The following is a 49,038-nucleotide window of genomic DNA, read 5'->3' as shown; positions in this document are numbered from 1 at the left end:
CTCCTGAATGCCGATCGCGCGTGATCAGCATCATCCAACCGGCAGGACTGTCTTACACGCCAACCCGGTGATCGTTTCCGGTCACAGCACTAGACATCTCCTCTATTAGGAGCTGTTTGTGGTCCGGATCATGTGGTTGTGGTGAGGAGCAGTAACCACATGATCGAGCCCCGCAGACGGAGTCCCGCCTCGTAGCTTTCCGCGGTCTCGTCGTAGCGGGCCGCCAGGCCACGCCATGCCTTGAGCTTCTGAAAGAAGCGTTCCGCAGTGTTGCTCCGCCGGTAGAGCACCGGATCGAAGGCCACGGGCCACCCGCCGGCCTTCGCCCGACCCTTGCGCGGTGGACCAAGACAAGTCTTCGGTCATCGCGTCCGACGTTCCTGGCCGACCCATCCGAGCCACGATCCACCCATCCACTTGCAGTTGCATTGATCGTTTGAATCTAAGGCCATGCACCACCGATTACGGGTCAGAGCCGGTGACCGTACAGTCCCCGGACACCAGGCGGAGCACCGGTCGGGATGTGTGCGGAGGGTGGCGCGACGAAGATCATGTGACGCAGGAGGTCAGATCCTCCACCATGGTCCGTGGCTCGGAGGTCCCTACCGGGGGTCTTCGATGAGAGGACGTAGTCTCCGGTCGAGTTCGTCTTCATCCGGTCTCAGGGGAGCAACTGCGTTCCGCTCATCGTCACGCAGGCTTTGCGGACACCGGATCTCTTTGCCGGGCAACCTGAAAGTCTTCACCAGCCTGCCGGTACGGGCCTCGTGGACGGTGTAGGTGTATTTCGCGTCGACTGCCGGTATCGAGAACGGGCGGATCGCTTCAGGGCTGGGAGTCCCGATGGTCCAGGAGACCTGGTAGTCGCAGAAGGTCACGCGCTTACCCACCGATTTCAGGTGCTCGCAGACCACGAGCTGGATCTGGGCGCGGTATGCCTTGTGCCGGACGACGTCGCTTTGGCTGGGTTCCTGCAGCCGCCATTCCCTGCGCAGCAAAGGCTTGGCGTCGCCGTACACGACCTGGACCTGCCTGTCGAGGGATCTTACGCTGTCCGCCACTGCCAGGTGCGGTCCCGGTCCGGCATACGGCGCCGCGTCCGTGGCCCACGGCCGGGGCCAGGGCCGGCCGGGCCTCATGGCGCATGGCTGCGTATCCACCGGAGAGCCGGGCAAGCGTGATCGCCTCAGCTCTTCCCGTTGGCGATCTCTTTCTGCCAGCCTCCAGCATGGTCGTGTACTGCGAGAGCTCCAACGTCGCCGCCGTCGCCACCTACCGGTCGGAGGGCATGGAGCTGGTGTCCGAAAGACGGGACAGATCGCGGGCCGCGTGAAGAGCTCGGTGAGGCTTGACGGCCCACACCGACGCTGACCCGCTTCAGGCGCTGCCGGTGCTGGTGCGCGGCCCCAGCTCGCGGACGATCCGGGCGAGGGCCCGAATGAGGCCGGTCTCGGCCTCGCTGCGCCAGACCAGGGCGTACGGCAAGGGGTCCAGGTCCCGGATGGGCAGGTAGACGATGCCAGGCCGAGCCCCGTACCGTGCCATGTGGGCCGGGAAGCAGGTGACGATCCCGCCGATGCTGGTCAGGCTGAGGATCTCCTCGGTGTTGCGCACCATGGGACCGCGCTGGATCGAGCGGCCGTTACGGGTGTGGGAGGGCACGTAGCTGTCGAACCAGTAGTCGGGCCTGGACTCGACGTCGGGGTGCTGGAAGTCGCTCACCACGTCCAGCGCCACCGCCGTGCGCCCGGCCAGCTCGTGGCCGGCGCCGACGGCCAGCACGCGCGGCTCGGCGTAGAGGACCGGGCCGACGGTGAGGTCGGGCTCCTCGATGGGCAGCCAGGCCACCAGGACGTCGACCTCGCCGCTGCGCAGCGCGCCGAAGGGGTCGCTGAACGCCGGGTGCCGGATGGTCAGCCGCCAGCCGGGATGACGGGCGCGGAAGGTGTCAGTAGACGCGCAGGTCGTACACGTTGAGGGGCAGCATGCCGACCCGCAGCACGGCGGTGATGCCCTGGGCGGCCAGGCGGGCGCGTTCGAGACTGTCACGCAAGCCGGCATAGACAGGCGTCAGGTCGTCGCGGAGCTGCCGGCCGAGCGGGGTCAGGCGGATGCGCCGGCGGTTGGAACGGTCGAACAACGCGCCGCCCAAGCGTCGTTCCTGCTGGCTGACCGCCTGGCTGATCCGCGCCTGGGACACGCGCAGCCGTTCGGCCGCGCGGCCGAAGTGCAGCTCTTCGGCCAGCGTCAGGAAGATCTCGATGTCCCGCACTTCCACCGGCGCTCTCTCCTGTCATGACGGGCGCGTTACCGGCACGGCGCTGACGGCCGGCCGTGCCACCGGAGCAGCTGATGGTCACCCTGGATCGTCAGGGTCGCCACGACATCGTCTCGGTGATGATGCGCACGTACAGCGGCGTCGGCAGAGCCCAGGCTACGGCGTCGCGCGGGAACGCGGTCATCGGGTGGGCGGCCTGGGCCAGCCGCTACGTGCGGGAGGCGTACCCGATGGTAGGCGGCTGCCGCACGTGCTCCAGCGTCCGCGCGAGCGTCACCGCGTCCTCCTGCCAGGGCATCACGCCCCGCCAGGTCACGCGGTAGGCGGATGCCGTCCAGGTCGCGCCCGCCTCAGCCGGCCATCCGTACGGAGGCGCCACCTGCCGTCATAACTCGTGCGTTATCGGGAGGTTCGCGAAGTCTATGTTGATCGGGATCGGCGCCTTCGACGAGGGTTGGTGCCGGCCACCCCGGCCGCCGGCACCGCGTTCACGGCTGCAAGCACGCCGGTGCGTGCCGAACCCTGCCGAACATCACCTCCGTGGAAGGAATCACCTATGCGTGCACGGATGACCAACCCCGCCTACGTGCTGCCCGGCGGCATGAAGGGCATCGGCGCGATCTTCAAGGCGGTCAACGAGGGCGGCATCTCCCATGAGGTGCAGGAGTTCGTGGGCCTGCGGGCCAGCCAGATCAACGGGTGCGGCGCCTGCGTGCACGCCCACACCCAGGCCCTGGTCAAGGCCGGGGAAACCGTCGAGCGGATCGCCGCCGTGGCCGCCTGGCGGGAGGCGCCGTTCTTCAGCGACGCCGAGCGGGCCGCGCTGGAGCTGGCCGAGGCGGTCACCCGGCTGGCGGACCGTTCCGGCGAGGCGGTGGACGACGAGCTGTGGGACCTGGTCGCCGACCACTACGACGAGAAGCAGATCTCCGCCCTGCTCCTGCTCATCGGCGTGACCAACCTGTTCAACAGGCTCAATGCCGCCATCAAAGAGCCCGCCGGCGCCACCTGGACGTGACCTGGACCGACGCGCCGGGCATGGCTGCGATGTTCGCCGCGCACGACAGGTTGCGCGGCGAGATGACCTCCCTGGCGCGGCTCACCGTCCGTGGCGGCCGGAACCCCCGCCGCGTCTTGCGCACCGCCGCTGGCTGGCGCTCGTTCAAACACGCGCTGCGCGGGCACTTCGCCGCCGAGGACAAGGCGCTGTGGCCACCGCTGCGCCACGCTCTGGCCCACCGGCCGGACAGCCTGGCCCTGCTGGAGGCGATCGAGGCCGAGCACGCCGCGCTCCACCTGCTCATCGAGGCGATCGACGAGCAGGTGGCCAGGTCCAGCCAGGCCCTTGCCGACGCCGGGCCAGGCGCGCTCGGCGACCTGACCGACTCCCTGGTCACGGGTCTGACCGGGCACCTGGCGCCCGAACGTCGGCATCGTCGTCGGCTCGCACGTCGCGCTGATCATCGACACCGGCATGGGCCCCCGCAACGGCGCCTACGTCCTGGAGCAGGCCCGCCGTCTGGCCGGCGACCGTCGCCTGTACCTGACGATCACGCACTTCCACCCGGAGCACGGGTTCGGCGCGCAGGTGTTCAAGGGAGCCGCGACGATCGTCTACAACGCCGCCCAGCGGGTCGAGCTGCACCGCAAGGGCACGGCTTACGTGGAGATGTTCAAGGGCCTGAGCCCTGCCGTCGCGACCGAGCTGGAGGGGGTGGAGCTGGTCGATCCCGACCTGGTCTACGAGAGTGAGGCGGAGATCGACCTCGGTGGCCGTACGGCGGTGCTGCGTACCGTCGGACCTGCGCACACCGCCTTTGACCAGGTCATCCTGGTCGACGGCCGCGTGTTGTTCGGCGGCGACCTGTTCGAGACGCGTATCTTCCCGATCGCGCCGCACTTCCCGCCGTACGACACGGACGTGGACGGCCCGCGCTGAATCCGTGTGCTCGACGAGCTGGTCGCCCTCGGATCCGTGGTCGTCGTGTCCGGCCACGGCGAGGTCACGGACGCCTCGCTGCTGCGCGACGTGCGAGTACCTCGATCACGTGAACGGCGAGGCCGTCGGCTGCGCGAGAGCGGGGCCACCGTCGAGGAGACGGTCGCGGCAATCGACGAGGAGGCCCGCGCCCGCTGGTCCATGTGGGAACGCCCCGAGTGGATCGCGTTCGCCGCCCGCGCCTTCTACGACAACGCCGCCCGATGACCGGCGGGGAGGCGCCTGGGGACGCCGACGGGGGGGAGCGGACATTCCGGGCGGGCGGCGGGAGCGGGGCATCACCGCGTACGCGAGGATCTTCGGCGTGCCCGAACACGAGGTGGCCGCGGCGTTCGACCACCGCGTGGGGCCGGGCTTCGCCGAGGAGGCGTTGCAGGCCGCGGGCGGCGCCGCGTGGTCCCACCCCGCGCTCACCGGCCGCGACCGCAACATCGCCATCATCGCCGCCCTGACCGCCCAGGGCGTCAGCGGCGACCGCCTGCTCACCCACCTGCGCCTGCCGGTCGCGGTCGCCTGGGATCCCGGCGTGCTGGAATTGGCCAGGGTGACGACGGATCCGTACCGGAGCGGGCAGGCCAATGGTGTCCTGCGTGACGATCCGCGCGACGACGGCATCACACCTTCGACCTCAATCGGGCAGAAGGGCGCCGCGCCGCGCCTGCCGCGTGGCGGCCAGTCCTCCCGCCAAGCCGCTCACCGCGCAGACCAGCACCAGCCCGGCGTACTGCGGCAGAGAGTAGGCGAACCGCAGCTCGCCGGTCGCGGCCTTGCCGAGCATGGTGAGCGAAGCGGCGGCGATGCCCGTTCCGAGCAGCGTCCCGGCACACGTCACGATCAAGGTCTCCCAGCACACCACCCGGGTGAGCTGCCGCGGCTTGGTCCCCACGGTCCGCAGCAGCCGGATCTCATCGGCGCGCTCGGCCATCGTCATGGCGGTCGCGTTGAGCACCGAGAGGATGGTGTAGAGCACCGCCGACCCCACCAGCATCGGAGCGACCCATGCCGACGACCCGGTACGGATGACGCCCGCCGCCGCGTCGGTGGTCGCCACAGCGAACAGGAAGGTGCACGCCAGCGCGACGGTCAGCATCACCGGAGACGCGGCCGACATCGCCCGGCGCGGCTGAGCGACCAGGGAGGACCTGGCCAGCATCCCCGCACCCGGATCGAGCTGGGCCACCACGGCTCCGAGCAGCCAGCCCATCCGGCGCAGCGCGACGGGGCCCAGCGCGGAGGCGCCCACGCAGAGCACCATCGTCGCCCCAAGCGCGGTCGGTGCCGCGTTCGCCGGCTCGACCTGCGGCACAAGCCACAACAGCACGACGCCCGCCACCAGCACCAACACCCCGATGACCGCGCGGGGCCAGGGCAGCAGCCGCCGCTGCGCCGCGCTCTCCCGCAACACCTCAAGCGGGCCCACACCCACCGCCTTGCGCGCCGCGACCCGAGCCGCCAGCAGCGTCGCCGCCAGCCCGACCACCAGCGCCACGATGAACGGCCCCGCCGCGACCTCCACCGGGACGCCCCCGGGCGCCAACCCGGTAGCCCGCATGAACGCCGCCATCAGCACGGCGTACGGCACGGCCAGCAGGCAGCCCGCCACGACCGCCAGCACGGCCACCACCAGCGCCTCCGCCGTGATGAGCCGGCTAACCTGACGCGGCGTCATGCCGACTGACCGCAGCAGCGCCCAGGTCCTGCGCTGCCGCAGCACGTGCAGGCTCAGCATGCCCGCGACCACGAAGACCGACACGAACCCCGACACCGCGGACGACAGCACCAGCAACCCCATGACGCCGTTCAGCTCCTCACGCGTGGCCGCGCCGGTGACCACCAGGCCACTGCCACCGATCAGCATCACTGCCAAGACCACCGCCGCGAACGAAGCGGCGAAGCCCATCGGATTCGTCCGTACGTTGTTCCAGGCCAGAACGAGTGTCACCGGCGGCCGCCCAGCCGCATGCCGATCTGGTCGACCGAGGGCCTGTCCAGGACGTCGACGATCCGCCCGTCGGTCAGGAACAGCACGCTGTCGGCCCGGGCCGCCGCCTCCGGATCGTGCGTGACCATGACCACTGTCTGACCGAACGCGTCGACGGCCTCCCGCAGCAGCGCCAGCACTTCATGCCCGGTGCGGCGGTCCAGTGCCCCGGTCGGCTCATCGGCGAACAGCACCTCCGGCCTGCCGAGCAGGGCGCGGGCGATCGCCACCCGCTGCTGCTGGCCACCGGACAGCTGCGCCGGTCGATGCCCCTCCCGCCCGGCCAGCCCGACCCGGTGCAGCAACTCGCGCACCCGTGACGGGTCGGCCCGCCGCCTGGCCAGGCTGCTGGGCAGGATCACGTTCTGCCAGGCCGTCAGCGACGGCACCAGGTTGAACGCCTGGAAGATGACGCCGACCCGGTCGCGGCGCAGCACCGCCAGTTCGTTCTCCCCGAAGCGGGTGATGTCCTGTCCGGCGATGTGCACCGCCCCCGAATCCGCCCGGTCCAACCCCGACGCACACTGCAGTAGCGTGCTCTTGCCCGACCCCGACGGGCCCATCACCGCAGTGAAACTACCGCGCGGGAACCCGACGCTGACCTGCCGCAGCGCGGCCACTTCGGTAGCGCCTTTCCCATATGTCCTGGTCACTTCCTCAAGGAGGACCGCATGATCAATCATGATCAGCAGCGTGCCGCAACGCGTGCACCCCACCCATCCGGTATCTCCCTGATCAGCCCCTGAGGGCTTCCCGTAGGCTCCTGACATCGCACGCCACGGCGTGACAGCGACGAACGAGAGTGCGTGCTGAGCTTGCCTGAATCCGCGGCCCGGCAACAGCCGGCCGATCTGCGCGGGACGTCGGATCTCTTGACGCCGGGCGCGGGCGCGTTCCCGGGCCTTACGCTTTCGATCGCTCGATGACGCCACGGCCCGGCGGACCGCTGTCAGTGACATCGGCTCCGGGTTCGATCTCGCTGACCCACAAGAATGATGGGCACCGTGGGGGAGGGGGGCACGCTCGCGGCGGCCTCAGCGAGGTCTCCGGCTGTGCTGGCGATCCGCAGAGGTTCACTGCTCTGAGAGGTCGTACACGGTCATGCTGATTCCGTGATCGGCCAGGTGCTGTCGGATGAGCGGCTCGATGACGTCGCAGCTGCCACCGGCCAGGCCCGTGCCGATGCGCGGCAGGTGGACGCTCGCCTGCAGGCGGCCGGCGTGCTGGGCGAGTTTCGCCAGGCACTGCGCGAGCGCGTCGTAACGGATCGGCGGCCGGCCGGCGCGCGCGGCTGACCGAATTCCGTGCTGGGCGACCATGCTGGCCACGTACAGCACCGGTTCGACCGGCACGAGCCGGACGCTCGCGGTATGGTTGCCGGTTCACAGCACATCGGTCACCAGTTTCGCGAACTCCTCCGGCGTGAGGATCTGCACGCCCAGCGATTCGGCCTTGGTCCGCTTGGATCCCGCCTTGCCGCCCGCCACCAGCAGCGACGTCTTGGCCGACACGCTGGAGGACGCCTTGCCGCCCGCCCGCTCGATCAGCTCGTTGACCTCGTTGCGCGACAGCGCCTCCAGCGGGCCCGACATCGCCCCGGTCACCACCACGCTCATCCCGGCCAGCGGCAACGCGGTCTCGGGAGCGTCCTCGTCGGAGGAGGTGGATACGGCGACCGTGGGTACGCCGGGTTCGGTCATGTTCACCCCGGCCGCGACCAGCTTGTCGATCAGCGGCGCCAGCTCGGCCAGCTCGGCGACGATGACCGGCGCCTTCTCCGGTCCAAGGCCGTCCACCTCCTGGATCGCTTCGGCATCAGCCGCGCGGATGGCCTCCATCGTGCCGAAGTGGCGGGCGATGCGCCGGCTCATCGACCGGCCGGTACCGCGGACGCCCAGCGCGCAGAACACCCGGCTGAGCGGCTGGGACTTGGCCCGGGCGATGGCGGCGAGCAGCTTGTCGCTGGAGACCTGGCCCATCCGCTCCAGCTCGAGCACCTGTTCACGGGTGAGGAAGAACAGGTCGGCGAAGTCGGCGATCACCTCAGCGTCCAGCATCTGCTGGATGCGGCTTTCGGCCAGGGTCTCGATGTCGAGCTGGTCGCGGCCGACGGCGTAACTGATCGAAGCGATCGCGCGGCAGGCGCGGCCGCGTACACAGCGCCACCGCTCCTGGCTGGCGTCGATCGCGTCACCGCAGGAGGGACACGCCTGTGGGATCTCGATCGGGTGCTCGTCGCCGGTGCGCCGGTGCACCACCGGCGCCTCGACGCGGGGGATGACGTCACCCGCCTTGTAGACGGTCACGCTGTCGCCCAGCATCAGGCCGCGCCGGGCGATGTCGGCGGCGTTGTGCAACGTGGCGTAGGTGACAATCGATCCGTCGAGCTCGACCGGCTCCAGCACCGCGCGCGGGGCGATGATGCCGGTGCGCCCGGTGTTCCATTCGACCCCGACCAGCTTGGTGATCTTCTCTGTGGCGGGCAGCTTGTAGGCGACCGCCCACCGTGGAGCTCGTGAGCTGAAGCCGGCAGCGGCCTGGTCGTCGGCGAGGTCGCATTTGATGACGATGCCGTCGATGCCGAACTCCAACGTCGGACGAGCGGCGGCGATCTCCTCCACCCGAGCCTGGATTTGATCGAGGGTGAGCACCCGGATGTCGGCGACCGGGGTGTCGGCCGTGGTCTGGACGCCCTGGCTCGCTATCCAGCCCATGACGTCGCTGTGCGGCATCTCGCGTAGCCGCGCCGCGAACTCGGAGGTGTCGTCGGGGTAGGGGAGCGCGCCATAGCCGAAGAAGGTCAGCTCGCAGACATAGGGCCGGTCCTGGGCGCGCAGCGTGCCCGCGGCCGCGCTGCGCGGGTTGGCGAAGGTGGTGCCGTCATGGGCCTGCCGCTTGGCGCACGCGTCCTCGAACTGGGCAGTGGTCATCATGACCTCGCCACGCAGCTCCACCGTGGTGGGGTCGGCCAGTCGCGACGGCAGCCCGACGATGGTCCCGATGGCGTGGCTGACGTCCTCGCCGGCGGTGCCATCGCCCCGGGTGATGAGCTGGACCAAGCGGCCATCGCGGTAGCGGGCGGAGATGGCCAGGCCATCGAGCTTGGGCTCCACGCTCCACGCCGCCACCGGGTGGCCGAGCCTGCGCTCCAGCGAAGCGGCCCACTTGGCGAGCTGCTCGGCTCCGAAGACGTTGTCGAGGCTGAGCATGGGCGTCAGATGAGGCACGTCGCCAACGACGGCTCCGCCGGCGACCTTGCCGGTGGGAGAGGCCGGCAGAGCCTGATCCGGATGGGCGTCCTCGTAGGCGGCGATGCCGCGCACCAGCCTGTCGTAGGCGTCGTCGTCGAGCGTGGAGGTGCCGTCGGCGTAATAGGCCGCGGCCGCGTCCACCGCGAGCTGGACGGCGTCGGTGTACGCGCTCTCGTCACCGATCGCGATGTGGGGAGGTGCGTCGTTCATGAGTGCATCCTTCAGTAGGAGACTGACACTTTGGTCATGGCGCACACGAGGGCGCTGACGAGTCCTGCTGATGGCGAAAGTGGGATTGTCCGCCCGCGCGAGAGGAAGGCGCCCAGCTCCTGGACGACGTGGGCCCGGGCCAGCTCGGGTGTCTCGGCGATCACTTCGGCGTGGTCGTGCTTGACCCAGTCCGTGACGGCTGACATCTCGGTGACCTTCGCGTATCGAGGCAGGGGATGTGGCTTGGAGGCGCGTTCACATCCACGGGGGTTCTCTTTCCAGCAAGCAGTCGAGAGCCGACGCGTGTACGTTTCGGTCGTGTGCTGGCGGGTCTGAGGAGCTTGGCCCGCCGTCTGGACGCCCGTGAGCGTGCGGGCCTTCCGCCGCGCCGGCCCGCACGCCAGGCTCCAGACGGACGGCGGGCTGCCTCCTCTGTCGCCGCTGAATTTGGACGATGTAGTCCGCTACCGGTTTGCGCTCCGACGGACCGGTTAGACATCCTGATGCGCGATGGGGGCAGGTAGCCGTCTCGCGGGCCCGCGAGCTCAGCGACCGCCGGCACGTTCTCCTGCACGCCTGGCGCCTACGCGATGCCATCGGGCTGTCCAGTCGAGCCAGCGAAGAGGATGGAGTGAGTGTCATGTCGGCACGTACGGCCCTGATCACGGGCGGCACCAGCGGAATCGGGATGGCGGCCGCGCGGACTCTGCACGAACGCGGTCACCGCGTCGCGGTCACCGGGCATCGTGAGGAGAGCGTCGCTCGGGCCCGGGAGGAGCTGCCCGACGATGTCCTGGTCTTGCAGGCTGACGCACGGTCGCTCTCGGACACTGACCGGGTCGTGTCCGAGGTGGGAGCGCAGTTCGGCAATCTGACCACGCTGTTCCTGAACGCCGGCGTGAACCATCCGATGACATTGGAGGCGTGGGACGAGGCCGCGTACGACGACGTGTTCGCCGTCAACACCAAGGGAGTGTTCTTCACTCTGGTCAAGGCGTTGCCGCTGCTGTCCGACGGTGCTTCGGTGATCGTCACCGTGGGGATCGGAGCAAGGCGCAGCCTGACCGGTAGCAGCGTCGCCGCCGGGTCCCACGGCGCGATGCTGGCCATGATCCCGACGCTGGCCCTCGAACTGGCGCCGCGCCGTATCCGCATCAACGCGGTCAGCCCGGGAATGACCGACACCCCGATGACGCGGGCTTCGATCCGGACGGCGACCGAAGACGTCGCGGGGACGATGGCGGCGATGGCCGAGCGCAACCCGTTCGGCCGCCTCGGAACGCCAGAAGACGTCGCCGGGACGGTCGCCTTTCTGGCTTCGGACGATGCCGCGTACGTCACCGGGCAGGAGATCGTCGTGTCCGGGGGAGCGGGCTTGGCCATCTGACCGGCGCTCACAGGGCCGGCCTCAGCTCAGCCCAACCTGCCGTAGCCGAACAAGCCGGACAACAGGGTCCGTTGGGCATGGCGATCTCACAGCTCTGAGCGCATTTGTATGGACTTTATAGTCCATTATACGGTGGGCATAGGCGTGGTGTCGGGAGCGACTCGACCAGCGTGTACACGGCTTGTGCTGCTTCGACGAAAGAGGTTCGCGGTGGACGACACGGAGATCGATCGAGAGAATCGCCGCTGGGTGCAGGAACTCGCCGCCGCAGGCCCACGGAGAGAGGCCACATGCGCCGAGCTGTATCCCCTGCTGCTCAGCGTCGCGCATGCGGAGGCTCGTCGGCGCGCCTCCCTCCTCAAGCTGAACGGCCCGGAACTCGAGGACATCGCCCACCAGGCCGCCGCTGACGCGTTGATGGCCATCACCGAGCGGCTGGACGAATTCCGGGGTGAGGCGCGGTTCACCACGTGGGCGAGCAAGTTCGCGATCCTCAACGTGGCCACGAAGATGAACCGCCACTTCTGGCACCGCCACGAGGTCCCCTACGAGCAAGAGGATTGGTCCAAGCTCGCTTCCCGGTTCGACGTCGGCCCCGAGGGCGAGGCGCAGGCCCGGGAGTTCGCGGCCGCCGTCTCGGCTGCGGTGAACGAGAACCTGTCCGATCGCCAGCGGCTCGTGTTCGTCGCGACGGTCCTCAACGGCATGCCGATGGATGTCCTGGCCGACGAACTGGGCTCGACCCACAACGCGCTCTACAAGGTGCTCTTCGACGCCAGGAAGAAGCTGCGTATCGCGCTGGTGGCCGATGGCTACCTGCCTGAGTCGCCGGCGATTCGGTCGGGCTGAGGGCCGCCTGCCTCGCCGCGCGAGGCCCTCCATCGGTGCCTTGAGCTCCTTCGGCCGAACGCCTGGACGGGGATCAGCGTTCCACGGGGTCCGGCTTCAGCGCGGAGGTGTCCAGGTCGCCCTTGCGGAGCCGGAAGACCTGAAGACGCAGCGCGTAATACTTCTCCGTTTCCCCGACCCACTCCATCCCGATGCGGCGGGCGGCGCGTGTACCGCGATCGTTGTGAGGCCGTACGACGGCGAAGACCTCTTCCTCGCCGTTGCTGAACGCATAGTGGGCCAGGGCGTGACCCGCCTCGGCCGCCAGCCCGCGGCCCCACGCCCAGGGAGCGAGCTGGTAGCCCAGCTCCAGGTCATCGCCCTCCGGCGGCAACGGAAGGATCTGCCCCGAGCCGGCGACACGCCCGCTCTCGATCTCTTCGATCACCCACCGGCCACTCGGGCGCCCATCGGATCCCAGGGGTGCGGCAATCCATCTGGTGATCACCGCCCGCATCTCGTCGAGATCCTTGATGCCATCCATGGCGGGGGCCAGCCACCGGGAGACCTCCGCGCTGCCGTAGATGTCGAGCGCTTCCGCCGCGTCCGCTTGCCGCCACGGACGCAGCCGCAACCGTGGGGTGCTGATGGTCGAGCCGACGATGGTGACCTCGTGAGACAACGCTGCTCCTCGACGGGGGACGGGACACGCCCAACAGGGCAACCAGGGGTTGCTTACACTACGCCGGACCGGACGAGATCGTCCAATGAGCTCCACGGGTCAAGCTTCTCCGGCCCCTGCCCATAAGGCTTGCCCCGTCGTGTCCAAGTAGCTTAACTTGGACTATATAGTCCCATAAGTGGGCACCGGCCAGCCCTCGGCGTCGCGGAGACGACGATCCAGCCGCGGCGAACGCCGAATCACGTGAAGGAGCAAGAGATGAACGACGCCACGTCGTCGGCCGAGGATCTGGCGACCCTCGAGCAGCTCAACCTTGACTACAACCGCTCGGACCAGGCCGGCGACGCCCAGCGCCTCGGTGAGTTCCTCGCTGAGGATTTCATCGTGCAGACCCCGGGTGTCACGCGCAATCGTGCGGAGTACCTCGAAGACATCGCCAAGCCCCGGCCCTTCAAGGATCAGGTTCTGCACGAAGTCAAGATCCGAATGCTCGGCGATGTCGCGCTGATCCACGGCAGGGTGACGTACACCATGATCGCCGATGGGGTGGAGCACGACGCGCTGTACACCGACGTGTACCAGAAGCGTGAGGGCGTCTGGCTCTGCGTCTCCGCCTGCGCGATCGCCCCGGGCGCCTGACCCGCCGCCATGTCCGACACCGCGGTCCAGACACGCTACGAACGGTTCGCCGACCTCCACCGTGGCCCCGGCACGTTCATCATGCCCAACGTATGGGACGGTCCCTCGGCCCTGCTTTTCAAGGAGGCCGGATTCAGGTCCATCGCGACCTCTTCCGCGGTCCTCGCCGCGACCCTGGGCCGGCTCGACGGTATCCATGCCGTCGGCCGGGATGAGCACCTGAACCATGCCGCCCTGCTCACGTCCGTGAGCGGCCTGCCGATCAACGGCGACTTCGAGGACGGCTACGGCGAGACCCTTGACTCCGCGTCTGACGGAGCGATCTTATGGCGCGTTTCTCCTACTGACGGCAGATGTCTCCTTCGAAACGGACAACGCCGACAGCATGCTGCTCGGTCGCGTCTTCGCCTTTCGGCATGCTGACCCAGCCCCGGCTCCGGAAGGTGCCGGCGTAACCCGCGAACCTCCCTGTGGCCTCGACGACGGTGTACTCCACTTCCAAGGTGCCTACTCCATCTTCCGCAGGCGTATGCAGGACGGCCCGGTCTTGCGTACGCAGCCAGGAGCCGTCCTTATCGAGGAAGACGTGATACATCGTGTACGCGAACCTGCCGTTGCCGATGCTGTTCAGGTCGCTGGTCGGTTCTCCGTAGGCTGCACCATCGATCGTGCCTGTCACGGCACCGATGCCAGACTTCTCGGTCAGGGTGAAGAGGTTGGCCGTGCCGCCCATGCTGATGCAGGCAGGGGCTTCGGTGCGTTGGCTCACCATTCGACTCGTCCTTTCCGGTACAGGAACGCGTATTCCATCACTCGCCATGATCAGCGCTCACTCACCCGATGGCCAACAACGTTGCCGTGATGGCAAATTGCCTGGACCCGCCGGCCCAAGGACCAGCGGCCCAAGGCGTTGCGCGCCGTGGTAGCGCCCCGCACGACGTACGGCTGCCAGTCATCGGTCTTGGACTACCGGCCGCCGAGCTTGGTGAGTTCGTCCTCGGCCAGGGAACGGGACCACGTCGGTCAGGCCCATGGCGCCTCTTCGGCCTCGGTGGTGTGCCGCAGCACGCGGGGAGCGTGGCAGACCAGCGCGAGGGGCTTGCCCGCTCGCAGGGTGGTCGATGGGCCGGATGGAGTGGGTCTTCGGCCAGATCCCAGAGCGGGCCGTGCCCACCGGGGTAGAAGGCCGTGTCGAAGTCGTCGGCCGAGACTGAGTCGAGGCGGACGGTGGCCCCCAGCGCGGCCCTGGCCTTGGGGCCGGCCGCGGTGGCGGGGAACCGCTCGGTGCCCAGTACCCGCCCGACGAGGTCGATCACCGCGGCGGTGTGGATGTCCTGGTGGGTGTCGACCCCGTCGGCGATGTCGCTGATCGGGGTGGTGTCGGGTGTGATGGAGGTCATCGTTCTCCTGTTCCTTGTGATCGGCCTGGGCGGCACGCACCAGCCAGGCGAAGGACAAGACGGTGATGGGGCTTCTGGCCAGGCTCCTATGAAGTCACAGGCGCCACGTCCGGTGAGTGCACATGAGCGCTTCCCGACCAGGGCCGACAGATCTCGTTGAGGACCCGAGGTCAGTCAGACGCTGGGTCATACCCTGGCGGGAAGCGCTCACCTCCATCATCACTGTCAGGTGCCGTTCGGGCGTGGCCGGGCGCGGACGTGAGCGCGTTCCCCTTGGGGCCCGAACAGGATGAGCACCTCGACGGGTGCGCGCCCGGCGTTGCCCATCCAGTGCGGGACCCGCGTGTCGAACTCGGCCACCTCGCCGGGCGCCAGGATCAGGTCCTGGTCACCGAGAACGAGCCGTAGCCGGCCGCTGAGCACGTACAGCCATTCGTAACCTTCGTGCCGTTGCGGAACGGGCTCGGCGGGGCCCGTCGCCTCAGGAATGATCAGCTTGTACGCCTGGGTGCCGCCCGCCCGCTGGGTCAGCCGGATGTAGGTCATGCCGTCGCGCCGGATCGGCCGCAGGTGGACGCGCGGGTCACCGGTCTGCGGCGCCCCGATCAGCTCTTCCAACGGCATGCCGTGCGCCCTGGCAAGGGGGAGGAGCAGTTCGAGGTTCGGCCGCCGGTGGCCGCTCTCCAGCCGCGACAGTGTGCTCTCGGAGATGCCGGTCTTCGCGGCCAGGCCGGCCAGGGTGAGGCCGCGATGGCGGCGCAACCGGCGAAGCCGCGGGCCCATGGCCGTCAGCGCGGCGTCGAGATCGTCGTCCACAGTGGCCGTCCATGCTGATTGGCAACGAGGAACACCAGCGTCGGACGCGACTGCCACGTCCGCTCCGCCATCAACCGCGGGCGAATGCGCACGCATTCCCACGGACCGTTTCTTGCCGGGTCGGCAAGTTTTCGGGTGCCCGCGTACGGAGGTGACGCAGACTTCCAGCCGTTCGCCGGACATCTCGCCGGTCACCATCAGAAAGGACGCTCACGGTGAGCACCCATTCCCTGAGGAACACCCCGCCCGGCCCGGGCATCGGCCGTGCCGTGCCACCCGCGAGCGACGACGAGCCGTCCGCCGCACAGCGGCTGCGCTACCCCGCCGTCATCATGTTGTGCCTGACCCAGCTCATCCTGGTGATCGACAACAGTGTGGTCAACGTCGCGCTGCCGCAGATCCGGCACGCGCTCGGCTTCTCCGCGACCGGCCTGTCCTGGGTGGTCACCTCCTACGCCCTGGTCTTCGGCGGGCTGGTCCTGCTCAGCGGCAAGGTGGGCTCGATCATCGGCCCCCGCCGCGCCCTGCTGATCGGCGTGTCGATCTTCATCGTCGCCTCGGCGCTGGGCGGTGCGGCCACGACGCCGGCGATGCTCGTCGCCGCCCGCGTCCTGCAAGGCCTGGGAGCGGCACTCGCAGCGCCGGGCACGCTCGTGCTGCTGATGTCGATCACCCGCCCGGGCCCGCAGCGGGCCCGGGCGATGAGCGTGTTCGTGCTGTCCATCGGCATCGGCGCCGGGCTCGGTCTGGTGCTCGGCGGGCTGCTGACCACGTCCCTGGGCTGGGAATGGGTGATGTTCATCAACGTTCCCCTCGGCCTGGTCGTGCTCGCGGGCGTACGCCTGCTGGTGCCGGAGGCGCCCCGCGCGCCGGCGCGGCTCGATGCCGGCGGCGCCGTCGCGTCCACGATCGGCATGACCGCCCTGGTCTACGGGCTTATCAAGGCCGAGTCGCAGGGCTGGACCGGCCCGCCGGTCCTGGCCTCGTTCGCGCTGGCGGCCGCCGGGCTACTCACCCTGATCCTCATCGAACGCCGCCACGCCGCCCCAGTCGTGCCGCTGGAGTTCTTCACGCGGATACGCAGCGCGGCCCCGCTGCTGGCGATGATGTTGATCCCGGCGGGCCAGGCCGGCGTCCTCTACTTCGCTGCGCTGTTCACCCAGAACGCCCTGGGCTTCACCCCGCTCCAGACGGGCTTGTCGGTGCTGCCCTTCAGCGCCGCACTGCTCGTCACGAACCTGCAGACCAGCCGCCTGGCAACACGATACGGGGAACGGGTCGTCGGCTCACTCGGGATGCTCGCCCTGTTGGTCGGGCTGGTGTGGATGTCGCGGATCGACGCCGCCGACACCTTCGCCAGCGGCCTGCTCGGGCCGTTTGTCCTGCTCGGCCTCGGCGCGGGACTGACCGTCGCCCCGCTCACCGCCGTCATCATGCACCAGGTGCCCGACCGCCTCGGCGCCGCCTCCAGCCTCAATCAAGCCATGCAGCAACTCGGCGGCGCACTCGGCCTGGCGGTGATGACCACCGTCTACGGCGCCGCCGCGGCCGGAGGCGAGGCGGGGGCGATCTCTGCCGCCCTCACCGCCGGGGTCGTCTTTCCACTGCTCGCCCTGACCCTCTTCGCCACCTGGGCCCGCCCCACCACGCGCTGACCACGACGACACAAGAACAACGACACACGAAGTTGGAGGAAACACCATGAGCGAGGCACCCATTTCCACCGACCCGCAGGAGTTCACGCGCGCCTGGCGGGAGTGGAGGACCGGCTGGGAGCAATGGCTCACCCAGCCCTTGGGCTGGCTGGCCGCGACCGCGCACGAATGGCTGGGCGACACCCCTCAGCAGTATCCCGGGCTGCCCGGCCTATGGTGGCAGCACGGGGATGCCCTCCACGTCGACCCGCAGGGCACCCCGATGGCGTTCGACGGCGAGACCTTCACCACCGAACGGCGGCTCGCCCTGGCCGGCGCCGACGACGACGCCCGTGTCACCGTGGGGGACCTGGAGGTGGGCATCACCTACCGCGGCTCATACCTGATAGTGACCTATGATCCGAGCTCACCGGCCCGGCGCGACTTCGACGGTGTGCCTGCCTACGAACCCAGCCCGGCATGGGTGCTCCCCGGCCGGCTCGAACGCCTGGACGCGCCGGCGTCCATCACGCTCGACTCCGTGGGCTGGGACGCCCACACCCACGAGACGCCCGGCCAGGTGCGCTTCTCGTACGAGGGTCGCGAGCACACCCTCCAGGTGCTCAACTCACACGGGATGCTGCTCACCGTCTTCACCGACGCCACCAGCGGCGTCACCACCTACGGGGCCGGCCGCTCCCTGAACCTCTCCGAACCGGACCTCGAAGGCAACGTGGCCCTGGACTTCAACCGCACGGTCAACCTGCCATGCGCGTTCAGCGAGCACTTTCCCATCTGCCCGCTGCCGCCGTCGGGCAACCGGTTGCCCTTCGCGGTCGAGGCCGGAGAGAAGACACCCCGTTGACGGGGGACACGCACACCGTCTCCACCACAGCGGAGATCAACCATGACGGGACTGTACGGTCTTCAGCGCATGAGCTGGTCGATGGTGATCGGCAGGGAACGGATGCGTCGGCCGGTGGCGTGGTGGACGGCGTTGGCGATGGCCGCGGCCAGGCCGACCAGGCCGACCTCGCCGACGCCCTTGGTGCCGACCGGGGTGGCCCGGTCGGGCTCGCCGACGAAGATCACGTCCAGGTCGGGGATGTCGGCGTTGACGGGGATGAGGTAGTCGCCGAAGGTGGCGTTGGCGATGCGGCCGGTGTCCCCGTCGGTGGCGGTGTCCTCGAACATGGCCTGGCTGATGCCGCCGACGGTGCCGCCGGTGATCTGACTGGTGGCCGTCTTGGCGTTGAGGATCCGGCCGCCGTCGATGGCCGAGACGACCCGGGCCACGCGCAGCAGGCCGAGGTCGGGGTCGATGCGTACCTCGACGAACTTGGCCCCGAACGCGCCCGCCACAGCCATCCCGAGCTCGGCCGCCTGCGGCGGAGTGCTCCTGCCGTCCGCGCTCAGCTCCTCCAGGCCGTGGCGGGCCAGAAGGTCGGTGTACGCCTCGCTGCGCGACGGGTCACCGGTGAGGTGGATGCGGCCCTGGCTGACGGTGACGTCGTCGGGCTTCGCGCCGCACAGCGGAGAGTCCGCGTCGTCGCGTACCAGGTCGAGGAACGCGCCAAGGAGGCGACGGCAGGCGAGGTGCACGGCGTTGCCCAGCGCGCCGGTGAGGCCCGATCCGCCGGCCTGCGGCGAGTACGGCATGTCGGAGTCGCCCAGGCCGAACCGCACCCGCGAGACGTCCAGACCGAGCGACTCAGCTGCGAGCTGGGTCATGACGGTGTAGGTGCCTGTCCCGATGTCGGTGGCCGCGCTGCGCACGAACGCCGACCCATCGCGGTGCAGTGAGGCGCGGGCCTGGCACGGCACCTGGTAGGCGGGGTAGGAGACGGCGGCCAGCCCGTACCCGATCAGCCAGTGTCCCTCGCGCATCGAGCCGATCTCGGAGTTGCGGCTTGTCCAGCCGAATCGTTCGGCTCCCACTTCGTAGCACTCGCGCAGCGCGTTGCTCGACCAGGGCAGCCCGGACAGCGGGTCCACGTCGGCGAAGTTGCGCAGCCGCAGCTCCAGCGGGTCCATGCCGAGGCTGTGGGCGAGCTCGTCGAGAGCCGATTCCAGGGCGAAGTTGCCCTGGCCTTCGGCGGGGGCACGCATGGAGCCGGGGCAGGGGATGTTGAGGCGGACCTGCCGGTCGCGGGTGCGCGCGTTCGGGCAGGCGTAGGAGACGGCCGCGCAGAGCGAGACCGGCTCGTAGTCGTCGTCCTCCATGGCCACCGAGGAGACGCCGTCGGCGTCGATGGCGACCAGGTCGCCGTCGCGGGTGGCGCCGAGCTTGACGGTCATGACGCTGTGCGGCCGGTGACCCACCGAGGTGAACATCTCGGGCCGGGTGAGCACGAGCTTCACCGGCCGGCCTACCTGGCGGGCGGCCAGCACGGTCAGGATGACGTGCGGCCACATGCGCAGCCCGGCACCGAACCCGCCGCCCACGTAGGGCGCGAGCACCCGGATGCCGCTTTCGGGGATCTTGAAGATCCGCGCCAGCGAGGTACGTACGTTGTGCGGCCACTGGGTGGAGTCGTGCACGGTGAGCGAGTCGCCCTGCCAGAGGGCGACCGTGGACATCAGGCCGAGCGGGTTGTTGGTGTTGTCCGGTGTGGTGTAGGTGCCCTCGACCATGACGTCGGCCGCGGCGAATCCGGCGTCGACGTCGCCGCGCTCGGTGTCCAGGTTCCACGGGTTCGTGACGACCTCGGCGCGCGGGTCGTCGAGGTCGAGCAGGGCCTTGGTGGTCTCGTACTCGGCGCGGACGAGCGAGGCGGCGTGCCGGGCCTGCTCGGCGGTGTCGGCCACGACGATGGCGACGTGCTGGCCGTAGTGCAGGATGCGGTCGTCCTGGAGCGGGGCGGGCGGGGACGGGCCGAGCAGGGTCATCGGCCCTCGTTCGAGCTGCGGCGCGGTGATGTGGGTGATGACGGTCAGCACGCCCGGCGCGGCCTCGGCCTGCGAGGTGTCGATGGCGCTGATACGTCCGGCGGCGACGGTGGCGCGCACCAGGGCGGCGTGCGCGAGGCCGGGGTAGGCGAAGTCGTTGGGGTAGGGGGCGCTGCCCGTCACCTTCAGCGGCGCGTCCACGCGGTCCAGGGCCGCGCCGATCACCAGCGCGCGCTCCGCGATCGTGCTCATGCTTGCTCTCCTGCGATGGTCTCCAGAAGCCGGATCAGGGTGCGCTTGGCCAGCTCCACCTTGAACGCCGTGCCGGGCAGCGTCCTGGCCCCCGTCAGAGCGGCCTCGGCCGCGGCCTGGAACGTGTCACCGGTCGCGGGCGCGTCGCGCAGGACGTCCTCGGCGTCCCAGGAGCGCCACGGCACCGTGCCCACCCCGCCGAGCGCCACCCTGGCGTGCCTGATCAGGCCGTCCTCGACCACCAGGGCCGCGCCGGCCGAGGTCAGCGCGAACTCGTAGGAGACCCGGTCGCGGACCTTCAGGTAGTGCGAACGCGCTCCCTCGGGCGGCAGCGGCACCTCGATCTCGGTGATCAGCTCGCCGTGGCGCAGCACGTTCTCGATGTGGGGGGTGTCGCCGGGCGGGAGGTAGAACTCGGTCAGCGGGATGCTGCGCGGCCCGTCGATGCCTTGCACGTGGATCACGGTGTCCAGCGCGGCCAGCGGGATCGCGAGATCGGAGGCGTGCAGGGCGATGCAGTGGTCGCTGGTGCCGAGGATGGCGTGCATCCGGGCGAATCCGGCGATGGCGGCGCATCCCGATCCGGGGTTCCGCTTGTTGCACGCCTCGACGGCCGGGTCGCGGAAGTACCGGCAGCGGGCCCGCTGCAGCAGGTTGCCGCCGATGGTGGCCAGGTTGCGCAGCTGGGTGGAGGCGCCGAGCAGGAGCGCCTCGCGGATGAAGGGCAGGCGCTCGATCACGACGGGGTCGGCGGCCAGCTCCTCCATGGTGGTGGTGGCGCCGACGCGGATGGCCGTGCCGGTGTGCGTGATGCCGCCGAGCGGCAGCCGGGTGATGTCGACCAGCCGGTCGGGGCCCAGCACGCCGTCCTTCATCAGGTCGAGCTGGGTGGTGCCGCCCGCCAGGTAGGAGGTGTTCGGGTCGGCGCTGACCAGGGCCACGGCCTCGCCGGCGTCGGCGGCCCGGACGTAGGAGAACGGACGCATCACTCGGCCCCCGCCGCCACGTCGCGGATCGCCTTGCGGATGTTGGGATAGGCGCCGCAGCGGCACAGGTTGCCGCTCATGAACTCGCAGATCTCCTCCTCCGAGCCGGCCCGGCCCTCGGCCAGCAGGGATACGGCCGACATGATCTGTCCCGGGGTGCAGTAACCGCACTGGAAGGCGTCGTGCCGGGCGAAGGCCGCCTGCAGCGGGTGCGGCGTGCCGCCGTCCGACAACGCTTCGATGGTGGTGACCTCGCGGTCCTCGCACTGGGCGGCCAGCGTCAGGCACGACACCACGCGCTTGCCGTCGACGAGCACCGTGCAGGCGCCGCAGGCGCCCTGGTCGCAGCCCTTCTTCGCGCCGGTCAGGCCGAGGTGGTCACGCAGGGCGTCCAGCAGGGTGACGCGGGCGTCGAGCCGCAGCATGTGTGCGGCGCCGTTGACCTGGAGGGTGACCTCCACCTGCGGGATCTCGGACGTCTTCGCGTCGTGTGGATGGGTTGTGCTCATGGCTGTGTCCATGGCGCCTCGATTCCGAGTTCTTGGTCGAACTCCTGTCTGCTGGGGAGGATCGCCAGTCCTCCAGGCGCCGGCCACCAGGAGTCTTTATCGGGCTATGAGCGGATCTATGTCATGGGTGCGAGGTTGGTGCGGCTCGCGTACGTCCCTGGTCGGGCTACCCGTCACTGCCTGGCGGGCAGCCCTGAACGAGAGGACGGCGACATTCGGTTGCAATTAACGGCCACGCTACCCATCGAAATGCGCAAAAGCGGCAAATAGGGATAAATCTCTGACCTGAGGCTGGAAAAGTCGCGACAGCTGACTGGGGAAGCACGATCAGGGAGTACGGATGCGACACGGCACGCCCGCGTTCGCAGGCTGACGGTGATGAGGCAGCCGGGGAGAGCGGCGGTCGATGGCCGCACGAACACCCGCCCGCCCACGCGTCCGGGTCGGGCCGGTGGCATCGTGCCTGGCAGTTGCCCGCGCTGCTCGGGTCGCAGTCGCCGTGCCGGCCCCCGCCTCCGGCGCCCGCGCCGGGCGTGCCGTGACCAGCCAGGCCATGGATGCTCGATCGGCATCGGCATCGGCATCGGCATCGGCTTCGCCATCCCGATCGCGAAGGCCCACAGCGTGGCCAGAAAGGTCATCGCAGTCAGGCTTCTGCGAAGACGTGCTCCGGGCAGGTGATCAGCCCGACGGTTCCTGGCACGACGAGCCCGCACAGCCGGACCCGGACCGTCACGCGCTTCACGGCGAAGACCGGTGGGGAGTGCGCCGCCGGCACCGGGATCGACGTGGACGCCTTCACTTCGCTGCCGGACGACACGGCGGCCGTGGCGCACGCGTTGCCTCTGCGTCACCGGCTGGATGATCCGTTCGGCTGTTCAGCTGCGGTCAGGTGTCTGCTTGGCGGCGTGTGCCCGACGCCACTCCTCGGCTGCTTGCAGCATGGCGTGCCCGACGTGGTCGAAGAAGTCGCCGATGTCCCGCAGTCGGAGCCCGGCGGGCGAGGTGGCTCCCAGCGTTGCTGCTCCTTGGCGGGCGAGGTCGGCCAGCAGCGTGTTCTGGCGGGCGCTGGCCGTCCAGCCGCGGAACCAGGCGTCGGCGTCGATGACGTAGCGGTCGCGCCGCCGGCGCGGGTCGCGTTCGCGGCGAATCAGCTCCTGCCGTTCGAGCTCGCCGATGGCCTTGGAGATGGAGGCTGGGCTGACCTGCAGTTTGCGGGTGAGTTCAGCCGCGGTGAGGCTGCCGCTGTCGGTGAGGTAGAGGCTGGCCAGGACGCGGGCGGTCATCCGCGACAGCCCGGTATTGATCATGATTTCGGTGAACTGCTCCTCCAGATCGGTCACCGCTTCGCGGCCTCGTCTCTCAGAGGCCGGCAAACGCCTGCGGGCACGGTCCCGGGTGGCCTGGTGGGCCTGGTCGGCCTGGTAGCCGTCGCGACCGCCGTTGCGGGCCACCTCTCGCGTGATGGTGGACAGCGGCCGGTTCAGGCAGGCGGCGATCTCGGTGTGGGTGAGCCCTTCGGCCAGGCCCTCGGCAATCTGCCGACGATCTTGGTGGGTCAGCCTGCCTCCGGGCATGGGGACGCCTTCCTCGTCGTGTGCGCGGACGGGTGCAGTCTTGCATTTGCCTACATCTCATTGCAAACAGAGCTTGCGTTTGCTGTCACATCCATTGCAAGTATGACGATAAACGCAAGTAATAGGGCATTGTTGAAATTGACAGATAAACGAATGCAAGTTAGCTTTCCTGCATCGCAAACGCCAGATGCCACCGACTCCCTCGCATCTCGCCGGACAAGACAGTGGCTCGAAACGTTTCGATCTCCGTTACGCCGTGACGCCTGGCTGGCTGCTGTCCAAGCGGAGCAGGCAGCGGCACCCCTTCCACCCACTCCCCAAAAGGAACTGACGTGCTCGCATCGCAGTCCGCCATGGCGACGCTCCTTGCCGCCGCGCTCCTGCCCACCACGGCCCTGACCGCCGCCGCCTCGTCCGCTCCCGGACACTCCAAGGTGCAGCAGTTGCTCGACCAGACGGTGGCCGCCAAGCTCGCTCCCGGCATGGTCGCCGACATCCGCGACGGCCGCCGCTCATGGTTCGGCTCGGCAGGCGTGTCCGACACCAAGACCGGACGCAAGCGCCAGCAGAACCAGCGCTTCCGCATCGGCAGCGCTTCCAAGGCCTTCACCGCCACCGTGGTGCTCAAGCTCGTGGCCGAAGGCAAGCTTCGCCTTGACGACCCCGTGGGCAAGCACCTTCCCGGCCTGTTCGACGGCAGCGCCTACGAACCCGGCAAGATCACCGTCAGGCAGCTGCTCAACCAGACCAGCGGCATCTACGCCTACTCCGACGACGAGAAGTTCTTCGCCACGGGCGTCGGAGCCGAGTGGTTCAAGCACCGCTACGACACCTACACTCCCCAGCAGCTGGTGAAGACAGCCCTGGCCCACCCGCCCACCGGCGAGCCCGGTCAGCGCTTCAGGTACTCCAACACCAACTTCATCCTCGCCGCGATGATCGTCGAAAAAGCGACGGGCAAGACGTTCGAGCAGGAACTCCGCCGGACCGTCATCCGCCCCCTGCGCCTGACCGGCACCTCACTGCCCGGCGCCACCGCCACGATCCGCGGCCCGCATCCGGTGCACTACTCCACCCTGTTCTCCCGCGATCCCAAGCCCACCGTCTACGACGCCACCGAGATGAACCAGTCCTTCGCCTGGTCCGCCGGCGGCATCATCTCCACCACCGGCGACCTCAACCGGTTCTTCGCCGCCCTGTTCGGCGGGCGCGTCCTGCCGGCCGCGCAGCTACGCGAGATGCTCACCACCGTCCCCACCGAGGGGTGGATCCCCGGCACCCGTTACGGCCTGGGCATCTTCGAGCAGAAGCTGCCCTGCGGGATCAGCGTCTGGGGCAACGCCGGCGCCACCTACGGCTCCTGGAGCTACAGCATGGGCACCCGGGACGGCAAGCACCGCCTCACCACCCAGGTCAACGGCGACTGGGCACCGCTCAGCGTCTTCACCGACGTGCTCGCCGCCGAGTTCTGTCCCGCCGCATCCTAGACATGCCTCTGCCCCGCACATTCCCCGCGTCGAGCCCTCCCCGCGCCGGCCGGGAACCCAGCTTCAGCTCCACGGTCAGGGCATGACCACAGAGCCGTCCTCCGGTGCAGCGGACGACGGCTGACGCGGCACCGTAAGGATCACGACATGGCGGAGGGCTGAGCAACGCTCTCGGAACGGCCGACGCTCCGAAGCGCTGAAGAATGATTTCGATACGATCCCTCGCCACCTCCGCGCGCCCGCCTGGCGGAAGGTCTGGCCGCCTCCGGCAACCCCGCTACGTGTGCGGTGGAGGACGTGACCAGGAGTTTCACCTGCTCAGATGCGATACTGGCGGTATGAAGCGACAGGACGAGCTGCGGGAGTTCCTGCGCTCGCGGCGAGCCCGGGTGACCCCGCGCGAGGTGGGTCTGCCCGCGCGCCCCACCGGCCGCCGCGTACACGGGCTGCGCCGCGAGGAGCTCGCCCTGGCGGCCGGGGTCAGCGTCGACTACTACACCCGGATGGAGCAGGGGCGCGTCGGCAACGTCTCCGACCAGGTGCTGGAGGCGGTGGCCGGCGCTCTTCGGCTCGGCCCCGAGGAGCTGCGCCACCTGCGCGAGCTCATCGCCGGCCGACATCACGCGCCGCCGCTGCCACCGGCCCGGCCCCGGGCCGCCCTGCGAATGATGCTCGACATGCTCGGTCCGGCACCGGCGCTGCTGATGACCGGGGTCCTGGACATCCTGGCGATCAACCGGCTCGGTGCGGCTCTCCTGGCCGACTTCGAGGCCATGCCCCGCGCCGAGCGCAACGAGATCCGCTGGATCTTCCTCGATCCCCGGGCCCGCGACGTCTTCCCCGACTGGGAGCAGGTCGCCGTCGAGGCCGCCGCCTGGCTGCGGGGCGCGCTGGGCCGGGCCGGCGACGACCCGCGCCCGCAGGCACTGGTCGACGAGCTGACCGCACGCTCCGCCGATTTCGCCCGCCACTGGGCCGACCACCGGGTGACCTACTGCACGTACGGGGCCAAGCGGATGCGCCATCCCGAGGTGGGCACGATGACACTCAACTGGGAGTCGTTCGCGCCGACCGCCGACCCGGACATGTACCTCGTCGTCTACACCGCCCCGACCGGCTCACCCTCCGAGGAGAGGCTGGCGGCCCTGGCCGCGGGCCGACAGGCCAGTTGAGGCACGACCTGCGGGACGGCCTGCCGGGGTGGCCGGCTCCGCCTTCTGGGCAGGCCGCCGAACGCCGCCGATGCCTAGAACCACGGAGAGAACCGTGGACGGATATGGGCATGAGACGCCATCTGGTGGCGCCTCATGCCCATATCCGTCGCAGCGCCGGCCTCAGAGCCTGCGCTCTTCGTTGCACGATGGAGAAGCTCTCCGCTTGATCAGCGGCTCCCGATGATGAGGGACAGTCCTGCATCGAAGACGTCGTCTGCGGTCAGGCCGATGCGGCGGCCCTCGCGCATCACACGGGCCACCGTCGGGTAGGCCAGCCCGAACTCCTCGGTGGGTTGGGCGTCGGTTGAGTCCTGTTCCTCGACGACATGGCCGAAGGTGTAGTGGACGGCGGTGTAGACGACGGTGGCCGCCTCCGGCAGGGACAGCCCGCTGTCCTCCAGCGCGCGCAGCCCGTATTCGGGGATGCGCGCGAGTGTGGGCGTGTTCGGCGGCCGGGCGCCGGCCACGATCCGCGCGCCGTCGGGGTAGGCGAGCATCGCCCGGCGCAGGCGGTGCAGCACCTCGCTTAGCCACGGCTGCCAGGGCTGGCCGGGCGGCATCAGCTCCAGCTCACCGAGCTCTTCCTGCAGCATCGCCTCGGCCATGGCCTCTAGCAGCTCCCGCTTGTCCTGGCAGCGCCAGTAGATGGCCGGGGCCTTGACCTGCAAGCTGGCCGGGATCGGCGAGTCCGTCGACGACGTGACCTTCCCGGCCACCACCGACCTCGGAGACCAGGCCGCGATCGTGATGCGGCGGGTCAAGGACGGCGAGCCGGTGCTCTACACGTTCATCTGGCGCGTGCGAGACGGGCGACCGACCACGATTTTGCGCGAGATCACCTTCGACCGAGACATCAGCTACCTGCTGAGACTGACCCGCTAAGTGGTCTAGCCGAGGGTTCCTCAGGTGTTGAGAGTGTGTTTCGCGAGCTGATGCCCCTTTCGTCGGCGGAGTTGGCTTAGGTCGCCCGGTCAGAGGCTCGTCATTCGGGTTATGGGCGCGGTTGGGTGAACAATCCCGGTTCGGTCTTGACGAGGATGCCGCGGTCGGCGAGGCGTTTGAGCTTGGCGCGGAGGTTCTGGATGTCGTTGCGTGTCAGGGGCAGGTCCAGGGCCATGGCCACGTCACGGGCGCGCAGGGAGGCACCGGCTTCGCCGAAGACGGGGAGGATCTGCTGGTAGGCAGGATGGTCGGGGACCGCTGGCGCTGCGAGCGGTTCGGCCGGGGCGGGGTCCTCCTCGGCCAGGAAGATGAGGGTCTTGCGGGTGATCCGCAGGTGCTCGACCTGTTCGCTGAGTTCGCCCAGGCGTGCGGTGAGAGTGTCGATCTCCGTCTGGGTCTGCTCGATCTGGCAGGTCAGCCGGTGCTCGCGGGTGTCGATCCGGTTCAGGAGCCAGCTGCCGGGGTCGGCCGGGTGCCCGTCGGGTGCGGTCATGTCCACCGCCACGGCGGCGCCGTGCCGCGGGTCAGGCGGCGGGACATCACATCGGTCATCGCCAAGTACACCCGTGATTCGAAGCTGGCCGGCAGGTGCTCGTAGTCGCGGACCAGGCGGCGTGGAACATCAGAATGCCGTACGTTTGCTCCACCACCCATCGTTTGGGCTGGGGGACGAACCCCTTGTCTCCGGTCCGGTGGCGGCTCCTCGCTGATCGGCATCCCTCCACCTGATCGACCGCCGGGTAAGAGCCGCAGCCATCACCCGCTGTGGTCCGCGGCAACGCTCTACTTCGGGGCTTATCGTCGATCACCGGAGCACGCATGATAAGTATGCGGCGTGGAAAAGAATGCTTAAGTTCCCTGACCTGCTGCGACTGATCGATGAACGGTCGACCGCCTTCCGCGACGCGGTCGCCGCCGCGCCCAGTCTCGACGCACAGGTGCCGACCTGCCCCGGGTGGACGCTGTTCGATCTGGTGAAGCACCTGGGTGGGGGAGACCGTTATTGGGCCGCCATCGTCGGCGCGGGACCTGCCGACGCTCCCCCGGCCGAGGCCACCGCTGCGCGCGCCGCTCTGGAAGTGCCGCAGGAGCGTGAGGCCCTGCTGGCCTGGCTGGCCGCGTCGACGCAGCTGCTGCTGAGCGCCCTGCGGGAGGCGGGCCCGGACGCTGGCTGCTGGGCGTGGTGGAGTGCCCTGCAGACGCCGCGGACCTCTGGCGGAGTCGCCCGGCACCGGGTCCAGGAGAGCGCGGTGCACACCTACGACGCCCAGCTCGCCGCGGGCGCCGCGCAGCCGCTGCCGACCGAGGACGCGCTCGACGGTGTCGAGGAGTTCCTGTTCACCTGCGTCGCGACGCTCAGCGCCTGGCCGCACAAGCCCACGGCCTTCGACTTCCACACCGCCGAGGGCCGCTCCTGGCGTCTCACGGTCGACGGCGACGGCGCACGCTCCACCCGCATCCCCGCCCCCACTGCCGCGACCGGCGAGGACTTGGACGCAGCCGGCGCCTCCATCCATGGCACGGCCAGTGAGGTGGTCCTCTACTTGTACGACCGTATCCAGGCCGACTCCTTGCACGTTGACGGAGACGCGGGGCTGCTCGACCTGCTCCGCGCCTGGGAGCCGGAGGAGTAGGACGTAGGGGGCGGTTGGCCGCGCCTCGTCAAAAAGGTCCCTCCCGTCTTATCGCAGCTTGGCGTCTCGGGGCTCCGGCAGGCGAGGCAGTAGCGGTAGAGGTCCACTCGGGTGAGCGTGCCGGCCGGGTTGTAACGGCGCTTGCAGTAGGCCCGCCAGTTGCCGGTGGCCGCCAGTATCGCGCCCGCCGTCTGGCACTTGAGGCACGCGTTGGGGTTGTTGTACGACGAGTCGTAGGAGTAGCCGCCGCTGTAGGGGCCGTCCCCGCAGGCGACCGCCAGGCTCGACCGGCTCACCGGTGGTTCGCCCGATGCGCCTGGCAGGCCGGGGCCCTAGTCTGCCGGGCATGCGCATGCTGCACCTCGGGCTGCGGGTCACCGACCTGGAACGCTCGCTCGCCTTCTACACCGCCGTCGGGTACGCCGAAGTCGGACGGGTCCCCGAGACGGAGTCCGGCAGCCTGACCATGCTCAAGCTGCCCGGCGACCCGTACGTCAGCCTCGAACTCGTCCAGTGGCCGCCCGGCCATCCCCCCGGCATGACGGCGGCGGACTTCGCGTGAGCGTCAGACCGTCGCGTACGCGGGGGCCACGTCGACGAAGATGCGATAGTCCGAGATCAGGCCGTCGTCGCGGGTGCGCCAGATCGACACGGCGACCACGCGGGCGTCCCGGCCGTCGAGCCGGCGGTAGGTGACCTCGGTCTCGGCGATGGTGTCGGCGCCGACCCGCCAATGCCTGACGATCCGGTGCCGCAGGCCGGCGATGGTGGTGAAGAACGCGCGCAGCCCGTCGGCGACGGCCTGGCGGCCCACCATCGGGTCGGCGTTGCCGAACACCATCGTGCCGTCCTCGGCCATCAACTTCGCGATGCCGTCCGGGTCGAACGCGTCGATGATCTGAAAGACGTGACGTACCTCGTCGTCGGACATGCCCACCATTCCCTGTCGGTGAAGATCGGTGCCTCCACCTTGCGCGCCGAACCGCCGCCGGGCAAGCCGGAAGCGGCAGGGCGGGCGTTTTCATGATCTGTAGAGTGAGCGACTGCCCGCCCCCGACCGGCTCACCGCGAAGGACTCCCGCCATGTTCATCCGCCGCGCGTCGATCGTCGCCGCCCTCACCCTCGTCGCGTCCTGCCTCACGCTGCTTCCCGCGTACGCCTGGGCTCCCGCCGTCAGCTCGTCGGGCGTTCCCTTACCCGGAGGGACATATCCGGGCTCGGGCCGCTATCAGAGTGCGGGCTTCTACCAGTACGCGCCGTCCGTCGTGCAGACGTCCGACACCCAGCGGATCATCTACTACTGCGCCAACACCGTCGAGTACGACAGGAGCGGCGGCAACGCGCTCGCCGCCACCCACGACCACGTCCTGTTCAACGTCGGCACCCGCCGGCAGGACGGGTCGTACAGCTGGGGCTCCACCCAGGTGGCGCTGCGGCCCCGCCTCGAGCCAGGGGACGCCCAGCACCATCCGGCCACACCGCGCTGGGCGGCGTACCACATCTGCGACCCCGACGTGATCAAGGGACGGTTCACCTACGCGACGCCCGGCGCCGGTACGAAGACCTACACCTGGGCGATGTTCTTCACCGGCGCGGACAACGACGACCACGGCGCCGACGGCCGGTTCAACGTCGTCGGCGTCGCCCTCGCCACCTCCCCGCTCGGACCGTGGACCATCGTCGCGGAGCCCGTCGTCGACATCGACGAACCCGACTACAACGCCGCCGGCTACGGCGTGGGCCAGCCCAGCGTGACCAGCGTCGACCAGCAGGGGAACCTGCTGCTGTTCTACAGCGGCCTGGACTGCGCGGCCCTGGACGCACCGGACCCGTCCTGCGACGTCGCCGACCGTGGCACCGCCGTACGCACGCTCGACCTCAGCGACGCCGGCGCGCCGGTGCTCGGCGAAAGGCGCTTCGTCACCACCGCCGGGCTGACGCCGGAGCCGTTCCTTCCGAACTCCGGACGCTTCCTGCACAACGCGTCGTGGGCCTACGATCCCAGCCGGGCCTCGTTCGTCGTCTCCCGCGACACCGGGCCGCTCGACGGCAACGAGATCCAGGCGAACGTGGAAATCGACCGGATCTCGGGATCGAGCGTCTGGGAGGGCGGGGGCACTTGGACGGTCGTCGGCCAGATCACCGCCGGCCAGTCGGGCCACCACTGGAACCACAACTCCGGCCTGGTCCGCGACGTCTACGGCGGCCTGGCCTTCCAGCGCCCGCTGGACTACTCGGGGGCCGATGTGTACTTCGCCACCGAGCCCGGCTCCGCGGGCACCGTACCGCCCTGGGACGGCTACTTCACCTACCGCCTCCAGCACGCCACCGCCGCGCTGTGACGTGACGCCGGGCGGCCCCGAAGCGTGCAGACCCGGCCAGGACCCGCAGCATGGGGCGGACGCCCTCCACGTCGAAGGCCTCTCCTGGCACTGCGGGGATTCGGCGGAGGCCGACTACATCCAGGCCGAGATCTTCGGCAAGGAGTGCTACGCCCCGCCCTGCGGCCCGCCGCCTCCGGGCGGCGTGGTCGTCGACGCCGGCGCGAACATCGGCCTGTTCAGCCTGTACGCCGTCACCCGCTGGCAGGCCCGCAGAGTGCTGGCCGTCGAACCCGCACCCCCGCTGCTCGACCTCCTGCGCCGCAACCTCGCCGCGCACGACCTGTCCCGGATCGAGGTGGTCCCCGCCGCGCTGAGCGACGCCGGCTCCACCACCGGGGACGAGGCGCGCCTGACGTACTTCCCCGCCGCTCCCGGCAACTCCACCCTGCGGCCCGCCGATAAGGACGCCGAGATCGCCGCGCTGCCGCCACGCACCGCCCGGCGCGCCGCCGCCCTCATGGACGAGCGCGTCGACTATCCCGTACGCCTCACCACGCTCTCAGCCGTCCTGGACGAGCACGCGGTCGATCACGTCGATCTCCTCAAGATCGATGTGGAAGGAGAGGAGGAGGCGGTGCTGCGTGGTGTTTGCCGGACGTGGTGGCCGCGCATAGATACCGTGGTGGTGGAGGTCAGCCATCACGGCTGCGGCGTGTCCGCCGTGACACGCCTGATCGAGGAGCAGGGCTTCGAGGTCTGGGTCGCGGACGCCGACCCGGCCAGGACCATCACCGCCCTGGTCTGGGGACATCGAAGCGGACAGAGCCCGACATAGCAGAAGTCAGTACGACGAAGCCGGATACGACAGCGCCCGACACTACGGAGCCCGACATGACAGACCAGCAGGTCATCCCCTACCTCACCTACCAGGACGCGGCGGCGGCCGCGGAGTGGCTGGCCAAGGCGTTCGGGTTCGAGGAGGTCAACCGCGTCGCCATGCCCGACGGCAAGGTCGGGCATCTGGAGATGCGCACGGCGGGCGGCGGCCGGATCATGATGGCCGAGGCCACGCCCGACTACCACGGGCCCCGGCGGCACGCCGAGGAGTGTGAGGCGGCTCGCCGCTGGCTCTCCGTCCCGTACGTGATCGACGGCGTGCTCGTCCACGTGGACGACGTCGACGCCCACTACCGGCGGGCCCGCGACGCCGGCGCCCGCATCCTGTCCGAGCCGGAGACCTCCGGCTACGGCAAGGTCTACCGGGTGGAAGACACCGAAGGCCACCGCTGGCTGTTCACCCAGGCGTGACACGCACCCGACCGCCGCGCCGCGCGGCTCAGGCGGGCCGGTGAACGGGCACGGCGCGGGCGGCTCAGGCGGGCGTGGCCGGCGTGCGGCGCCCGGCGCGCCAGCGCTCGCGCAGCTTGCCGACGAAGAAGTCCCGGTTGAGCCAGTAGAACTCCAGCCAGATGTTGTCCGGATCGCGCAGCCAGATCTGCGCCCCCGACTCGTGCTGCGAGGGCAGGATGCCCGAATGCTCGATGCCGAGCTCGGCCAGCCGCCGCGCCCACAGGTCCATCAGTAGACGAGGCTGTACTGGCGTCGCCCGCTCAAGGTGACGGTCTCGATGAAATCGCCTGCCTGCGGAGTGTGTGTGCCCTGGGGCACGAAACGCAAAGCCGACCAGGTCGTCCCCGTTGAGCGACTTCTCGAACTTCACCGTCAACCTGCCTGACCTCGCCCCGACAGGCTGGACCGGCCGCATCACGATGAGCTTCCACCAGCACAACACCGGCGCCGCCACCCGCACCACCTTCACCCATCCGCCCGGCCTGGCGTTGTGCGTCCTTCCCGCTGCGAGCCCGCAACGGGAAGGACGCACGCACGCGCATGCCGCCGCCCAGTCGCGCCTCCACGACTTTGTTGAGGCCGAGATCACCGCCCGTTTCGACGAGGATCAGCTGGGATCGGCGGAGGAGCACGGTGTCGTCGGTAGCGGCGTGCAGGCGGGCGCGCACCGCGGCGGGCAGGGAATCGACGGCGAGGTGTTCGGCCGCGTCTCTGGAAGGGGCGTAGATGCCGCTGATGACCCGCGCTTTCGCCAGGCCGTCCCATCCGCCGGCACGCAGGTCGAGCCAGTGGGCGGGGCGGTCAGTGGCGGCGAGGCGGGCGTAGCTCATGACACGCTCCGGTTCCGCGCTTTCGCGGACAAGGCCGAAGGCCGCTTCCAGAGCGTGGGAAGCGGCCTTCGCGTCACCGACGTCCGGGCGTCCGGGGTCAGCTGCAGCTCCACCGAGCCCAGTACGTGTTCCGGTAGTCGTCCGTGACCCACAGTGCGTGGACGATGTCGTTGTCGCCCAGGTAGATGTCGCCCGGCCAGGCGAGCGGGTCCGGATACGGGAAGATGACCGGCGCCCCGGAGGCTCCCCAGAACCCCGCGTCGTACCCGGTCGTGGTCGTGCGCTCGACCAGGCCGACGGTGTCGCCGGCGGTGTTCGCCGCCACCGGGCGGGCGCCCGCGCGGGTGTGCAGCACCGAGCCGTCGCTGTTCCACACGATGGCGACCTCGCCGCCCGACGTGGCCGTGCCGTAGCCCACCGGCCGGCCGCTGTTGTCGCTCTCCGTGATGGAGAAGCTGCTCACTCCGGCCGGCGTCTGCAGGTCGTGCAGGGTGCCGTCCGGGTACAACATTTTCTTGGACGTGAGCAGGATGCGGCCGTCCTTGTCGATGCTCACCGGGCGGCCCTGCCCGACGACGCGGTACGTCGAGTAGTTGGACGCCGGCCACACCACCACCGAGTTCCCGGAGCCGACGCTGGCCAGGCCGACGACGTCCCCCTTGTCGTTGATCGCGACCTCTTCGGTGTAGGTGGAGCCGGACACCTCGGCCAGCTTCACCTTGGACCCCGAGCCGGGCCGCCAGACGTACGGCTCCGACGGCCCTCCCCACGGGGTGAGGCTGCCGATCACCGTGCCGTTGCTGTTGACGTCCTGCGGGGTGTCGCGCTTTTTGCCGTCCATGGTGGGCCACTTCGCCACGGTCTGGCCGTTGCGCCATAAGAAGCGGCCGTTGTCCTCGCTGGCGCCTACCGCGTACTCGCCGCTGGCGCTCGCGCCCGCGATCGAGGCGTAGTTGTCGCCGTTCTGGTCCGGGAGGTTGCCCAGGTAGGTGCAGGCCGTGGCGGCGGACGCGGGACTCGCCGGCACCATGAGCCCGGCCGCGGCCAACGCGCTCGCCAGGATGGTGCGCACGTGCTTACGCATGGAACTCCTCGCGGGTCGATCCCCGGCTTTCAGGACGAGCTGCCGGATCGAGCGCAGCCTCCCAGCCGCCCATCAAGGGGACCTCGAATTGATATGGGGACGGCCCGTGGCAGGGCCGTTGAGAGGCCGTCTCTTTTGATCATGACTGCCGAACTTGAGAGACGGTTCCGCGCTGACACCGAGGCTGTTCGGCGGTCAGTTCACGATCGCGCGGGTCAGCGATGGTGGCGAGTACGCGCGATGCGTCGGCTGCGTTTGCCGGGCTTGCTACCCCACGGGGCGCGTCGTGGCCTGATGGAGGCGGCGGGCCTGCTCGGCGACCCGGCGGCCCAGGTGCTCGGCCGTGCGCAGGTCGGAGTCGTGCATCAGGTCGGGGCCCTCGTCGATGTTCGAGGCGGCGGCCGCCCCCAGCCAGACGCCCAGCCGGTTGAGCGCGTTCTGGCCGGAGGTGCTGGAGTTCCAGCCGGACAGCAGCCCGAGGCTGACCCAGAGCATGCCGTGCTGGGCCGCCAGCAGCGCCATGTACTGCAGCGTGTGCAGCTTGTCGCCGCTCTTGGACCCCGAGTTCGTGAACCCGGCGGCCAGCTTGCCCGTCCAGGCCTGCTCCGTCCAGCGCTCGACCGAGTCCCTGGCGAAGGTGTGGAACTCGGGGCTGGCCGATCCCATGTACGTCGGCGACCCGAACACGATGGCGTCGGCCGCGTCCAGCAGCGACCACTCCTGCTCGGTGATGCCGTCCACCGAGACCAGCTCCACCTTGACGCCGTCCACGGACGCCGCTCCGGTGCGGACCGACTCGGCCATCCGCGCCGTGTGCCCGTACCCGCTGTGGTAGGCCACCACCAGCGTCGATTCGTCCCTCATCACGATTCCCTTCTTCAGGAGGTACGCCTCCAGCGTGGCCGCCACGCCCCGTCCGCGGACCACCCGTCCGGGTGGGCCCGCCCACCCGGACGAGCGGGCGGAGCGGGTGAGGGGGCTCACTACCATCGAGGCCATGGCTGAGTCGTGGTCGGCCGCCCTGACGGCGGCGCTGAGGGTGATGCACGCGCCGCTCGACGGCGTCCTGCCGGCGTTGTCGGCCGTGCTGTCCGATCTGGTGCCCCATGACGGGCTGGTGCTGTTCACCGGGGACTGCCTGCTGATGTCCCCACTGCTCACCCACGGGATGGAGGTGAGCGCCGACGAGGTGAACCGGCTGCTCCCGCTGGTGGCCGTCGACCGTCCCTGGTTCGGCCCGTTCACGCTGGCGGGGGCCGAACGGCAGGTGCTGGCCGTGGCCGTCAAGCCGCAGAGGAGTCCGGGCGGCATCCTCGCCGTCGCGACGACCCGGCCGCCCGCCCCAGAGACCCGGCAGATCATCGCCGGGCTCGCCGAGCTGACGGTCGTGCAACTGGCCCACCGGGTGGCGCGCACCGAGCCGCACGCCCTGGCGGATCCGCCCGTCACGGCCGTGGAGGACCTCGCCGACGCCTACGCCACCACGCTGACCTCGCTGCTCGGCGTCCTGCGATCACGGCGGCTCGACGACGCCGCCGCCCGGCGCGTGGCGATCGAACTGGCCGTGCCCGCGCTGCTCGAGACCAGGGCGGGCGGCGAGCGTGACCTGGGACAGGAGGAGGTGGGCCAGGCGTTCGACGCGCTCGCGGAGAAGCTCTCCCTGCTCACCCGCTACCACGATCTCACCCTCGAACTGGCCGGCCCGGACCGGCGCGACAGGCCGCTGCCCCACGAGGTGGCCAGGGCGGCCAGGGCTGTGGTGCGGGGCGCGGTGCTGGCGATGCTCCAGCAGGGCGGGCTGAGCAGGGTCAGGCTCGCCTGGGAGGTGGAGGACTCGCTGCTGCGGGTGAGCGTGCGCGACGACGGAGCCGGTTCGCTCGCGGCCGACGCCCTGCCGGTGCACCGGCTGCGTGACCGGGTGGCGGCGCTGGGCGGAACGCTCGGCGTGGACGCGGTCCAGGGCTGGGGCACGACCATCACCGCCGACCTGCCGTTCGGCCCGGTACGCCCCCGCCCCCATGGCCCGCTGGGCGCGCTCAATCCCCGCGAGCGCGACGTCCTCGAACACCTGGCGCTCGGCCACCGCAACCGCGCGATCGCCGCCCGGCTGAACATCAGTGAGAACACGGTCAAGTTCCACGTCGCCAACATCCTCGGCAAGCTCGGCGTGAGCTCGCGAGGGGAGGCCGCCGCGCTGGCCCACGGCCTGACAGGCGCGCGCGGGGCCTGACTCCTTCAGCTGTGATGATCGATGAGGCGCGTGAGCAGGTCGATCAGGTGCCGCCGGCCGGCCGTGGGCAGCGGGGCGAGGAACTCCTCCTGGGCGGCGCCGAGCAGCCGGTCCAGGCCGGTGACCTGCTTGCGGCCCGCCTCGGTGATGGTCACGATGTTGCGAAGACCCTTGGATGGAGAACACCGGGCAGAGGGATTCAGCGATCATCTCAACTGGTCGCTGACCAGCAGTGTTGCGACGACCCCTTGAACCTAAGGGATTCACCCCACAGGAAGGGCGGCGATACATCCCTGGCGAGTCATACCGGCCTGCCTGCCCAGCATCTCAGCAGGAGGGCCAGGCGTTCTCCTCTGACGGGACACGCACGGGCTCGGGGCAGGTGAGGGCGCCGCCGGGGACGCCGCCGGGGACGCCGCTGGGAACGCCGCTGGGAACGCCGCTACGGCTCGTCCCGCTGCCGGCGTCATGCCTGCTCGCCGTGTTGCGCACGTTGTGTGATCCTTAGCCGGATGCGAAAGGCTCCGAGTGCGCTCGCTGTCCTGATCCTTGCCGGTATGTATGTGCTGGCCGCTGACACGGCCCTGAGCGGTTCTGGGCGGACGGTCGACGACGCCGTCGAGTCGGCGTCGCGCTGGGCGGTGAGATATACCGCCCAAGGCGGGGTGCAGATGGTAGCGACGGCGGACGGCGGGGCATTGCTGTTCGCCGCGGAGGGCCGACGGCGTGGCTGGTCGATGCTGCGCTGGGACGGGGGCTCCTGGAAGCGTGCCGGGCTGCCCGAACAGTTCGGCAAGGCCGGGCGCCTTGATGTGGCCGGTTCCGCATCTGGGAAGACGATCTGGGCGGTTGCGGCTGTCTACGGCGCGTTTGACAGCGTGACAGAGCATCTTTGGCGATGGTCTGAGGGGCGCTGGACGCGACACCTTTCCCGAAGCGCGGAGTGGAACCAGGTCGTCGGCATGGCCGTGGACTCCCAAGACAACGCGTGGCTCGTCACCGGCATGGATCCCGACGGCGACTCCTCGAAGGTTCTGCATCGCAGGGGGAAGACATGGCGGGACGACACGCCCCCGGCGCGTTCCCTGGCCGGGGTCGCCGCGGCTCGCCCTGACGATGTCTGGGTGGTGACCGACCAGCAGATGAGCAACGAGGTGGCCATCACGCTGCACTGGAACGGCACAGATTGGAGGAAAGTCGATCACCCGTGCGAAGCGGGGTCGGCTCGGTCGCTGTGTCGCGGGCGGCGTTACCTCGGGCAGATGAGCCTGGCCGCACAGCCAGATGGCCGTGCGTGGGCGGTCGGCCCCGCCTGGGCGGACGGTGGCAGCCCGGTCGTGCTGCGCTGGGACCGCACCCAATGGAAGCAGGTGAGTCTGAACGTGGTGCAGACAGCTTTGACCGCGGTGCGCACCGACCCGGCGAGTGGTCTGTGGATCGCCGCCAACCCTGCCTCCGGCGCCCCCTATGTGCTCAACCTTCGCAACGGCAGATGGACCAGATCAACCCTGCCCGGGGGCAGCCCGGCCGATCGCATCATCGGCATCGCTCCGGCGCCGGGCACGGCTCGGCTCTGGGTCCACATCGAGCGCCACGATCTCATCGGCAACCAGCCCGGCCACGAGAAGACCTCGCTGATATACGAGCTGGTTCAGTAAGGGATCTTGCAGCCGTGGAGTCAGAGCTCGGTTTCGCCGCCTCCATGCGCCGTACTGAAATGCCCGACCGTCGTGCTTCGGCCAGGGTATCGATCCAGGTGGTGCTTGCCATGATGGCCGCACACGCAGCGACCGCCCACCCGCCTTGTGTGACTGTTCCTCGTCCGATCCCAATGGGCGGAAGGTCCTCAAAACGTCCGGTTATTGCCCTGGCTGCCGCAGGAGCGACGACGTTACCTTTCTCGCAACAGCCGCTGCTCGACAGAAGAAAAGTCGTAGACCAGTGGGGAAATCGCGAGAGAGGGACAATGAAGAAAACGACCTGGGCATCCGCGATCGCCCTGACCGCCGGGCTCCTGATCCTGGCCCCGTACGCGGCGCACGCCGATGCAACGGAGATTCGCAATACCGGCACGGTCGGCATCGGCGCCGTCCGGTACAGGGACGGTAATTACGCAGTTGACGATAGATACGATGCCCTGATCCCAGGAGGGCGCTTTTCGGGCTACCCAAGCACTGCGGGCATCTGGGTCGGGCCGGGGTACTGCGTAAGAATCCGCGGCTGGCTCTGGGGGACTGAGCAAAACCCCCCGCCTCCGGAGGGTCTGACGGATCCCGTTGTCCTCACAGGGAACAGGCACGTCTGGTTCGGATCGGGTAGTTACGACGTGAGGGCCTTGCGGTCCACCGATCCCCTCTGCGCCAACGCGACCCGGAGCGCTGATCCTGGGCTCAATCTTCAGGCTGAGTAATCAGGCTGACGAACCTGAAAAGTGCTGAACGCGCCAGAACGCGCCTTTCTGCTCGCTGGAAGCCGCTTATTCTCCGATCCCTTCGCGGAATAAGCGGCACTCCGAAGGCACGGCTGTTTCCACTGCATGAGATCCTCCTTCAGGCGGCACCGCCCGCCTCAGATTCATCCCGGAGCCCGCCGCGATGCCGGCGGGCTCCGCCATGCTCCGGAGAACGTGGGCTACGCCCCTGGCGTCTCGGACGCGGGCCCGGTCAGGAAGCGCAGGCCCTCCAGCAGGTCCTCCGAGGACGGCGCGGCGTCCGGGTCCACCAGCCACTGCGACGCCAGGCCGGCCACCAGCGTCTGGACCACCGCCCCCACCCTCTCGGAGTCGGAGCCGAACAGCTCCGCCAGCCCCAGCCTGGCCTGCTCTCCCGCCTTCGCGAACGCCTCGCGCATCTCGGGAGTGCGGGCCATGTGCGCGACCAGCTCGAACTGGATCACCCAGAGCGGTCTGGCCGCGGCGAAGGAGTCGATGACCTTGCCCCAGATCGTCGCGAAGTCTCCCGGCTCGGCCAGCACGCGGCGCAGATCTTCGGCCCACTCCTGCATCGCCACCACCACGGCCTCGTTCAGCAGCGCGTCCTTGGTGCCGTAGTGGTAGCCGATCGCGGCCAGGCTCACGCCGGCCTCGGTGGCGATGTCACGTGCGGTGGTGCGGAAGTAGCCCTTGTCGTAGAGGCAGCGCTTCGCGCCTTCCAGAAGATCCTCTCGGTTTCCCATGTCCGTATGTTACACATCCGTATTGCACGTTTGTCTTAGACATGCGTACCATTCGAGGCATGACGAACATCCTCATCTCCGGCGCGGGCATCGCCGGCACCGCCCTCGCCTACTGGCTGCGCCGGCACGGCTTCGCTCCCACCGTCGTCGAGCGCGCCACCGGCGTACGCGACGGTGGCTACAAGGTCGACATCCGGGGCTCCGCCCTGGACGTCGCCAAGAGGATGGGACTGCTCGACGACATCCGCGCGCTCCGCACCGACGTACGCACGGGAAGCGTCGTCGACGGCGCCGGACGCCAGGTCGCGAGCATGGACGGCGACAGCTTCGGCGGGCGCGTCCACCAGGACGCCGAACTGCACCGCGGCGACCTCGCCCGGCTCCTGCACCAGGCGACCGACGGCGTCGAACACCTCTTCGGCGACTGGATCGCCGCCATTGACGGCACCCGCGTGACCTTCGCCAGCGGCCTCGTACGCCACTTCGACCTGATCGTCGGCGCCGACGGACTGCACTCCGCCACCCGCGCGCTGGCCTTCGGCCCCGAGGAGCGCTTCGTCCACGACATGGGCTACAACGTCTCGGTCTTCAGCGTCCCCAACCACCTCGGCCTCGACCGCGAGGAGCTCACCTACGTCGGCCCCGGCCGCACCGCGCTGGTCTACAGCACCCGGCAGGACACCGGCATGAAGGCCATGTTCCTGTGGAAGTCCGCGGACAAGGCCACCGGCCGCGACGCGCAGCAACGCGCCCTCGCCGTCGCCTACCGCGGATCGGGCTGGGAGGTGCCGCGCCTGCTGGAGGCCATGGCCGGCGCGCCCGACTTCTACTACGACTCCATGAGCCAGGTGCACATGGACCGCTGGCACACCGGCCCGGTCGCGCTGATCGGCGACGCCGCCCACTGCGCCTCTCCCGCCTCCGGCCAGGGCACCAGCCTGGCGCTGGTCGGCGCGTACGTGCTGGCCGGCGAGCTCAAGCAGGCCGGCGGCGACCACACGATCGCCTTTCCCGCCTACGAGGCCCGCATGCGCCCCTTCGCCGAGACCAACCAGGCGCTCGGCACCGCCAACATCAAGCGCATGGTGCTCTCCAGCCGGTCCCAGGTGCGTATGTCGATGCTGCTGCTGCGGCTGGCCGGCCTGCTGCCCGGCAAGGACCGCATCATGGCCAAGGTCGTCGAGCCCATCCACCGCGCCGCCACCGCCATCGACCTGCCCGCCTGGTGACACCCCGCCGCCCGTACGGCCACACCGCCGCCTCCTCATCGTCGCCCCCAGAGATCCAGCGCTTCGCGTACTCCGCCTGCTCGACCGCCTCCGCAAACTGTCATCACCTGCGACGACCGGCACGGCAGAGACCCCGTCACCGCCTTCGGCGTGCACGGCGCCACAGACGCGGCGGTCATCCGCCGCCGGCTCCCTGCTCATCGGCTCCCGCACCCGCTCACCGCAAGCCGCGGGGTGAGCCGCGCGAAGGCTCGGGCGCGAGCCCTGCCGGTCGCTAGGCTGCGGCCGTACGATCCGCGGCGGGCGCCCCGTAGGTGTACCTCCGATCAGAGGGAGGGCCGATGGGCGAGACGCAGTTCCTTTGGAGCGTGGTGCTGATCTACCGGACGGACATAAGTGGCGGTTACACACCTCCACGTTTCAGTGAGGATGTGAGGGTGGTACGAGCCGATTCGGAGGACGCCGCCCAGGACGTGGCCATAGCTCTGGGACGGGAGGACGAGGTCAGGTACGGCAACACCTTCGACGAAGAGGTGACGTGGCGGTTTCTCGGAATAGCCTCGCTGCAACTGCTCCAGATCGACGAGCCTGAAGCAGGAGCCACGCTGCTGTCACGATCATTCGACAGCCTGGACCGCTACCGGGACCTCTTCGAGGTCGATGACCTGCCGGAAGAACCTCAGAACCCTCTGTAAGGGTCCCTTGCACGGGGCAAGGCGGTCCATCGGTTGTCCGTCACCGGCGGGCAGGAGGCGTTTCAGCCCGGCCGGACCGGCGCGCATGAGAAGGGCGGCATCGAGGGCCACATCGGCCGATTCCGCGTCGATCAAGTGGTCCCTGTCCCCGAGGCCGACCCAGATCGACGAGCAGGGTGACGGACGGGTAGGCGATCATGGCCATGTCCACCGAGGCCGCGGCATGATGGCGGAATCCAGCCATGCCGACCCCGGCAGCCGAACCGACGGGCGTAGGACTGCGACGTCCACTCACGCTTGGTCAGATGGCATTTCGGCAGGCAACACATGGCCGGTTCAGGCATCAGGGATCACGGGTCGTCGGTTCGGCCCCGCCGCCGTGAAGCCCAGCAGCAGTTCGCCGATCGTCTCGGGCGCTTCCAGCATGGGCAGGTGCCCGACGCCGGGCAGCAGCGCGACCCGGGCGTTCGGCACCGCGTCGTATCGGTGCGCCGACGACGGCTCCCAACGGGGGTCGGCAGCACCGAAGATCACCTGCACGGGGACGCCGAGGGCGGCGAGCCGCTCGGGCACGCTGCATTCGGCGATGTAGGCGGTGTTCCGGCGCAGCACCGTCCTCATCACGCGGTAGGTGATGGCCCGTACATCGGCGACCACGTCGTCCGGGAGGTCCACGGGGCGAACGGCCGTCGCGCTGATCCCCTTGCGGATCATCGCATCCGAACGCCTCGGCCAGATGAGCGGGCCCAGCGGCGGGGTCAGCAGCACCCGAAGGATGAACGGCTGCCGGAGCAGCGCATCCGGACTCGGGCCACTACTGATCAACGCAAGCGAACCCACGAGGTCGGGACGTTGCTCGGCCAGCGCGGTGGCGACGTAGCCGCCGCTGGAGTGCCCGGCCACGGCGACGTGACGAAGCCCGAGGCCGTCCAGCAGCGCCGCCACCTGACCCGCCTGCGCGGGCACGTCATACGACGGCGCGGGCGGGGACTGGCCGCAACCCGGGAGGTCGACCGGATGACGTGATGGTGACCGGCCAGCGCCGGGACCACCGGACCCCAGAAACCGCTCGAGGCCCCCGACCCGTGGATGAGCAGGCAACTCCACCCGATGTTCCCGCGGCGGATGCGGGTGGGCGGGCTCGGGCAGTGGCCGGACCGCGAGCACGTCTTCGATACCGCGGTCGCGGAGATGATGACGGCACCGACCTTCGTCTTCCTACTGCCGGAGTAGATCTGCCAATGGTGGTGCCGGCTGGTGCAGTAGGTGTGCACCCTCCTCGGTACTCCACCACGTGGCTTTCGTGCCCAGCGGCTGGTTGGGGAACTTCGCTTTCCGGAGGTTCTGGCACTGACGCGTGGACACCCGGTTGTACGGGAAAGCCTCGCCCGCGGCGACCGTTGGACCGGCAGTCGTCCGCGGTTTCGGTGTGTTCTCCTGCTTCCCTTTACCCTCCTCACCTTTGGTTCTTTCGGTTGTGCCGGTCTGTTCGCGGGCCGGCATCTCGGACATGATGGCGTCGGCTGGCGCGTGCAGATCAGCGACATCCTGCGCGCTCAGCGGTCGCTGGTAGAGTGCCGTTCCTCCCGCAGCGATCGGGCAACGTGGTGAACCAGCGCGCGGGAGACGTCGAGCATGGCACGATGAGCAATTACGTGGAGCCTTTCGGCTGATGGGAATCCTGTGGTGGAACTCATCTACCGGAGGCTCCACGCCTGTCTCCGGCCTTCGGCGACTCCTCCCGAAATTCCGGTACGTGACTGCGGACGTCAGAAAATCCCCCCAGTCATCCGAATGATTTCCCTGAGATCACCTCACGCTGTTCGTCACAGATTCCCGGTGGCTCGAACGATGTTGTAGTAAGCGTCTGCTTCACGCCGGCATAAAACGCCGGCCGCGGACTGCCATCCGTCGAACTTGTCGCAGACGTCGTACATATCGCGCCTGAACTTCTTGTCGATCCTGTGGCGATTGTCTTCGGTGAAGCGGTTCTGCTTCTTGTAGTTGCGGTAGCCGAAGTCGTGCCGCTGGCACGAAGGCTTGAAGTTGAACCCGCTGGGCCGGTCGGGCGACTTGGAGCAGGCGTCACTGCTCCAGTCGATGCCCTGGCCGGCGTACGGCCGCTCAACGCGGAGCTTCTGGAATGCCGACATCGAGATCTCGTAGAGCCACATGTCGGTGAACTTCCGCTTCTGCTTCGCCGTCAGTTTGAGTGACGCGCTCGACTGCTGGTCCGGCGCCTGTAATGCGGCGGCGGACGTCGGGGCCGCCGTCCCGACACCTGTGACGGTGACCACCGTTACGACGATGGTCGCCAGTGAACCTCTCAACATGCCGTCGAATCCACCTTTCCATTCATTTCGATGAGCGGCATTGCCGTCTCGGGATGCCGGGAGTAGTGGCGCCGACGCAGTTCGCCGGTGCCGCCGGAGATCGCTGTGTGCCGTCGCTCCGGAGCGGTTCGCGCAGCTCTTGCCGGAAGCGGGGCGGTGCGATGTCAACCGCGTTGGGGAGTCTGGGCCGAGGCCGGCACCGGTTTTCCTGGGCAGGTGGTGGTGTGCTTGCCGGTCTCGAAGTAGTCGATGATCTTCGCGGCGCAACCGGGTACCTGGGCCGCGGAGCCGTGGACGTCGTCGTTGACGGTCGCCAGGGTTCCACCGATGACCGCGCGCATGGCAGGCGTCCATTCGTACGGTGTCTGGGTCTCGTAGCGATGGCCGGACAACACCAGCGAGCCGCTGACGGGCCGCACCGTCGGCGGCTTCGCCGGCAGCAGCCATCCCGCGCACATGTGCACGAAGGGGCTCGTCCGGCCGGTCACCGGATAGTCCTTGAGACGCTGCTGGTAGTCCTTCCAGTTCGACGCGAACGTGCTCGGGCTGGAATCCTCGTTGCAGTGGAACGCGCGGCCCGCTGTCTTGTCGGTCTGCGTTTCGTCCCCGGCGGGCGGGTCGCCGAACGCCTTCTTGACCGTCGGTGGCGCGACCGGGCCCTTGGCGCCGGTGAGTTCTTTGAGTACTTGGGCCATCATGGGCCATTGAGTGCTGGGACGACCTGCGGCCTGGGCGATGAGCGCCCCGTCCACGGTGAGGTCGACGTCCGTGAAGGTCAGCGGTTCGGCGTCGTACGAGGCGACCATGTCCTCCACCGCCGCAACCACCTGCCGCTTCGACGTGCCCAGCCCGTAGGTGTCGTCGCGCTCGGCCATCCATGCGGCCATCCGCTGGAAGTTGCGGTCGACGGCGTCTGTGTGGGTTGTCGTCCAGAAACCCTTCCAGATATCGGGCGGGGTGGAGCTGTCCAGCCACATCCGGTCGACATTGCCGGGAAACATGGTGCGCATGACCGCGCCGAGCCACGTGCCCCAGGAGACACCGAAGAAGCTGATTTTCCGATCGCCCAGCGCGGCGCGGATCCGGTCGATGTCACGGGCCACGTTCGGGGTGGTGAGCTGCCCGATGAATGCGAGGTCCTGCTGAGTGCACTGCTTGCTCCACGCGACCATGTCGGCGTAGGTTTTCTTGGCCTGTTCCTCGGTGATCGGCCCTGGCGAGGGCTTGCCCCGCGGGCCATCGGGGCAGGTGACCTTGGTGCTGCGGCCGACGCCGCGCGGGTCGATCCCGATCAGGTCGTAACGTTCGTCGAGTCCCGCCGCGCCCCTCATGACGAGGTTGAGAGGCATCAGGTAGCCGGAGCCGCCAGGCCCGCCCGGGTTGAGCGCCAAGCTGCCCAGGCGGTTCTTCTGGTCGGCGGCCTTCAACCTGGTCAGGGCTACGATGATCTGCTTTCCGCCTCGGTCTTCATAGTCCTGGGGTACGCCGATCGTCCCGCAGTCCATACGGCCGAGCAATTTCCTGACCGCGGCGAACTGATCCTCCTTGTAACCCATCTTGCGCAGATTCTCGTCGGAGAATTCCGGGCATTTCCCCCACGCGATGGCAGGAGTTCTGGCCCGGGAGTCGGCTGCGGCGGCGGGGGTGCCGACCGTCAGGGAACTCATCAGCAAAGCTCCTGAGATCAAGCAACCACTCGCGCGGACCGCTGTCGCACCATTCACTGATCGAGCCTTTCCTCGGAGAGAACGAGCTGGCCGGACAAGAGGGCCTCCCACGGTGTCGGTCGCCGGCGGTTTGCTTCTTTATCCACCAGAGGTTGTTTCGTGGCCGTTTCCGTGAAGGCTTTCGCCCTCTCATCCGGGGTGGCCTTGTGGCAGCAGAGTGAGCGCTTCGGCCAGGGCCCAATGCCATTAACTTTGATCATCTCTGCTGATCAGGCGGCGTTGTCGAGCTCGTGAACGCTGTTGTCCGTGGTGGGGAGGGCGTGGATGGCCGCGTCCGAGGGGGTTTCGGGTTCGGCAGGCTGTCGCTGGTCGAGACGCCACAGGGTGATCTTCGTGCGTGGGAGGGGCTTCTTGGCCTGGTCGCGTTGTTTGGGGAAGCGGCGTCCCGCTCGGCGTTGTTCGCGGCGGAATGAGCGTTGCCGCCGGGTTTCGGGTAACAGGTGGTGTGGGTCGGTGATCTCGTAGATGACGTCGTCGACCAGGTCAGACAGAGCTGAGGGGGGAAAGCGCCGCCTCGTCGGAGACGTGGCGGCGGACGGCCTGGACGGTACGGGCGAAGGAGATCCGGTCCGGGTCGATCCCCGTGGCCTGCGCGGCGGTCGCGATCAGATGCCGGATCGCCTGGTAGAGGCAGAGGAGGGCGTAGGCTCCTGACGGACCATGTCCGGGCTCTTGGAGCGCAGCACCACCTCTGGGCCACCGCGTAGCCGGGTCTCCACCTCACCGATCGCGGTCTCCAGCTTCCAGCGTTCGGCGTAGCGGTCGGGGAACTCCTCGATCGGGTACGCCTCCGGGTCGAGCAGGGTGGTGACCAGGCAGAACAGCTCGCCAGGCGCAGCGGTGCCGTTATCGGCTTCGGGCGAGACGGAGTACTCGATGACCCGTACCGGGATGCCGGGGATGCCGGGGATGCCGGCGGGAGCGGTCTTGTTGCGCCGCAGTTTCTTGGCCTGGCCGGGGTCAGCGATCCGGGACAGGTAGCCGCCGTCGGCAACACCTCGAGGATGGGCAGGTTCACGTCGGCCTTGACCCGGAAGATGGCGTGCGCGCCGGTGGCCACCACCGCCGCCAGATCCTCATGCGAGAGGAACCCCCGATCGCCGACTACCAGGTCACCGGTTTGAGCAACGCCCATAGCGTGCGGGCCATGGTTTGCTCGCCCTGAGTCAGCGGGCCGACCTGCAATCCTTGCAGCGCCCGGCTGCCCGTCTCCGCCAAGGCGACCGTCCGCACCTGCGGGTAGGCGCTTTCGCCCTTCACATTGGACGGCCGCCCGAACGCGGCGTCGTTACCCGGGCTGGCCTGCACGTTCATGGTGAACCCATCGATAGCCAGCTTGCGCAGTCCCCGCCAGTAGGCCCATGGCGCCTCCTGCGGTCCGCTCTGCGCCGGCACCATCGACATGCTCAGCAATTCCGCGAGCGGCTCCCACCCCAGCCGGACCCGCGCCTTACTGATCGCCGCGGGCGAGGGCTGCATCCGGCAGTCCCGGCTCCCTGCCTGCCTTTACCCGCTGCCCTGCTCTCGCCACGCGAAGATCATACCGCCCCATGATCATCTAAGTTAACGGCATTGAGCCTTGCGCCGTTCATGGCGGCGCCCACTCCGACAATCTCATCAAGACCGTTGACGGAAGCATCGTTCTCATCGACTTCGAACGCTTCGCATTCGGACCTCCAGAAACGGACCTTGCGGTCACCGCCTTGGAGCACGGCTTGGGCTGGGGTACGCGGGCTGAGTACGATCAGTTCGCCCGAGCGGTACGGGTTCGATGTTCTGGCCTGGGATGGTTATTCAGTGCTCAGAGACATCAATGAGCTGAAGATGACGACCTGGCTTATGCAGAACGTCAACGAAGACGCCGCCATAGCGCGGGAATTTCGTAATCGCATGTCTTCTCTGCGCAATCCAGATGCGCCCCGGCAGTGGCGTGCGTTCTAAGCATGTAAAGCTCGTGAATCCCCCCAGCGGAGCAGTGCGCCATCGGGCACATCTTGGCTGGCGAAGTGAAACGGCACGCCCAAGCTGCAGGCTATTTCACGACAGCCTCAACGGCTTCCGGCCGGGGAGGGGCCTCTCCATTGAACACCTGCAGGTCGCTCCCGCGACGAAACGCCGCGAGCGTCCGCTCGTCGAAGCGGTGATGATGCTGGCCCGGTCGTTGAACGATCTTAGATCGCGACCACCGGCTCGCCGTTCTCCTCAATCGGTCTCATTTTAGGCTCCTAATAAAAAGCAGGAGCAACAGGCCGGAGGACAAACGGAGAGCGAGATCCACGAGCGTGCGGCGGGTGTTTGGTATCCACGCCCTGTGGGGTGATTCCGGCAGGTAGATAACGGGGACCTGCTCGCCGACTGCGGGGTGCCAGCTGGGCTTTACGCCCATGTGGGCCAATGCGTGAACGAACGTGACCGTTTCGCCTCGCTGATCCTTGAACTTGATCCTTGGATAGGCGGCGAGCCGGAATCCATATTTGTCAGGTTCTCTAAAGATCGGGGGCGTTTCTATCACGACGGTGCCCACTGCGTGTATCCCTCGATCGCGGAGCTCCAGGCGAAGCCGGTCCTCCTCGCGCTTTGTAATGCCTTTCAGTTTGGCTACCTTGTAGTAGGCATAGCGCCAGGATCGGCCCTCGAGTGTTTTGTCGGTGTTGACCGGTTCGGTTTCGGTGAGCAGCCGCGCTTTTGTCGGATCTTCTGGCAGGTAGACGATCTCAACCTGGGTGCCCGCCGGTGCACCGAAGGCGCGTCTCCAAGGGGAGCTGACATCGGGGGTAAAGTGTCGCCGATTGCCTTGTTGATCCTGGAACCGGATCCAGGGGCCGGCGTCTGGAACATGCTCAATGACCGTTCCCATGGCGCGGATCCCACGACGTCGGAATAACCGGATGCGCCACAGTCTAACGAGCGCCGACAGCAGCAGCGCCACGCCAGTCAGCTGGAGTACAGAAAATATGGTTACCATATCTCTTCCCGAGACGCGTCCACAGCTTGAACTCTTCCGGTGTCCTCCACGGGAATGAGAAGGCCAGACTTACCTTGCAGGCGGCCTGCTTGTTGTCCGCCCCCTTGCCTTCGATTCTCGTAATACCACACTACCCTGTAACACGGGATCAATGGCGCCGGTGGACCGCAACAGCACGATGGCTGCAATCAACTCTCCACTACGCAGGTGTTAGTCGTTTCGATCACGAACTTCCGGGAACACCTTATGCCCGCCGCTCACCCCTTGCTCCCACACGTATCAGTCTGACCCGCGTTGATCACGGTGATGCTACATCCCTCTCTACCGCTCTCTAAGCGTTCTCTGGTGCGTATTTGCTGGCCACAGCGGCATTAAACTCCATCACCTGGACGTCGCTCGCGTAACTGGTACTACATCGGTAGATCTTTAAGTCGTTCGCCAGCGTGACTGCTGGTGTATCGGTGATGGTCTGCGAGTGACCTTGTGCCTCACCTACGATCT

The 49,038-nt window shown here is 68.7% G+C and carries 53 protein-coding genes and 3 pseudogenes; 26 read left to right on the top strand and 30 right to left on the bottom strand.

Features of this window, described 5'->3' with window-relative positions; all coding sequences use genetic code 11:
- Positions 1–128: 128 nt before the first annotated feature.
- From AB0K12_RS47825 to AB0K12_RS47810, 4 genes are all read right to left on the bottom strand, one after another.
- Complete coding sequence (locus tag AB0K12_RS47825; RefSeq protein ID WP_364575939.1) at positions 129–305, bottom strand: hypothetical protein; 177 nt, start codon at positions 303–305, stop codon at positions 129–131.
- A 297-nt stretch (positions 306–602) separates the two neighbouring features.
- Positions 603–1,019: a hypothetical protein gene (locus tag AB0K12_RS47820; RefSeq protein ID WP_364575937.1), complete on the bottom strand. Its 417-nt coding sequence runs from the start codon at positions 1,017–1,019 to the stop codon at positions 603–605.
- Between the two features lie 358 nt (positions 1,020–1,377).
- The gene (locus AB0K12_RS47815; RefSeq protein ID WP_364575935.1) at positions 1,378–2,061 is read right to left on the bottom strand and encodes a LysR substrate-binding domain-containing protein; all 684 of its coding nucleotides are present in this window, start codon (positions 2,059–2,061) and stop codon (positions 1,378–1,380) included.
- Positions 1,949–2,278: a LysR family transcriptional regulator gene (locus tag AB0K12_RS47810; protein ID WP_364575933.1), complete on the bottom strand. Its 330-nt coding sequence runs from the start codon at positions 2,276–2,278 to the stop codon at positions 1,949–1,951. Before AB0K12_RS47810 ends, AB0K12_RS47815 begins: the two co-directional genes overlap by 113 nt.
- 74 nt (positions 2,279–2,352) lie before the next feature.
- Between AB0K12_RS47810 and AB0K12_RS47805 the strand changes: the two genes are divergently transcribed.
- The 5 genes and pseudogenes from AB0K12_RS47805 to AB0K12_RS47785 all read left to right on the top strand — a co-directional run bounded on the left by AB0K12_RS47805 (position 2,353) and on the right by AB0K12_RS47785 (position 4,484).
- Entirely contained in the window at positions 2,353–2,601 is a 249-nt protein-coding gene (locus AB0K12_RS47805) for a hypothetical protein (protein WP_364575931.1), read from the top strand.
- A gap of 233 nt (positions 2,602–2,834) precedes the next feature.
- Positions 2,835–3,296, top strand: a complete 462-nt coding sequence (locus AB0K12_RS47800) for a carboxymuconolactone decarboxylase family protein (RefSeq protein WP_364575929.1) — start codon at positions 2,835–2,837, stop codon at positions 3,294–3,296.
- A gap of 20 nt (positions 3,297–3,316) precedes the next feature.
- Positions 3,317–3,685: pseudogene (locus AB0K12_RS47795) on the top strand (hemerythrin domain-containing protein); the annotation flags it as partial.
- A gap of 22 nt (positions 3,686–3,707) precedes the next feature.
- Positions 3,708–4,217: pseudogene (locus tag AB0K12_RS47790) on the top strand (MBL fold metallo-hydrolase); the annotation flags it as partial.
- Positions 4,218–4,223: 6 nt separating this feature from the next.
- Positions 4,224–4,484, top strand: a complete 261-nt coding sequence (locus AB0K12_RS47785; protein WP_364575927.1) for a hypothetical protein — start codon at positions 4,224–4,226, stop codon at positions 4,482–4,484.
- A gap of 421 nt (positions 4,485–4,905) precedes the next feature.
- Here the strand turns inward: AB0K12_RS47785 and AB0K12_RS47780 are convergent, their stop codons facing one another.
- The 5 genes from AB0K12_RS47780 to AB0K12_RS47760 form a co-directional block, all read right to left on the bottom strand.
- On the bottom strand, positions 4,906–6,177 hold the full coding sequence (locus tag AB0K12_RS47780) for an ABC transporter permease (protein ID WP_364575925.1): 1,272 nt from the start codon (positions 6,175–6,177) through the stop codon (positions 4,906–4,908).
- Positions 6,178–6,215: 38 nt separating this feature from the next.
- Positions 6,216–6,941, bottom strand: a complete 726-nt coding sequence (locus AB0K12_RS47775) for an ABC transporter ATP-binding protein (protein WP_364575923.1) — start codon at positions 6,939–6,941, stop codon at positions 6,216–6,218.
- 390 nt (positions 6,942–7,331) lie between these two features.
- Complete coding sequence (locus AB0K12_RS47770; RefSeq protein ID WP_364575921.1) at positions 7,332–7,610, bottom strand: hypothetical protein; 279 nt, start codon at positions 7,608–7,610, stop codon at positions 7,332–7,334.
- A gap of 30 nt (positions 7,611–7,640) precedes the next feature.
- Positions 7,641–9,719: an NAD-dependent DNA ligase LigA gene (ligA, locus tag AB0K12_RS47765; protein WP_364575919.1), complete on the bottom strand. Its 2,079-nt coding sequence runs from the start codon at positions 9,717–9,719 to the stop codon at positions 7,641–7,643.
- An 11-nt stretch (positions 9,720–9,730) separates the two neighbouring features.
- Positions 9,731–9,925 carry a hypothetical protein gene (locus tag AB0K12_RS47760; RefSeq protein WP_364575917.1) on the bottom strand — a complete coding sequence of 65 codons (195 nt, stop codon included), beginning with the start codon at positions 9,923–9,925 and terminating at the stop codon, positions 9,731–9,733.
- A gap of 434 nt (positions 9,926–10,359) precedes the next feature.
- On the opposite strand from AB0K12_RS47760, the gene AB0K12_RS47755 reads away from it, so the two are divergent.
- Positions 10,360–11,106: an SDR family oxidoreductase gene (locus AB0K12_RS47755; protein ID WP_364575915.1), complete on the top strand. Its 747-nt coding sequence runs from the start codon at positions 10,360–10,362 to the stop codon at positions 11,104–11,106.
- Between the two features lie 210 nt (positions 11,107–11,316).
- Positions 11,317–11,955 carry a sigma-70 family RNA polymerase sigma factor gene (locus tag AB0K12_RS47750; RefSeq protein WP_364575913.1) on the top strand — a complete coding sequence of 213 codons (639 nt, stop codon included), beginning with the start codon at positions 11,317–11,319 and terminating at the stop codon, positions 11,953–11,955.
- Between the two features lie 73 nt (positions 11,956–12,028).
- Here the strand turns inward: AB0K12_RS47750 and AB0K12_RS47745 are convergent, their stop codons facing one another.
- A complete protein-coding gene (locus AB0K12_RS47745) occupies positions 12,029–12,616 on the bottom strand; it encodes a GNAT family N-acetyltransferase (protein WP_364575911.1) in 588 nt (195 codons plus the stop codon).
- Between the two features lie 258 nt (positions 12,617–12,874).
- Here AB0K12_RS47745 and AB0K12_RS47740 point away from each other — a divergent pair, with 258 nt between their 5' ends.
- Positions 12,875–13,255, top strand: a complete 381-nt coding sequence (locus AB0K12_RS47740; protein WP_364575909.1) for a nuclear transport factor 2 family protein — start codon at positions 12,875–12,877, stop codon at positions 13,253–13,255.
- A gap of 9 nt (positions 13,256–13,264) precedes the next feature.
- Positions 13,265–13,678: an isocitrate lyase/phosphoenolpyruvate mutase family protein gene (locus AB0K12_RS47735; RefSeq protein ID WP_364575907.1), complete on the top strand. Its 414-nt coding sequence runs from the start codon at positions 13,265–13,267 to the stop codon at positions 13,676–13,678.
- Here AB0K12_RS47735 and AB0K12_RS47730 read toward each other — a convergent pair.
- The 3 genes and pseudogenes from AB0K12_RS47730 to AB0K12_RS47720 form a co-directional block, all read right to left on the bottom strand.
- A complete protein-coding gene (locus AB0K12_RS47730) occupies positions 13,596–14,027 on the bottom strand; it encodes a hypothetical protein (RefSeq protein ID WP_364575905.1) in 432 nt (143 codons plus the stop codon). The two genes, AB0K12_RS47735 and AB0K12_RS47730, sit on opposite strands and share 83 nt — an antisense overlap.
- 197 nt (positions 14,028–14,224) lie before the next feature.
- Positions 14,225–14,454: pseudogene (locus AB0K12_RS47725) on the bottom strand (type 1 glutamine amidotransferase domain-containing protein); the annotation flags it as partial.
- 426 nt (positions 14,455–14,880) lie between these two features.
- Complete coding sequence (locus AB0K12_RS47720; protein WP_364575903.1) at positions 14,881–15,471, bottom strand: XRE family transcriptional regulator; 591 nt, start codon at positions 15,469–15,471, stop codon at positions 14,881–14,883.
- Positions 15,472–15,686: 215 nt separating this feature from the next.
- Here AB0K12_RS47720 and AB0K12_RS47715 point away from each other — a divergent pair, with 215 nt between their 5' ends.
- Both AB0K12_RS47715 and AB0K12_RS47710 read left to right on the top strand, forming a co-directional pair.
- A complete protein-coding gene (locus tag AB0K12_RS47715; RefSeq protein ID WP_364575900.1) occupies positions 15,687–17,126 on the top strand; it encodes an MFS transporter in 1,440 nt (479 codons plus the stop codon).
- 46 nt (positions 17,127–17,172) lie between these two features.
- The gene (locus AB0K12_RS47710) at positions 17,173–17,970 is read left to right on the top strand and encodes a DUF1684 domain-containing protein (protein WP_364575898.1); all 798 of its coding nucleotides are present in this window, start codon (positions 17,173–17,175) and stop codon (positions 17,968–17,970) included.
- A gap of 62 nt (positions 17,971–18,032) precedes the next feature.
- On the opposite strand, the gene AB0K12_RS47705 is transcribed toward AB0K12_RS47710, so the two are convergent.
- The 4 genes from AB0K12_RS47705 to AB0K12_RS47690 form a co-directional block, all read right to left on the bottom strand.
- Positions 18,033–20,246, bottom strand: coding sequence for a xanthine dehydrogenase family protein molybdopterin-binding subunit (locus AB0K12_RS47705; RefSeq protein WP_364575896.1), 2,214 nt, complete (start codon positions 20,244–20,246; stop codon positions 18,033–18,035).
- The gene (locus AB0K12_RS47700) at positions 20,243–21,232 is read right to left on the bottom strand and encodes a xanthine dehydrogenase family protein subunit M (protein WP_364575894.1); all 990 of its coding nucleotides are present in this window, start codon (positions 21,230–21,232) and stop codon (positions 20,243–20,245) included. The genes AB0K12_RS47705 and AB0K12_RS47700 overlap by 4 nt, the downstream gene beginning before the upstream one ends.
- A complete protein-coding gene (locus AB0K12_RS47695) occupies positions 21,232–21,741 on the bottom strand; it encodes a (2Fe-2S)-binding protein (RefSeq protein WP_364575892.1) in 510 nt (169 codons plus the stop codon). The genes AB0K12_RS47700 and AB0K12_RS47695 overlap by 1 nt, the downstream gene beginning before the upstream one ends.
- Before the next feature lie 878 nt (positions 21,742–22,619).
- Positions 22,620–23,318 carry a MarR family transcriptional regulator gene (locus tag AB0K12_RS47690; RefSeq protein ID WP_364575890.1) on the bottom strand — a complete coding sequence of 233 codons (699 nt, stop codon included), beginning with the start codon at positions 23,316–23,318 and terminating at the stop codon, positions 22,620–22,622.
- A gap of 332 nt (positions 23,319–23,650) precedes the next feature.
- On the opposite strand from AB0K12_RS47690, the gene AB0K12_RS47685 reads away from it, so the two are divergent.
- Positions 23,651–24,805, top strand: a complete 1,155-nt coding sequence (locus AB0K12_RS47685) for a serine hydrolase domain-containing protein (protein WP_364575888.1) — start codon at positions 23,651–23,653, stop codon at positions 24,803–24,805.
- Positions 24,806–25,143: 338 nt separating this feature from the next.
- A complete protein-coding gene (locus AB0K12_RS47680) occupies positions 25,144–25,977 on the top strand; it encodes a helix-turn-helix transcriptional regulator (RefSeq protein ID WP_364575886.1) in 834 nt (277 codons plus the stop codon).
- A gap of 209 nt (positions 25,978–26,186) precedes the next feature.
- Here AB0K12_RS47680 and AB0K12_RS47675 read toward each other — a convergent pair whose 3' ends face one another.
- Entirely contained in the window at positions 26,187–26,687 is a 501-nt protein-coding gene (locus AB0K12_RS47675; RefSeq protein ID WP_364575884.1) for a TetR/AcrR family transcriptional regulator C-terminal domain-containing protein, read from the bottom strand.
- Between AB0K12_RS47675 and AB0K12_RS47670 the strand changes: the two genes are divergently transcribed.
- Positions 26,665–26,901 (top strand): hypothetical protein, encoded by a 237-nt coding sequence (locus AB0K12_RS47670; protein WP_364575882.1) that lies wholly within the window; start codon positions 26,665–26,667, stop codon positions 26,899–26,901. The genes AB0K12_RS47675 and AB0K12_RS47670 overlap by 23 nt on opposite strands.
- Positions 26,902–27,010: 109 nt before the next feature.
- On the opposite strand, the gene AB0K12_RS47665 is transcribed toward AB0K12_RS47670, so the two are convergent.
- The gene (locus AB0K12_RS47665) at positions 27,011–27,466 is read right to left on the bottom strand and encodes a hypothetical protein (RefSeq protein WP_364575880.1); all 456 of its coding nucleotides are present in this window, start codon (positions 27,464–27,466) and stop codon (positions 27,011–27,013) included.
- 340 nt (positions 27,467–27,806) lie between these two features.
- Here AB0K12_RS47665 and AB0K12_RS47660 point away from each other — a divergent pair, with 340 nt between their 5' ends.
- Positions 27,807–28,595: a maleylpyruvate isomerase family mycothiol-dependent enzyme gene (locus tag AB0K12_RS47660; RefSeq protein ID WP_364575878.1), complete on the top strand. Its 789-nt coding sequence runs from the start codon at positions 27,807–27,809 to the stop codon at positions 28,593–28,595.
- Positions 28,596–28,941: 346 nt separating this feature from the next.
- Positions 28,942–29,157, top strand: a complete 216-nt coding sequence (locus AB0K12_RS47655; RefSeq protein ID WP_364575876.1) for a VOC family protein — start codon at positions 28,942–28,944, stop codon at positions 29,155–29,157.
- 3 nt (positions 29,158–29,160) lie between these two features.
- Here AB0K12_RS47655 and AB0K12_RS47650 read toward each other — a convergent pair whose 3' ends face one another.
- Complete coding sequence (locus tag AB0K12_RS47650; protein ID WP_364575874.1) at positions 29,161–29,526, bottom strand: nuclear transport factor 2 family protein; 366 nt, start codon at positions 29,524–29,526, stop codon at positions 29,161–29,163.
- Positions 29,527–29,678: 152 nt separating this feature from the next.
- Here AB0K12_RS47650 and AB0K12_RS47645 point away from each other — a divergent pair, with 152 nt between their 5' ends.
- From AB0K12_RS47645 to AB0K12_RS47635, 3 genes are read left to right on the top strand one after another with little or no spacing between them, the layout of a single operon-like run.
- Positions 29,679–30,938: a hypothetical protein gene (locus AB0K12_RS47645; protein ID WP_364575872.1), complete on the top strand. Its 1,260-nt coding sequence runs from the start codon at positions 29,679–29,681 to the stop codon at positions 30,936–30,938.
- Position 30,939: 1 nt separating this feature from the next.
- The gene (locus AB0K12_RS47640; protein ID WP_364575870.1) at positions 30,940–31,755 is read left to right on the top strand and encodes an FkbM family methyltransferase; all 816 of its coding nucleotides are present in this window, start codon (positions 30,940–30,942) and stop codon (positions 31,753–31,755) included.
- A 56-nt stretch (positions 31,756–31,811) separates the two neighbouring features.
- Positions 31,812–32,228: a VOC family protein gene (locus AB0K12_RS47635; RefSeq protein ID WP_364575868.1), complete on the top strand. Its 417-nt coding sequence runs from the start codon at positions 31,812–31,814 to the stop codon at positions 32,226–32,228.
- Between the two features lie 64 nt (positions 32,229–32,292).
- On the opposite strand, the gene AB0K12_RS47630 is transcribed toward AB0K12_RS47635, so the two are convergent.
- Positions 32,293–32,499 carry a hypothetical protein gene (locus AB0K12_RS47630; RefSeq protein WP_364575866.1) on the bottom strand — a complete coding sequence of 69 codons (207 nt, stop codon included), beginning with the start codon at positions 32,497–32,499 and terminating at the stop codon, positions 32,293–32,295.
- A 118-nt stretch (positions 32,500–32,617) separates the two neighbouring features.
- Here AB0K12_RS47630 and AB0K12_RS47625 point away from each other — a divergent pair, with 118 nt between their 5' ends.
- Positions 32,618–33,247 (top strand): hypothetical protein, encoded by a 630-nt coding sequence (locus AB0K12_RS47625; RefSeq protein WP_364575864.1) that lies wholly within the window; start codon positions 32,618–32,620, stop codon positions 33,245–33,247.
- Here the strand turns inward: AB0K12_RS47625 and AB0K12_RS47620 are convergent.
- Together AB0K12_RS47620 and AB0K12_RS47615 are read right to left on the bottom strand one after the other, a co-directional pair.
- On the bottom strand, positions 33,198–34,184 hold the full coding sequence (locus tag AB0K12_RS47620; protein WP_364575862.1) for a hypothetical protein: 987 nt from the start codon (positions 34,182–34,184) through the stop codon (positions 33,198–33,200). The genes AB0K12_RS47625 and AB0K12_RS47620 overlap by 50 nt on opposite strands.
- A gap of 267 nt (positions 34,185–34,451) precedes the next feature.
- Positions 34,452–35,048, bottom strand: coding sequence for a flavodoxin family protein (locus AB0K12_RS47615; protein ID WP_364575943.1), 597 nt, complete (start codon positions 35,046–35,048; stop codon positions 34,452–34,454).
- A gap of 133 nt (positions 35,049–35,181) precedes the next feature.
- Here AB0K12_RS47615 and AB0K12_RS47610 point away from each other — a divergent pair, with 133 nt between their 5' ends.
- Positions 35,182–36,414, top strand: a complete 1,233-nt coding sequence (locus AB0K12_RS47610; RefSeq protein WP_364575860.1) for a LuxR C-terminal-related transcriptional regulator — start codon at positions 35,182–35,184, stop codon at positions 36,412–36,414.
- A 5-nt stretch (positions 36,415–36,419) separates the two neighbouring features.
- On the opposite strand, the gene AB0K12_RS47605 is transcribed toward AB0K12_RS47610, so the two are convergent.
- Complete coding sequence (locus tag AB0K12_RS47605; RefSeq protein WP_364575858.1) at positions 36,420–36,569, bottom strand: hypothetical protein; 150 nt, start codon at positions 36,567–36,569, stop codon at positions 36,420–36,422.
- Between the two features lie 402 nt (positions 36,570–36,971).
- Here AB0K12_RS47605 and AB0K12_RS47600 point away from each other — a divergent pair, with 402 nt between their 5' ends.
- A complete protein-coding gene (locus tag AB0K12_RS47600) occupies positions 36,972–38,072 on the top strand; it encodes a hypothetical protein (protein ID WP_364575856.1) in 1,101 nt (366 codons plus the stop codon).
- 973 nt (positions 38,073–39,045) lie between these two features.
- On the opposite strand, the gene AB0K12_RS47595 is transcribed toward AB0K12_RS47600, so the two are convergent.
- On the bottom strand, positions 39,046–39,588 hold the full coding sequence (locus AB0K12_RS47595) for a TetR/AcrR family transcriptional regulator (RefSeq protein WP_364575854.1): 543 nt from the start codon (positions 39,586–39,588) through the stop codon (positions 39,046–39,048).
- Between the two features lie 59 nt (positions 39,589–39,647).
- Between AB0K12_RS47595 and AB0K12_RS47590 the strand changes: the two genes are divergently transcribed.
- A complete protein-coding gene (locus tag AB0K12_RS47590; protein ID WP_364575852.1) occupies positions 39,648–40,817 on the top strand; it encodes an FAD-dependent monooxygenase in 1,170 nt (389 codons plus the stop codon).
- Between the two features lie 341 nt (positions 40,818–41,158).
- Positions 41,159–41,512 carry a DUF4288 domain-containing protein gene (locus AB0K12_RS47585; RefSeq protein WP_364575850.1) on the top strand — a complete coding sequence of 118 codons (354 nt, stop codon included), beginning with the start codon at positions 41,159–41,161 and terminating at the stop codon, positions 41,510–41,512.
- 336 nt (positions 41,513–41,848) lie between these two features.
- Here AB0K12_RS47585 and AB0K12_RS47580 read toward each other — a convergent pair whose 3' ends face one another.
- Positions 41,849–42,478, bottom strand: coding sequence for an alpha/beta hydrolase (locus AB0K12_RS47580; RefSeq protein WP_364575848.1), 630 nt, complete (start codon positions 42,476–42,478; stop codon positions 41,849–41,851).
- A gap of 123 nt (positions 42,479–42,601) precedes the next feature.
- Between AB0K12_RS47580 and AB0K12_RS47575 the strand changes: the two genes are divergently transcribed.
- Positions 42,602–42,745: a hypothetical protein gene (locus tag AB0K12_RS47575; RefSeq protein ID WP_364575846.1), complete on the top strand. Its 144-nt coding sequence runs from the start codon at positions 42,602–42,604 to the stop codon at positions 42,743–42,745.
- A 593-nt stretch (positions 42,746–43,338) separates the two neighbouring features.
- Here AB0K12_RS47575 and AB0K12_RS47570 read toward each other — a convergent pair.
- The 3 genes from AB0K12_RS47570 to AB0K12_RS47560 all read right to left on the bottom strand — a co-directional run bounded on the left by AB0K12_RS47570 (position 43,339) and on the right by AB0K12_RS47560 (position 47,051).
- Positions 43,339–43,845 (bottom strand): phospholipase, encoded by a 507-nt coding sequence (locus AB0K12_RS47570; RefSeq protein ID WP_364575844.1) that lies wholly within the window; start codon positions 43,843–43,845, stop codon positions 43,339–43,341.
- A 164-nt stretch (positions 43,846–44,009) separates the two neighbouring features.
- Positions 44,010–45,512: an alpha/beta fold hydrolase gene (locus AB0K12_RS47565; protein WP_364575842.1), complete on the bottom strand. Its 1,503-nt coding sequence runs from the start codon at positions 45,510–45,512 to the stop codon at positions 44,010–44,012.
- A gap of 1,164 nt (positions 45,513–46,676) precedes the next feature.
- Positions 46,677–47,051, bottom strand: a complete 375-nt coding sequence (locus AB0K12_RS47560; protein WP_364575840.1) for a hypothetical protein — start codon at positions 47,049–47,051, stop codon at positions 46,677–46,679.
- A gap of 92 nt (positions 47,052–47,143) precedes the next feature.
- Between AB0K12_RS47560 and AB0K12_RS47555 the strand changes: the two genes are divergently transcribed.
- Positions 47,144–47,389 (top strand): phosphotransferase, encoded by a 246-nt coding sequence (locus tag AB0K12_RS47555; RefSeq protein WP_364575941.1) that lies wholly within the window; start codon positions 47,144–47,146, stop codon positions 47,387–47,389.
- 395 nt (positions 47,390–47,784) lie between these two features.
- On the opposite strand, the gene AB0K12_RS47550 is transcribed toward AB0K12_RS47555, so the two are convergent.
- Positions 47,785–48,537 carry a DUF3592 domain-containing protein gene (locus tag AB0K12_RS47550; RefSeq protein WP_364575838.1) on the bottom strand — a complete coding sequence of 251 codons (753 nt, stop codon included), beginning with the start codon at positions 48,535–48,537 and terminating at the stop codon, positions 47,785–47,787.
- Positions 48,538–49,038 lie beyond the last annotated feature (501 nt).

This window comes from Nonomuraea sp. NPDC049419 (genome assembly GCF_040676995.1).
In the GTDB taxonomy this organism is placed as follows: Bacteria; Actinomycetota; Actinomycetes; order Streptosporangiales; family Streptosporangiaceae; genus Nonomuraea; species Nonomuraea salmonea.
Note: the sequence above shows the minus strand (reverse complement) of the source record. Positions and strands in the feature narration are given on the sequence as shown.

Coding starts and splice junctions, on each gene's coding strand:
- AB0K12_RS47815 (WP_364575935.1), bottom strand. CDS start 2,061: ATGCCGGCTTGCGTGACAGTCTCGAACGCGCCCGCCTGGCCGCCCAGG.
- AB0K12_RS47805 (WP_364575931.1), top strand. CDS start 2,353: ATGGTCACCCTGGATCGTCAGGGTCGCCACGACATCGTCTCGGTGATG.
- AB0K12_RS47800 (WP_364575929.1), top strand. CDS start 2,835: ATGCGTGCACGGATGACCAACCCCGCCTACGTGCTGCCCGGCGGCATG.
- AB0K12_RS47780 (WP_364575925.1), bottom strand. CDS start 6,177: ATGGGCTTCGCCGCTTCGTTCGCGGCGGTGGTCTTGGCAGTGATGCTG.
- AB0K12_RS47775 (WP_364575923.1), bottom strand. CDS start 6,941: ATGATTGATCATGCGGTCCTCCTTGAGGAAGTGACCAGGACATATGGG.
- ligA (WP_364575919.1), bottom strand. CDS start 9,719: ATGAACGACGCACCTCCCCACATCGCGATCGGTGACGAGAGCGCGTAC.
- AB0K12_RS47760 (WP_364575917.1), bottom strand. CDS start 9,925: ATGTCAGCCGTCACGGACTGGGTCAAGCACGACCACGCCGAAGTGATC.
- AB0K12_RS47755 (WP_364575915.1), top strand. CDS start 10,360: ATGTCGGCACGTACGGCCCTGATCACGGGCGGCACCAGCGGAATCGGG.
- AB0K12_RS47740 (WP_364575909.1), top strand. CDS start 12,875: ATGAACGACGCCACGTCGTCGGCCGAGGATCTGGCGACCCTCGAGCAG.
- AB0K12_RS47735 (WP_364575907.1), top strand. CDS start 13,265: ATGTCCGACACCGCGGTCCAGACACGCTACGAACGGTTCGCCGACCTC.
- AB0K12_RS47730 (WP_364575905.1), bottom strand. CDS start 14,027: ATGGTGAGCCAACGCACCGAAGCCCCTGCCTGCATCAGCATGGGCGGC.
- AB0K12_RS47710 (WP_364575898.1), top strand. CDS start 17,173: ATGAGCGAGGCACCCATTTCCACCGACCCGCAGGAGTTCACGCGCGCC.
- AB0K12_RS47705 (WP_364575896.1), bottom strand. CDS start 20,246: ATGAGCACGATCGCGGAGCGCGCGCTGGTGATCGGCGCGGCCCTGGAC.
- AB0K12_RS47700 (WP_364575894.1), bottom strand. CDS start 21,232: ATGCGTCCGTTCTCCTACGTCCGGGCCGCCGACGCCGGCGAGGCCGTG.
- AB0K12_RS47695 (WP_364575892.1), bottom strand. CDS start 21,741: ATGAGCACAACCCATCCACACGACGCGAAGACGTCCGAGATCCCGCAG.
- AB0K12_RS47690 (WP_364575890.1), bottom strand. CDS start 23,318: ATGCCCGGAGGCAGGCTGACCCACCAAGATCGTCGGCAGATTGCCGAG.
- AB0K12_RS47680 (WP_364575886.1), top strand. CDS start 25,144: ATGAAGCGACAGGACGAGCTGCGGGAGTTCCTGCGCTCGCGGCGAGCC.
- AB0K12_RS47670 (WP_364575882.1), top strand. CDS start 26,665: ATGGCCGGGGCCTTGACCTGCAAGCTGGCCGGGATCGGCGAGTCCGTC.
- AB0K12_RS47660 (WP_364575878.1), top strand. CDS start 27,807: ATGCTTAAGTTCCCTGACCTGCTGCGACTGATCGATGAACGGTCGACC.
- AB0K12_RS47655 (WP_364575876.1), top strand. CDS start 28,942: ATGCGCATGCTGCACCTCGGGCTGCGGGTCACCGACCTGGAACGCTCG.
- AB0K12_RS47650 (WP_364575874.1), bottom strand. CDS start 29,526: ATGTCCGACGACGAGGTACGTCACGTCTTTCAGATCATCGACGCGTTC.
- AB0K12_RS47645 (WP_364575872.1), top strand. CDS start 29,679: ATGTTCATCCGCCGCGCGTCGATCGTCGCCGCCCTCACCCTCGTCGCG.
- AB0K12_RS47635 (WP_364575868.1), top strand. CDS start 31,812: ATGACAGACCAGCAGGTCATCCCCTACCTCACCTACCAGGACGCGGCG.
- AB0K12_RS47630 (WP_364575866.1), bottom strand. CDS start 32,499: ATGGACCTGTGGGCGCGGCGGCTGGCCGAGCTCGGCATCGAGCATTCG.
- AB0K12_RS47620 (WP_364575862.1), bottom strand. CDS start 34,184: ATGCGTAAGCACGTGCGCACCATCCTGGCGAGCGCGTTGGCCGCGGCC.
- AB0K12_RS47615 (WP_364575943.1), bottom strand. CDS start 35,048: ATGAGGGACGAATCGACGCTGGTGGTGGCCTACCACAGCGGGTACGGG.
- AB0K12_RS47610 (WP_364575860.1), top strand. CDS start 35,182: ATGGCTGAGTCGTGGTCGGCCGCCCTGACGGCGGCGCTGAGGGTGATG.
- AB0K12_RS47600 (WP_364575856.1), top strand. CDS start 36,972: ATGTATGTGCTGGCCGCTGACACGGCCCTGAGCGGTTCTGGGCGGACG.
- AB0K12_RS47595 (WP_364575854.1), bottom strand. CDS start 39,588: ATGGGAAACCGAGAGGATCTTCTGGAAGGCGCGAAGCGCTGCCTCTAC.
- AB0K12_RS47590 (WP_364575852.1), top strand. CDS start 39,648: ATGACGAACATCCTCATCTCCGGCGCGGGCATCGCCGGCACCGCCCTC.
- AB0K12_RS47585 (WP_364575850.1), top strand. CDS start 41,159: ATGGGCGAGACGCAGTTCCTTTGGAGCGTGGTGCTGATCTACCGGACG.
- AB0K12_RS47575 (WP_364575846.1), top strand. CDS start 42,602: ATGAGCAGGCAACTCCACCCGATGTTCCCGCGGCGGATGCGGGTGGGC.
- AB0K12_RS47570 (WP_364575844.1), bottom strand. CDS start 43,845: ATGTTGAGAGGTTCACTGGCGACCATCGTCGTAACGGTGGTCACCGTC.
- AB0K12_RS47565 (WP_364575842.1), bottom strand. CDS start 45,512: ATGAGTTCCCTGACGGTCGGCACCCCCGCCGCCGCAGCCGACTCCCGG.
- AB0K12_RS47560 (WP_364575840.1), bottom strand. CDS start 47,051: ATGCAGCCCTCGCCCGCGGCGATCAGTAAGGCGCGGGTCCGGCTGGGG.
- AB0K12_RS47550 (WP_364575838.1), bottom strand. CDS start 48,537: ATGGTAACCATATTTTCTGTACTCCAGCTGACTGGCGTGGCGCTGCTG.